The following is a 57,671-nucleotide window of genomic DNA, read 5'->3' as shown; positions in this document are numbered from 1 at the left end:
ACGTCAATTGGCGTGAAAAACCGGGTAAGCGTCCTTGGCTTGCTGGGGTAGTAAAACAACAAATGTGTGGCATTTTGCATGTACAAGCATTGATAGAAATGCTTGATGCAGGTTTAGGTTGTCAGGATTCGATTGACCGAGGTTAACTATGAGCGATTCTAGAAGTGTAGCAGCGGTTGCTGCGGGTAAAGACGATGCAGTATTACAATGGGTAACATTTAAGTTAGACAATGAAACCTACGGCATTAATGTAATGCAAGTTCAAGAAGTTTTGCGTTATACCGAGATAGCACCTGTACCGGGTGCGCCTGATTATGTACTCGGTATTATTAACCTTCGTGGCAATGTTGTAACTGTCATTGATACTCGCTCACGTTTTGGTTTGCAATCAGCAGAGCTTGATGATTCAACTCGTATTGTGATTATCGAAGCCGAAAAACAAGTGATTGGTATTTTAGTCGATAGTGTCGCTGAAGTGGTTTATTTACGTCGCTCAGAAATCGATAACGCACCAAATGTAGGTACTGAAGAAAGTGCTAAGTTTATTCAAGGCGTGAGTAATCGTGATAATGAATTATTGATTTTGGTTGACCTTGATAAGTTATTATCAGATGACGAGTGGGTTGAATTAACACAGCTTTAATTTTTAATTTGTAATCCTAAAGCCAACCATTGTTTGTTGGCTTTTTATTTTGCTTTTATGTAATTGCAATGTAGGTATGTAATGGGTGATGAATTTTTAATTGCAGTGCTAGTTTCCGTAGTTGCCTGTCTCGGTTTGGTGGTTTATTTACAAAAACAATCACGTAAGCTAAAGACTAAAGTCGACGCATTAACCGTGCTGGTTAAAGAAAGTGATCGCCAACGTGAAGCTGTAAAACGCGAATTACAAGAATTGCGAAGCGGAACAATTGGTGTTGGCCGGCGAGTCGTTGAGTTAGAAAAAAAGCTTGCTCAACAATCTGATATGCTTGAAGAATCTAGCCAGCAAGACCCACAAGCTAAATTGTATTCTCGTGCCGTTAAAATGGTTGCGCTAGGGGCGGGTATTGATGAGCTAATTCAAGAGTGCGAGCTACCCAAGGCAGAAGCTGAATTGATTTTAAGATTGCATCGAAAGTAATTAAGATATAAAAAACGCCATCAACTTGATGGCGTTTTTGCTTATTGTTAAGCAGTAATAGTTATTAAATGAAGTCGATCTTATCTTCGACGCATTTTAGCCACGAACATACCGTCACTGTCTGCCAGTTGCGGCCATATCGTGAGCATTTTACATGACTCACCAGTAAATGGGTGTGTAACCTGAATTAGCTCAAATTCATTGGTTTGCGCTAAAAAAGCCTCAACGACGTGTTCGTTCTCACTCGGCGATAGCGAACACGTCGCATACACCAACTGCCCGCCCGATTTAACGGCAGCAGCACTTCGAGTTAAAATATCCAATTGAAGCACTGGTTTATCACTGACAGCACTAACATCGTCTAGCCAACGCATATCAGGATTACGACGCCAAGTGCCAGTACAGCTGCAAGGTGCATCGACTAACACGCCATCAAATGCATTCGCTTTAACGGGAAGAGCATCTGACTTCCAGGTAGAAACCGAAATATGGTTAAAGCCTGCACGCTTAGCACGTTTGTTGAGTTCTTCTAATGGTTTATTACGAATGTCAGAGGCAATAATACTGCCACGACTATTTGGGTTTTTCTGCAGCATCAATGACCGTAATTGTAAGGTCTTACCGCCTGCACCACTGCAGGCATCCCACCACTGCTCATCCGCTTGGGGCTGACAAATTTGACCAATCACTTGCGACGCAAGATCTTGAATTTCAAGGTGGCCGAGTTTATAAGTGTCGACTTCATTGAGGTTAATACTTTTGTGACCCAAACTTATAGCGTCAGCAAAAAACTCACTGGCTGTGGCTTCAATACCCGCGTTAGATAATGTCACTAAAGCTTGCTGAGTCGAAATACTTTGTGTCCGAGCCCATATTGGCGGGCGGCTACTCATGGCCTCAACAACCGCTATCTCTTCTGCAGCTGTTACAGGACAAGTTTGCCAAAACCATTGGGGTAATAAGTCGCTGATTTTACACTGTGTCATGCCAGTTAAACCAATAAATAGCGTTAACTTATCATTAATACTCTCGGTATTTGGGATCGTATTAGCTTGACTGTTAGATACTTCTTCCCACGCTGCGATGTCATCCCACGCTTGGGTGACATCGTGCCATGTATGCTGCTCTAGTGCTGCGCAGGCACTTAATTGCCTAAACAAAATCACGTGTTGTTGTGACGCTTGTAACTGACTTAGCCAACCCCACCAACGAAATAAACCAAATAGACTCTCGCGGATTACACGTCTGTCTTTTGAACCGTGTTTTTTATGTTCACGAAAATACTGCCCAATAATTCTATCCGCGGGCATTTTGCTGCTCATCACTTGGTTAAACAGCATCTCGATTGTAGTTGCGTAACTAAGAGCACGCTTTTGCGCTGGTGTAGAGGCTTCAATGTTAAGTGTCTCATTGAACACGGAAGTGAAGGGTTGAGCAGAACGTGTTTGACTCATTTAATGACCTGATATGACGATATAACAACGATGTAGGTGCAACTTAATGCAATATGACAATAGTTTACCATGTCTTGAAACGAAATCATTATAAGCCAGTGGAGTAAGTTACCTCTTCACTGGCTTACTATTGATTGCTAAACGTTGGTTTAGCGCAATTATCGTTTTGACATATTGAGCTAGTGTTTAGAATATTTGATGTTAAAAGTCTAATGATAACGCAAAACACAGGTAAGCCATTAATGAACGAGTTTGCTCAAATTCTTTTGTACAAAACTCAACAAAGTCTTTACTGCATACTTGCTCAATTGTGACGGGTTTTATGGCGATAAAATCTTTGCGTTTAAGTTCGTCAATTAACGGATGTTGCTTATCAAACCCTCGTGGAGGCCTAATTAGGCTGTCGCCAGTGAGTTCGAACCCCGCTTGGTTTAATGCGGCTAAAGCTTTTTTATAACCGTTTGGGTTTTCATCTATGCACTGTCTAATCGCATTTAACGCTTTGGCTTCGGGATGCCAAATACCTGCGGCAATAAAGCATTCGTCGTTGGCTACATGGACATAAAATCCTGGAGCATGCACATCTTTTGCTTGAAAATGGCGGAACTGAATACCCACATTGGTTTTATATGGCGTTTTGTCTTTGCTAAAGCGGCTGTCTCGTTGTGGACGCATTAAGCTGCCACCGACTTTTTTAGGTATTGCTGTAAAACGAGGCGACAAGCCCAAAACAGGACCTTGCATCGATTCAATAAATTGCAATGCTGGCGTGCGGACACGATCTTCATAATCAGGCTGATTAGCTTTAAACCACTCTCTGTCGTTGTTATTGGCCAGCTGATGTAAAAAATCAAAACTTTGGAGGCTAAACATAGCAATACCTTTTAAACGGATTTACCCAAATAGAAACTAAACCATCATAATCAATGTGACAGGCGAGTGAAACCAAGATTAAATGTTGAAGTGATAATTAAACCATTCAAAAGTGAGTGTTATTTCGCCTTTTTGATTTTTACTTGGTAATTTTAGTGTACTTCTTTAAAGTTAATATGTGTTTTTGATGATTTTGTTGTCAAATTTTAAAGCTTGTAACTTACTGAGTTGATGTTTTATTTTTACCCAAGCACTAATGTTAGTTTGATATAAATAAAGCGTTAGTGTTAAAATTGTCTCAAAGGTTGTTTTATTCCAGTCTTGTTGTTTTTATTTGTCGTATAGCATCTTATTAATTCTTTCCTAATTTGTATTCGTTCACAATGACTCATCCATCAGTTGGATTAACATGTTAATGTAATGAGTACGACTTGCTGACGTTAAAAATCAGTCCGTCTTTAGTCAATTGATTGATGAGAATATATTGAACGATGTCACATTGATGGCAACAAAGTCACAGATTGGCGATATAACAGTACATAATCATACATAGATTTTATTGATAGATTACACTCTGGAATGAAAATTCCTCTACAAGAAAGGATTGACCATGACTGAACACTCCCTCGGTATTGTGGGTTGGCGAGAGTGGGGCACTTTTCCTGAGATTGGCAACGAAAGAGTCAAAATCAAAGTGGATACTGGCGCAAAAACGTCCTGTTTACATGCGTTCAAAATTAAACCGTTTCAAAAAGAAAAACAAAAGTGGGTCCGAGTTTGGTTACATCCAGATCAAGAGTCGGACCGTGAAGTAGTGTGCGAATTCCCTGTATTTGATCGTCGAGCTGTGAGTGACTCCGGCGGACATGTGACGAACCGCTACGTGATAAATACGCCGATTATTATCGGTGACCAACAATTTGACATCGAACTGACCTTAACAAATAGAGATAACATGAAATTTAGAATGTTACTTGGCAGACGCGCGTTAGAAGGGCGTTTTTTGGTTAATTCAGCAGAGTCGTTTTTAGCAGGAGAATAGCAAAATGCAAATCGCCATTATGTCGAGAAATCGAAACCTTTACTCGACAAGTCGTCTTAAAGAAGCTGCCGAAGCTCGTGGTCATACAATTAAAATTGTTGACCCATTAAAGTGTTATATGAACATCAACATGAATGCACCAAGCATCCATGTTCGTGGCGAAGAATTGCCTAAATTTGATGCTGTTATCCCACGAATTGGCGCTTCAGTGACGTTTTATGGCACAGCTGTTTTACGTCAATTCGAAATGTTGGGTACACACCCATTAAACGAATCGGTTGCCATTACACGTTCTCGTGACAAACTGCGTTCATTGCAGCTTTTGTCACGTAAAAATATTGGTTTACCGGTAACAGGCTTTGCCAACCAACCTGCTGACGTACCAGATTTGCTCGACATGGTGGGCGGTGCACCTTGCGTCATTAAATTACTTGAGGGAACTCAGGGCATTGGTGTTGTACTCGCAGAAACTCGTAAAGCAGCTGAATCGGTCATTGAAGCCTTTATGGGCTTAAAAGCTAACATTATGGTGCAAGAGTATATTGCTGAAGCTGGCGGTGCTGACATTCGTTGTTTTGTGATTGGCGACAAAGTGATTGCCGCGATGAAACGTCAAGCATTACCAGGTGAGTTCCGTTCTAATTTACATCGTGGTGGTTCAGCGAGCATTGTTAAACTAACTCCTGAAGAGCGCTCAACGGCACTTCGCGCGGCTAAAACAATGGGCTTAAACGTTGCTGGCGTTGATATTTTACGTTCTAAGCACGGCCCACTTGTGATGGAAGTGAATTCATCACCAGGCCTTGAAGGTATCGAAAAAGCCACCGGTATTGATGTGGCAGAAAAAATCATTCAATTTATTGAAAAAAATGTTAAGCCTACTAGCTCGAAGACTAAAGGAGTCGGTTAATAATGGCAAAAAAGCACGAACCGTTTGTTATTGGTGATGTTAGCGTATTGGCAGGCACGCAACTAAGCGTGAAACTGCCCGCTGCAAAACTGTATAACGATACGCCAATGGATTTGCATGTAGAAGTGTTTCACGGTACTAAACCGGGACCTACTTTATTAGTGTGTGCAGCAATTCATGGCGATGAGTTAAATGGCATTGAGATATGTCGACGCTTGCTCGGTCGTGTTAATGCTAAAACGTTAACTGGCACATTATTAGTGGTCCCAATTGTTAACGTATTCGGCTTTATTCAGCAATCACGTTATTTGCCTGATCGCCGCGACTTAAATCGCTGTTTTCCTGGTACTGCTAAAGGCGCTTTAGCCAGTCGCCTAGCGCATTTATTCAGTAGTATGTTAGTTAAGCGTGCAACTCACATTGTCGATTTGCACACCGGCGCGATTCATCGTGAGAACTTGCCGCAAATTCGCTGCGATACTGACGATGAAACTATGCTCGCGATGGCAAATGCTTTTGGTGCACCTGTAGTGATGTCATCTAAAGCTCGCGAAGGCTCTATGCGTGGTTATGCTAACAGCCTTGATATTCCCTGTATTTTATACGAAGCCGGTGAAGCATTACGCTTCAGCGACATGTCGATTAAGTCAGGCCTCAATGGTGTGATCAATGTAATGCGTTGCATCGGCATGCTTAAAGGAAAAGTAAAAACCACCACCAGTGTTAATGCTAGCCGCAGTTATTGGGTTCGCAGTGAAGCTGACGGATTAGTTAATATTAAGCTTAAGCTCGGTGAGCGGGTGTCAAAAGGGCAGGTATTGGCTAATATCGTTAATCCACTGGGGGGCGAGCCATGCCCGCTTTTAGCACCATCTGACGGCATTATTATTGGTAACAGTAATATTCCGGTCACCAATGAAGGTGAAGCCTTATTTCATATCGCGCAATTTAGTGGCGATGAAATTGAAATTATCAATGACAACCTTGATGATTTTATGCAGGAATACGCATAGTTCGAACAGTTAATACTTAGCTTTGGATTTATTAAATAGCGTGGAATCGTATTTCACGCTATTTTTTTGTTTGTAGTTTACCCCTAGATCAATCCAAGAGTAATGTGAGTCGTTGCAGAATCACATTTTGGCCTACTAAATATTTGAGGTGTTAATTGTTATTTATTTGATAAATTTCAATTGGATACGGATGTTAAGCTTTTAAAAAACAAGGTGTTGTGTTTTCACCATTTAACGCTATATTATTAATCATTGATTAAGCTTCTCCTTATAACCTTTTGAATAACTAGATAGCATTTACAGCAAGTGATGCTATCAATTTGAAAGCGATTAAACCTTCATTACTCTCTAAGACAAGGATGTCCGTGCCTATGCGCAATAATCAACCCGTGACCCAAAAACAATATCATTTTGATGAACATTTACGCCTTATTTCTGGTACCGATTTACGTGGTCACATTACCTATTGTAATGATGCCTTCGTAGAAGTAAGTGGCTTTGAAAAAAGTGAGTTAATTGGTAAACCACATAACCTTGTGCGACATCCTGATATGCCAAGTGATGTGTTTAAAGAAATGTGGGCATGTATTGCTGCGGGTAACGTGTGGGTGGGACTCGTTAAAAATAGACGAAAAAATGGTGATCACTATTGGGTTAGTGCATTTGTAACACCTATTTTTGACAACAATAAAGTGGCTGGTTTTGAGTCTGTTCGAATCGTCGCATTACCAGGTGAGATTGAGCGAGCAGAAACAGCTTATGCACGGATTAGAAACAATAAATCACCTAGGCCACTCACTGCAAAGCTAAAACATCATGCTATTAAGCTGGTACCTATATGGTTACCCATGCTCCTTTTAACCTCGGTGTTATTTGAGCTTTGGGGGATCTCGGCCGGTGCTGTTGGTTTACTGACATTAATTATTTCAACAGCGTGGAGCGGATATAAACAACAGCAAGATTGGTTTGACGTGGTTAAGCTTAACCCCAGTTCATTTACAGACTTAACGGTTGCTGAAACGTATTTTGATGATTTTGGAGCCAAAGCACAGGCTAAGTTAGCGTTAGGTTGCGAAGTAGCTCGTTGCCGCACAGCAATGACACGGATTGAGGATGCTGCCAGGTCATTAGATGGTATTGTTGAGCACACTCAAATTGAGGCAGAATCTTCTGCAAAAGCCGTCGCGCATCAAAGCCTTGCGACGCAACAAATTGCTTCAGCTATTACGCAAATGTCGACTGCGATTCAAGAGGTTTCGACCAATGTTGAACGCAATGCGGATAGCGCTAAAGATGCTCTAGAAAACGTCAACGCAGGTGCGATGCTTGCAGATCAAGCAAAACATGCAATTGATCAACTCAATATTTCAGTTGCTGATATTGCGACTACTGTACGCGAGTTATCAGAGTCGACGGTTGAAATAGGCCAAGCTGCTAGCTTGATTTCAAGTATTGCAGATCAAACCAACTTACTGGCATTAAACGCAGCCATTGAAGCGGCTAGAGCAGGCGATCAAGGTCGCGGATTTAGCGTCGTAGCAGATGAAGTGCGTTCTTTAGCGATAAAAACACGAGAGTCGACTGACAAAATTCACCGGATTGTAAATGTGCTTACCAAGCGTGCAGAAAATGCAGTGCAAGTGTCGGTCAAAGGTGAACAAGCTGCCGTTAATGGCGTTGATATAGTCGATAAAACTCGTATTGCGTTATCTTCTATTAATCAATCTGTGCAGCAGATTACTCAATTAACATTAGACATGTCAGCCGCTGTTGAGCAGCAAAGTGCCGTCGCTGAACACATTAACCAGCAAATTATTGATATTGCAGACTCTGCCGAGATCACTAAAGAGTCATCACAAAAATCCCTGCACAATAGTAATGAGCTTGGACAATCAGTATTAATGGTGCGATCAATCATTCGCCGCTTTGCTGTAGGTACGTTAGGTAAAAAATAAATGTGAACTAAGTTTAGATTAACAAAAGGCCATACTGTTTTCAGTTTGGCCTTTTTTGTTGTTGGTCGATATGTTGATTTGGGCTTTACAGCTTAAATCGTTCTACCGAAGCGGTTAATGAATGAGCCAATTTGTTTAACTGCTGACTTCTTTGAGTCATTGTGGTCGACTCATCGGCATTTTGCGTTGCAGCCGCAGCGGTTTCTGTCATAGTTTGTTCAATGCGTTGGCTGTAATTCACTTGTTGGTCTGCTGCCTGGGTAATGCTTTGACTCATGCCATTAATAATCCCTAATGCCGCTTCAATTTGTTCAATAGCATCATGTAATGATTGACCTTGTTGTACACATTCATTGGCTTGATTTTGGCCCTGAGATATCGCCTTTACTGCTTTTGTGGTTTCTTGCTGCAATGCACTGATCATAGTTTGGATTTCAGCTGTCGATAACTGAGTTCGAGAAGCAAGGGAGCGTACCTCATCGGCCACAACTGCAAACCCTCTACCATGTTCACCGGCTCTAGCTGCTTCAATAGCCGCGTTTAATGCCAGTAAGTTAGTTTGGTCTGCAATGGCACTAATGGTCGTTAAAATTCCACCAATATTGTCGCTATGTTGACTTAATTTAGTCATTATATTGACCGAGTCGCCTAAGCCTTTTGATAAGGTATCAATACGAATACGGTTATCATTGGCAATTGTTTTAACTTGAGCTCCTTGTACAAATGCTAATTTAACATGTTGTTCTGATTCTAAGGCCTGTTCATTTACGGTCATTGAGCTGTGATGAATTTGTTCGGCCAATTGTTTAGCTTGATTGATATTATTAATTTGTCCCAATGCTGAATGGGATATTTTTTGGCTTTGATCTTGTGAGCGAATAGCTGCGTCATCAAGTAAGTGAGCATCACGGTTTATGTCTTGCAATAAATCGGTCAAGTCATCAGATAATTTATTGATGTTATCCATGAGTTCGCCAAATTCATCGTCATTTCGCTTTGTTAAACGGCGCGATAAATCGCCACTGGCTATGCGCGACAATGCACGATTACTGGCCTTTAACGGTCCTAACATTGCATTAGAAGTGAAGTAATAAATAAAGCCTGCCATCAACACAAATACAACGGCCATTAATATGGCTAATGTTTTAGCGGTAGTCACCTCATCGATAGCGAGCATTTGCATCTCGTTAAAGCCTTGATTAGCCAGTTGCACTAGCAGACCTAATTGTTGGTTTGTTGATTCAAATAATTGATTAGATTGTGTATAGCTCAACTCTGCTTGCTGAAATTGCTTTACCACTTTCATTTGTGCATTGTACAAGTCACCTGGGGTATCGACTAAAATTAACAGTTTCTCTAAATTGGCATCAAAGTCGGTCAACAATTTATCTACAGGAAGCGATGCCGCTTGTTGTTTTAAGTAGTTAGTATTGGTAGTGATATTGCCAAGCAACATAGCCACATCTTGCTTATGAACTTCAACCGCCTCTGCTGTTGTTAAGCGACCCAGTTCGGTGACAGTGTTGCCTAAGGTAAACAGCATGTCATCAATACGAACACCTGAACCGATAACGGCTTCTAACAATTGCGATTCTCCGGCAGGTGCTTCAACAATTTCTAAATCAATCATGTTGTTACTAGCATCTATTTTGAGATTATCAAATTGATTTTTGAGTGAACTAAAATCATTTTTACTTTGCTCAATAGCCATCTTGGCATTAAACATGGTTTGCGATGCTTCGGCATATTGCTGGTATATGTTTTTAGCTTGGCTGAGTGCTTGATTCATTTGAGGATGATTAGCCACTTTTGCCGATAAATCCACTAATGCGCCAGAAAACTCTTGCTGTAAGCCATTAAATTGCTTAAAACTAATAGCAATATTGTCATTACCTATTTGCGAATAAGCCAAACTCTCTGTTTTGGCCATTTTAAGCAAGGTTATTTGCAATGCATTAGATTGGTTTTGTACGGGGACTGCCAATATTTCAATATTATTATTGGCAGTTTGGATCTGGCTGAGAGAACGATAAAAGAAACTGCTTCCAGCAAGTAATAATATGCCGATAGAAGCAAACCCCAGTGCAACTTTTTGTTTGATTGTTAGCATAAGCATAGTCATTGAGTGTCTCTTGTTATTATGTTCACTGTGATAGCAGTGATTATTGTTGTGGTCTTGCTATATCGATATTTTGTTAATTAAATGTAAATGCTGTTGTTAGGTAATGCAATCTTGCAACGGTATTTATTACAGTGTTTATCGTAAAGATGTATTGCTTCTTTGTTATTGGTAAGCAAAGCCGTAATTAAGCTTTTTATTCATCAACGTCAATTCTAATGTCATGCTTGTAAAGTCATGTCAGTTATCATGAAAATCGAGGTCAATGTGAGTGTAAAAGATGTCGTATTAAAGCAAGCTAATGGTGAGTTAACTCTTGTTACACCATCAAAAATTGTGTGTATTGGGCGTAATTACGTAGACCATATTCATGAGCTAGGCAATGACATTCCAGATGATATGGTAGTATTTCTAAAGCCTAATTCAGCCATTACTGACACGCTACGCAGCGAGCTAGATGAAACGCTTCATTATGAAGCCGAGCTGTGTTTTATGGTTAAAGATGGTCAATTTAGCGCGGTCGGCGTTGGGCTTGATATGACCAAGCGTGAATTGCAAGGCAAACTCAAAAAGCAGGGCTTGCCGTGGGAACGCAGTAAAGCGTTTGATGGTTCAGCATTATTTAGTGAGTTTGTTCCAATGACGGGAGACCCACAAGATTGGTGCTTTCAATTATCCATTGATAGCGTGTTGACTCAGCTTGGACATCAGCAATTAATGACCTATCAGCCCAAAGCTATGTTTGCTGCCATCAGTGAGTTTATGAGCTTAAATGACGGTGATATTGTGATGACAGGTACCCCAAAAGGCGTTGGCGCTGTTTGTACTAATACTTCTTTTGAAATTAGCCTGTGGTCAAATGTGCCGTTTGAAGTCTTTGAAACGGTATTGTCTGGCGAAAAATCAATGACTGAGCTTTGTGGCCAAGCCATGTTAACCAAGCAATGGCAGTCTGACTGAATAAAATGTGTTAAAAGCAAAAAGACCCTCTTAGCGAAGAGGGTCTTTTTATAAACGTCTAAATCCCAATCTAACGGGTTATCTCATCAACGCGACAGCTTCCATGTCGAGCTCAATATCGGTACAGCCTTTAACGCAATAAATGCCGGGGGCTTTAGCATTTGGCTTGGCATTTTTACTGTTGGGCGGTAATTGCAATGTGAGAGGTTTATTGCAGTCGGCACAAGTGGCGCTGTTGCCTTTTAGCATGCGCTTGATCAGGTTTTTTTGTTGGTTAAATGATGCCAATGTCGGGCCATTTACCGCTGAAAAATCGAGTTTTTGTGTGTCGCTCATTATCGTTCCTATTATCTTGAACTCAGACTATTTCACTTGATCCGCCGGACGCCAGCGCTGTAAGGCAACCGGTAGGCTAACGCCTTGAGCCGTCAATAAGTTTACTCGTGCTAAATAAGCTGCGCCATGCATTAAATGCTTGGTTAAATCGACGGCGTGACGCTGAGTATAGTCGTCTAAGTAGCTGCCTTTAGCCCAGGCGTTAAATGCGCCAAGTGCAGGGCCTGCCCAAATTTGATAATCCATTTCACGGCCTGTTTCTCCTGTATTCGACCAGCGGCTTGATAAGCCAAGGTACCAGCGGAAAATCAGTGCCATTTTGCGTTTAGGGTTATCTTTAGCACGCTCGATTTGCTTAGGGTCGCGCTCATTAAAATGCGCCACCGTGCCCGCCCAAATATCATCTAGGCTTGAGCGAAACACTTGTTTTTCAAGCTTTTCACGCTCATCAACCGGAATCGCTTCTATTGAGTCATAACGAGTATAAATCTCATACAGTTTGTTAGCGCGCATCGGGAAAAGGGTTCCGCGCTTAACCACTTGCAACTTAACGCCCATTTCGAACATATCGGCCGCAGGTGCCATGGTCACATCGGCCATTTCTGTGGTGGCCAATAACTTACGCGTATGTTCACTGGCGCCAGCTTCTACGCAAGCCTGGTTAATTGAACCTGTTACAATAAACGCCGCACCCATATTAAAGGTTGCTAGAGCTGCGTCGGGCGTACCCACGCCACCGCCAGCACCGACACGAATAGGTGTTTTGTAGTTATATTGTGCCTGGACTTCATCTTTTAACGCCAAAATGGTTGGCAACAAGGTTACTAATGGACGGTTATCTGTGTGACCGCCAGAATCGGCTTCTGCAGTAATGTCATCTGCCATAGGCACTAATTGTGCTAGCTCCATCTGTTCTGCGCTGATTAAACCATCATCCAGTAGCTGTTGCAGCATTTTTACTGGTGCTGGCTGCATAAACTTAATCGCCACTTCTGTACGGCTAATTTTGGCGATGACTTTGTTGTCTATTTGAATATCACCATGAGCATCACGGCTTAATCCCGCTGCGCGGTAATACACTATTTGCGGCGTTAAGCCTAAAAAGGCTGAGGCTTCAACAGTGCGCACTTTGTGCTTTAAAAATAGCTCTACGCTGCCGCGCTCTAGTGCTGGTTCACTTGGGCTATGGATTAAGTTAAATGCATAGGGGCCATTTGGCAGGGCAGTTTGAATGCGCTCAATGGCTTGCTCCACACGTGAGGGAATGAGTCCTGCTGCGCCGAATGAACATAAAATACCAGCTTGACCTAATGCGATGACCAGTTCTTCAGAGGCAATACCGTTAGCCATAGCACCTGCGTAATAGGCGTATTTTACTCCGTGCACACGGCGAAAGTTGCTGTCACCTAGACTTTGGGTGCCAAGGGCAGGGGCAAAGGCGCTGACAGGTAACGCGTTAGCTGCTGTAATTGCATCGGTCACCACCTGGGCTTGTTGCGCGACGCCTAAGCCTTGTTGATTATCATTAACCACATAGCAAGCTTGTGATAAATCTTTGAGTTTTTTGTTCATTCCTGCAGGGTCAAAACTGACGTGCTGCTGGCTCACTTGCCAAGGCCATGGAGAAAGCTTTTCGTTTTTGATTTGGGTTGTCATTATTTTTTCCTTGAAAAGCTAGGCTTCTTCAATACAAATAGCGATGTCTTTAACTTCGTAAATGCGTAAACCATCTTTACTTAAATTGGCATCGCCAACGATGATACGTTTACCGTTTTCGTCTTTCACTGCGCTGATGTGCACATCTAACGACATTTGTTTGTTAAGCGGATTAATTTGGCCGCGATATTTCCATTTTATATCAGACAAAATCTGGCCGAATTTAGGATTAGTAAAACCCGCACCTAAGTCGTTGGTGATCGCGTAAGTTTGCATTAACTCGATGATAGCTTCAACGCCTAATGAGCCAGGCATTACCGGATCTTGATGGAAATGGAATTGGAAGAACCAATCACTCGGGTCTATGGTGCGTGATGCTGCCAAATAGCCTTGATTGTATTTACCGCCGTTATTAACGATCTCTGCAGTGTCAATAAAATTGAGCTGACCACCCGCTAGGCGGTAATGTGGTTGGTGTGCAGGCGCATTAAACACCCGCGATTTTTTATCGAGCAAGTTGACTGTTGTGTCAGCTGCGACGTTATTATCGACATGCCAGGGGTGGGTAATTTTACCGTTATCGATACCGAGCTGGTTTTTAAGCGCGTCACCTTTAAAGTAACCAAACACGGCACCACCTGTGTAAAACGGTTCGCCATCAACACTTAAATCAAAAGTAAAGTTTTGAATAATATTGCTGCCTGCAATGACGGTAGACAATAGGCGTGAATCGTTAACGATGGTTTTACCGCGTAAATCCACATGGCGCAACAAGGTGCCGTGACCATCGAGGTTACGGAAAAACAACTCCAGCCCTGGGAAGCCTAACGTGGTGCCCATATAGCCTGAAATAAAACCATTAGGCTGTAATGATATTTCCATTAATACCGAATATGGCATTACCGCCTGATGGCTATTTTTGGCAAAATACCATGCATCTGTTGGCACTTCATATTCAGCAATACACGATGATGGTTTTTTCAATTCGCCACGCTTACCGTTAATGTCGATAACGCGGGTGGTTAATTGCAAATCACCGCAAGGTGTACGCGGCGGGATAAGCCCTTTATAGATGCTAAAGTCTGGCCCAAAGCATTTTTCAATATCGCCAGTAGCAAATTCAAACATATGATACGGCGTAAAAGGCACGGTATCAGGCACGCGGTTAGCGTATTTAGAATCAGCGCTGACTTGCGGCGCTGCAACGTGTTTAAGCGGGATAACGCCTTTATTGGTTGGCGCACTGGTGTCGGCTATTTTCGCCATTAGAGGAGCGATATCTTGCTGGTTGGCTGAGCTGTTTGTGCCAGTCGGTGTTTGATTTGTTGTATCTGCTGTTGACTTGGTGCTGGTATTAGCCATTGAGTCGCCAAGGTAGCGGGTGCATTGCGCTTCTTCTTTGATCATCACCCCGAGGTTTTGAAAATCGACTACTACTTTGCCATTAAGCAAAATATCAATATTGGCTTTAGCATATGGACGTGGTGAAATACCGATTTCGGTAACTTCCATACGGTAAGTTAACTCGCCGTGTTGCGGTAACACCTGGCCACGACAACGCACTTTTTGTGAGGCATTTTCGAGCGGCTGGAAACGGCCGTTTTCAACTAACGTATGCATACCAATATGCAACATAAAGAATTGCAGTAATTGGCCACAACCTTCAGCCATTAACGAACCCGCCATTACCTGATCGCCCTGGAAATGACACGGGAAATACCAATGGTCTGGGGCTAATTGTTTGTGGCCTTCAACTAGACCAAGACCCCATGTGCCGCCGCTCACTTGTAAATTGCTTACGCGCTCAATCATCAAGAACTTTTCAGACGCAAAACACAGCGACTTTTGCATGCCCGTTTGCAGTTGATGGCCAACGTGTTCGCCGCCAAAACAGCTGCCAATATCGCCGGTTAATAAATGGTGGATTTGGCCATAATCAAAAGCGGTTTGTGCGCAGTGTAGTAAGGGGGCAAATGTCGGTTTATTTGGGTTGTTAAGCACTTGTTGGCGCAGTTTAAGCTCATCTTCGGTTTGGATAACGCCCTTGCCATCGGACAATTCTTTATCGGTAAAGAAGCCTGCGCAACCGCCGTCCATTTTCAAAATCATCTTGTCGCCAACGAAACATTCGTACGAGAAGAAAAACAATAATGTGTCGCCATTGCGGGCAAAATTATTGATTTTAATGTCATAACGCAAAGTGTCGCCACCACGCGGTAAATCACCTAGGAAGGTCAAGGTGCAGTCGAGTAGGCGATAAACGCGCTCGCCTTTGTTTTCAAAATCGATGCCTAAATAGCTAATCAGCATTAAATCGCACTGGCCAGACTCAACCGCCACCGCCCAGGGAATTTGACCGTCAACCAGATACGGCGCATCAACAGGGATGTCATATTCTGTGGTCATTGAGCAAGGTTTGTATTGATTAATAGTGGCATCGAGTTTGGTCACTCGAGACACCAATAAGTAGTCGGTGGTCGGTAAGCGCACGCGGCGTGAATAGCTGTCGATGATAGCGTAGTCTGGGCCAAACACCTTGGCGATATCGCCTTCGGCATATTCCACTAAATCGGCGTAGTTCCAAATACACGGTTTATCCGCTGGAATGGGGGCTGTGTAAGCCGGAACCTGCGCATGATTCGGTTTACGTTCTGCAAGTACCGACTGAGCTTTAACGTAATGTTCAGCTGGCGTTTTGGTTGCTAACGTTGGCGCTATTGTTTGTGCGCTTGTCGTCGATGTTATCGAAGCCAGTTGTGATTTTAACAAACTGTCGGCGACTTTTAATCCCGCCTCGCGACTGGCTAAAAAGGCCAGGTGTGCTTGTTGTGCTAACCATTGGTTTTGCTGAAATGCTGTTAAGTGCGCGGGTGGAATAGCCTGGCTCATTCCTTGAGTCGAATGTGTACGGTTTGCTGTTTGCGTATCTGGAATATCTGCTGAATGACTTGCGGGCATAGTGGGCTCGTTTATATTCATTTTTGTTGGGGCTTGTTCCACTGAAACGGGTTTAATCGACGCGCATTGGCTAACAATATTATCGATTGCAGCAACTGGGCTGTCGACAATATGTTGATAGATATCGCGGCCGCCTAAACTAACTTGTTTAATCAAACTCAGTTTGGCGCTTTTAGTCAGTTGTTGTGTGAGTGGCTGTGTTAAGCGACTTGCTAGCGCCTGTTGTTGTAGTTGATTGAGCGTTAAGGCAATGTGTGAGTATTGATTTTCACTGGCGCTAATCACTTGTGCACTAATGTCAGCTTGTTGTATCTGCTGGCTTTGTATAAGCGCATTGAGCAAGCTTGCCATGCCTGAAGCGGCAAAGGTATGGCCCATCACATGCTGCGCGCTTGTAATGCTATTTGGCTTAGCCAGTTGAGTTAACTGGCTGGTTAATTGCTGTCCAAAATTAGACTGTTGGCAAAGTGGTGCTATGTTAAGTTCGTTAATATCGCAGGCTTGCTCGAGCTTAAGTTGATCTTGCTTGGCAAACTGTACGTCATTAATACTGGCAAAGCTGTCGGTTGGATGATTTTGCTGCAATACAATTGCGCCAGCACCTTCACCTATTTGAAAACTATTTGTTTTTAAGCCGGCAGACACAAGGTTTGCATTGTTGAGTAAACAGTTTTCTATGCTGCCAGATAAATCAACCGCTGCAATAATCACCGCATCTAACGGCTCTTGGAGTGAGCCCATGGCAAACAAGTTTTGCGCTACATCAATACAGCGATTAACCGATTGTTCAGCGGCCGAAATAGTAAAGGCCGGGCCGTTAAAGTCCCATAATGATGAAATGCGCGACGCCATAATATTACCAATAAAACTGGTGTATTGGTTTAATTTGGCTGCATCGAGCACGCTATCCATGGCGATAGCTTCAAGGGCCAGGTATTCATCGTTGGTAAGCTCAACACCCTGAGCAGCTAAGCTTTGCGCGAGCTGGCTGTGTAAGTTTACTCGACCACGGAATTGATGTAATTCTAATTCCGTTTCCATTGCCACTAACACGGCTACTTTGCTGCCGGGTTTGAGGTTCGCATTCACAATGGCTTCGTCAGCGACTTTGATCAGTAACAACTGCTGCGATATTAGTCTGTCATCTTCATTAGGTGGCACTTTGAAGCGTAAAAAGTCAAAGTCGAATTGATCAATGTAAGCGCCATGAGGTACCTGATCAATACCATATTTGGCTAATAGCTCTGGATGCTTGTTGATGCCTTTCCAGCGCTGAGTAGGTAATGTACTAAACAAGTTTTGTTTGGCGCGAATACGCTCAGCAAGCTGATTGATGCTACTGCACTGGCCAAAGTGAGCTGCCATACCGGTAATGTGCATCGGCTGCTCGCTGGCGTTAACCATTTTACTTGAGGTTGGCGATTTTACCGCTGTTTCAGAGTAGGATTCTAATAACAGGTGGGCATTACAACCACCAAAACCAAATACCGATACACCAGCATGACGAGTGCTATTACCGGCTTTATCTGGCCAAGGGAGGACTTCATTTGGCAGCGTTGCCTGACCAAATAAGCCATTAGGAGAGGCGATAGGCGCGCTGATATTAATACTCGGTGGTAGCACGCCTTCACGCATGGCAAAAATCATTTTCATGATGCCAGGCATGCCTGCTGCGGTCAGTAAATGACCTAGGTTAGATTTGGCAGAACCAATCAATGGCGTAGCAGTGCCATTGAGTTTATCTTCAAAAAAGCGCTCCATTGAAGTTAACTCAACTTTGTCGCCTAATGGCGTCCCAGTGGCATGGCACTCAATGACTTCAATGCTGGCAGGGGTAATGCTTGAGTCAAATGAGGCAGCTTCACGATATGCTCGCTCGAATGCTTGCACCTGGCCTTTACTGTTTGGGCTAAGGACAAACTGGCCTTTACCGTCGTTTGATAAACCAATACCGCTAACGAGGGCATAAATCTGGTCGCCATCACGCTTTGCATCTTCAAGGCGTTTAAGTACTAATACGCCAGCACCTTCACCGGCAAATAAGCCTTTGCTGTTACTGTCAAACGGCGCTGAAATACCGTGGTCTGGATAGGCATGAAAAATCGAAAAACCCATGTTGATAAAAAAGGGGTCTGCGCCAGACACTGCGCCAGCAAGCATCATGTCGGCTTTGCCTGTATGCAAATAATCACAGGCCAGCTTTAATGCGTAAACTGAACTTGCGCAGGCGGCATCAAGGCTTAATTGCGCACCGCCAAGGCCTAAGGCATCTGCCACAAGCTTTGAGGCATTGTGAGCCACTGCGCCATTACGCCAATTGTATTGCTCGTTTTGTGCGGCTAAACCAAAATCTCGCAACACAAAATTAGGCTGCTGTAATTTGGTTTGTAAGGCTTTTTCGACCACGCTGTGGTAAAGCGGTACAAACAACTGGTTTGACTTAGCGGTTGGGAACGACAACGTACCCATCACAATGCCGGTGCGCTGCAAACTTGGATGATTAAGATCGTTAATTCCCGCATCGGCTAGGGCATTACGTGCCGTATCTGTGGCCCATAAAAAGCTGTCGTCTAAGCCGTTAAACGCATTGTTATCGATATGATAACCATCAGGATTAAAGCTGAAATCCTGAATGTATCCGCCTTTATCACAATAAAATCGATCTGACTGACCCTGCACGCCAATATAGTCGTTTGGTGTCGCATTGAGTTTCTGCGCATTAATTTGACTACGGGAATCTTTTTTATCAAGTAAATTTTGCCAAAACTTTGCCGGGGTATTGGCATCGGGATATTGATTGGCTAAGCCTACGATGGCTATTTTGGGAGCAGCTTGAGAACTCAATGAGGTTCTCCTTCTAATAAAGTGTCAGCATGTCCAACAGCTAGGCTGTTGGCGGCAATGAATAAGGTTTGTTGTTCGATGGCTTCGTTTAAGCTTTGCATAAACGGGGTTAATGACATAGGTACTCTGTGGGTCATTAACTGGGCTAAACATTTTAATAAACTGCTAATGTCGTCTGCGCCTTTGGCATTGACGGCCAACGCTTGCGCCTGCACATCGGTTGTTTGTTGGCCAATAATTTTATCGATCAAGGTGGCTGTTTGTCTGTCGGCGCCGACTTCGACGAATAAACGACAGCCCTGGCTAATCGAGTCGCTGATAAGCTGGCTAAAGTCCAGTGGATGACAAAAGGTGTCGGCAATCGACTGGGCAATAGCGTGCGATGTTAATTCAACGGGCTGTGTTTGGGCTGCCGATAAAAATTGAGTCGAAGTGGGCTGTGTTACTGCTAATGGCTGCATATAAAACTGCTTTACATTGTCAATAATATTGAGCGCAGCAGGGGTGTGCATTGCCGTGACTCTATTGGCGGCAATACCACGTTTACCGGCTTGTTTTAGTAATGCTTTACAGCTCTGTTCGCAACCGGCTAACACTAAGCTGTCACCTTGAACAATGGCAATATAAGCGCGAGGGTAATCGGCTAAATGCGGGTTGATATCGGCAACCGTGGCGCGGGTAACAAAACTATTCCATACAATGGGTTCATCGTTTGCTAATTGCCAAGCTTGCCTCACACAGCGAAGCTCGCCTGATATATCTTGATTAAAAATACTGCTATTTTGGGTTGCTTCAATCAGTTTTTGTGGTGTTTGCCATACGCCTAAACTGGCCCACATGGCGGCTTCGCCCATGGAGTAACCTAAAGCGAAGCGTGGTGTTATTTCGAATTCATCCTGCAATATTTTACTGAGCATGTAACTAGCCCCCACGCCTGCAATGGCAAGTTCACTGAGACTCATGTGGTTGTTGTTTTTCTCTTTCGTTGCATAAACCGCTTGAGTTTGCAGCATTGCCGGCAAGTCGCCTTGCGCTTCTAAATTGGTAAATGCTTGAGGAAAAGCATGACCGAGTTGGCTAAACATCTGCGGGTAAACCGTGCCAACACCAGGGTAGACAAAACTAAGCCCGTTGGCGCCTAATGGCGAAGCGGTAAAGCAACTGCCTGCTGGCGTTTTGTAGTTTAATGTTTTGTTATTAAGCGTTGTGTCGTGTTGAGTTGGCTGTGCCTCAAGTGCCTCAAGTGCCGCGAGCATGGCGCAGGCTTCTTGTTGTAAACCGCTTTGATTCGTCGCCATTAACACCAAGGCATAGGGGGCTTGCGATTGGTATTGTTGCCATTGATGGCGGAGAAACTTCAGCAGGCTTAGTTCATCGCATGGCTCGCTTAGTACGTCGCAAATGGTTGTTAATTGCTTGTGCAGCTGAGCGATGTTTTGTGCTGATAATGGCAGCATTAATCGGTTTGCTGCTAATAAAGGTTTAGCACTACGCAATTGACTGCCCTGTGTAAGTACTAAAGCGAGCACACCGATGTTGCTTGGGTAACACAAGCTGGCAACGCGGCTTTGATGTGCTGGCGTAAACCAAAAATCTTGACTGTTCGGTACGCGTCGATAGGCAATGTCTTCGATAAGCGCGACCAATGCATTGAGTGCATTATTGGCCTGGGTTAACTCTACAGCTTGAGGTTGGGTATGTTGTCTTTTGGCATGAGCGAGTGCTTGAACTATTGCTTGCTCGGTGTTATCACCACAACCTATGCCGTTTAAATATGCATGAGCGTGTAAGCCATTTTTAGCCGCAGTGATTGCCGGCATAATCCACAGCTTATCGCCCATATTCACCATGTCGTAGCTGTGATTGCCAAGCAAACTTGCCGCTTCTAACAGCAGGTTCTCTAGCAAATAGCTCGCGACAGACTGAGATGCTATTGCCAGACGAGTTATGGACAGGTGGCTTGTACTAGTGGGTTCTGGCGCAGTCAACAACAAGGCCAGGCGCATTGGCTTGGCTTGTTGTTGTTTTAGAGCCGCGATTAACTCTACAGTTAACGCTGCTTGCTGGTCTGTGGACATCGCGTTTACTGAAAAGGTCACACGGTATCCTTGCTGTGCTGGTTCGCAGACGGATTCTCATGCTGATTGATAAAGGCCTGATTAAGCGTTTTGCTAATGGTGATTTTAGCCTCACGCATCTGACAGCTTAAGCGTCCATCTTGATGGTACAAACTCACATTAGCCATTAACATTCTACCGCTGTGCTTTAACACCTCAAGTTGAATGTAACCCTGATCGCCACCGACAAAGGGGGCTACCGTGATAAATTGGCCCATTGATGACGGCAAACTGGCGGCATCGTATTTGAGCCTTGCCCAAACCAACATGGCCTGTAACAGCAAATCTTCGGCAAACAGTTGGCTGCCACCCGCGACTGATGATGGCGCAAAGCCTGGGCAGTCGGCAAGATCAATGAGCGGTAACTTAACCTGGCACACCAGCTGTTCATCATCAAAACTCAACACTTTCTTAATACCCTGCAAACGCGGCCCATGGAACAAGGTGCCATTTTGATACAAGGTGTTGCCAGCCTGTATGGTTGGCATCTGCGCTAACTGTTGCAGCATGGTTGCCGATAATGGCGACTGAGCAACTGCGGTGGGCGTTAGCGCATCATTGACGACTAATGTTGCCTGGTATTGTGGTTTCATTGTTGTGTCAGGCTCGTTTAACACACAGCTTGAAATCAACGCACTTAAGCCTGTGTCAGTTTGAGTAAGTTGCAGCTGCAGTAAATGTGCCTGGTCGGTGTCAAAAATCACCCCTTTGAGTAATTTGTAGTCAGCAATAGACACTGGCATATGGCACAAGGTTTGTGCGGTTTCGCGCATCCACTGAATGGCACACACTGTCGGCAACACTGGGTTGCCGGCAATACGGTGATCGTTTACAAATTCAAGCTCATTACGCTGAAGCACACGAGTTACCGTAATGGTTTTGCTGTCTGTAGCCAAATATGACGCAGAAAACGTCAGCGAACCCTCTGCGTGCGGCAAAGTGTTCGCATTAGGCTTTTTTGCAGTAGCATCCTGTGAAGCAGAACCTTGCATATCTGAACCAATTAACATCTGCACGCCTTGCGAGCTTAATAAGCTATGAGCAAATAAGTTGGCGCCAGCTTCAAGTGGGATCACATATACGCCACGTTCAACAAACATTTTTTTCAGCGCAGAACTCACCATTCCGCCGTCCCAGGGGCCCCAGTTAAAGCTCATGACTTTGGCTTGCGGCAATTGCGCAGCTAATTTCAATGCCGTTTTATTGAGAATTTCATTCGACATGGCATAGTCACTTTGACCTGTATTGCCATAAAAGCCGGCAGCCGATGAGAACATAGCAATCAATTTGATTTGTTGTGGTTCAAGCGCGTTAATAATGCTCGCCCCCCCAGTGACCTTGGTATTGTACACGCGGTTTAGCTCATCTAAGGTTTTGTCTTGAATGTGCTTATCTGCTAATACGCCAGCACCATGAATAACACCGTGTATTACAAGCGCTGAACCTTTTGCATTGGTTAATGCCGCTAATGTTGCCTTGACTGAGTCAGTGTTGCTGACATCCATAGCAACATATTGGGCGCTGGCACCTACCTTGGCAAAGGCGGCGAGGGCACGGTCAATCTCTAAGCTACTTTGTACTGGCCACACTAATGCATCAATTTGCTTTGGTGTTGGCTTGTCACCTTGAGATTGAATGTAACTAATGGCTGCTGCTTTCAGCTCTGAGGCTTGTTTACCTTGCGCCCAAGCTGGCATGTTATTGCCAAGGTGCTGACTGCGACCGGCTAATACAAAGTGTGATTTACTCTGTTTTGCCAGTGTAAGCGCACATTCAAAGGTGACACCTTTAGCGCCGCCGGTGACGAGCACATTGTCTTGTGATGTAAGCTGGGCGGCAGGATAGCTTGCGCTATTGTTAGGTCTACTCGCAGCAGTTAACGTTGCGCGGCCTTGCTGGCTGATCCCCACTTCGGTAATGCGTTTAGCACTGGGTGCTTCACCATTAACATCAAACAGTTCAGCGATAATGGCATTGGCAAACGTTTTGGCATCAATGTTATTGGCGATATCAAGCGCGCGGCAGAACACATTTGGCCATTCATGGCTTAAGGTTTTGGTGAGGCCAGACAGTGCCGATTGGTTTAATTCAGCTTTACTTAGTGCTGCACTATCAAGGTAGCCAAAGCCACCATCGATACGACTTACGGTAAAGTAACTCATGCGGGATTGTAGTGGCTTAGTAAATTCAGCATGCAGATGTTTCGCCCATAAAAAGGCGTTATCAACAGCGGCTTTTGCTGCCACATTACAACTGACTAAGTCTTTGCTGTCTGCGTTAAACTGTGGTTGTAAGTGCACAAAACCCGCAATAGGGTGTTTAGCGCTAATCTCACTTATTACCTTGGCAATGGCGACATCATCAATATTGGTTAAGGCATAGCTGCTGATGTCGCTGCTTAAAGGCGAGTGAGCTGTGCTGATGGTTTCTGGGTTACGAATAACGGCGACGGTTAATCCTTTAGCATGAAGTTTTTCAGCAAGTACACCTGCATTATGACCGTCATCTGTGATGACAATGCAGCTGTTTGTTGAATAACATGCATCTAGTTTATCCGCCGCTGGCAACTTTTTTAGCGCTACCCCGCTGTGTGGCGGTAAGTCAGATGTATCGATAACTTCAGTACTCGATGTTGCCGTAACGGTAGCAGAGGCTGGTGCACCTAGCTTACCTTGAATATAACTGACAATCTCACCTAGGGTGCGACACTCTGCTAAATCTTCAGGGTTGAGTTCTGGTAAACCCGGTAGCTCATCTTGTACTGTGCCTAAAATCTCCACACGCTTGATTGAGTCGATGCCAAGATCTGCTTCCATGTCCATGGTGAGCTCTAACATTTCAGCAGGATAACCGGTTTTATCGGCAACGACAGTCATCATGGTGGTCAGTACGACTTCTGCGCTTAAGCCGGACAATACCACTGCTGATGCTTGAGCCGTTGCTGGTGCAAGCTTTGATTGCATGTAGTCAACAATCTCACCTAAAGTACGACATTCAGCTAAATCTTCTGGGTTGAGTTCTGGTAAACCCGGTAACTCATCTTGCACTGTGCCTAAAATCTCCACTCGCTTGATTGAGTCGATACCCAAGTCAGCTTCCATGTCCATGGTCAGTTCGAGCATTTCAGCAGGGTAACCGGTTTTATCAGCGACTACTGCCATCATGGTATTCAGTACGGTCTCAGCGCCTAAGCCTGATGCTTGAGCTGGAGACGTTTGGACTGTTATCGCTTGAGTAGATGCGGCTACTGTGGCTGGCATTGTCGATTCCTGTACTGGTGCAAGCTTTGATTGCATGTAGTCAACAATCTCACCCAAGGTGCGACACTCAGCTAAATCTTCAGGGTTGAGTTCTGGCAAGCCCGGTAACTCATCTTGCACTGTGCCTAAAATCTCGACGCGCTTGATTGAGTCGATACCTAAGTCGGCTTCCATGTCCATGGTCAGTTCGAGCATTTCAGCAGGGTAACCTGTTTTGTCAGCGACTACTGCCATCATGGTATTCAATACGGTCTCAGCGCTTAAACCTGATGCTTGAGCAGGGGACGCTTGAGCTGGCACAGCTGATAACTTAGATTGCATATAGTCAACAATCTCACCCAAAGTGCGACACTCTGCTAAATCTTCAGGGTTGAGTTCTGGCAAGCCCGGTAGCTCATCTTGCACTGTGCCTAAAATCTCAACACGTTTAATTGAGTCGATACCTAAGTCGGCTTCCATATCCATGCCAAGTTCAAGCATTTCCGTTGGGTAACCGGTTTTGTCGGCCACCACTGCCATCATAGTGGTTAATACGGTATCGGCACTTAAACCTGATGTTGGCGAAGTTGTTACTTGTGCTACAGGTGCGCTAGCGGTTTGAGTCGATACAGGCGCTGGCGCGGCAGACAGCTTAGATTGCATATAATTAACAATCTCACCTAGGGTGCGACATTCGGCTAAATCTTCTGGGCTGAGCTCTGGTAAGCCTGGTAACTCATCTTGCACCGTACCTAAAATCTCCACTCGCTTGATTGAGTCGATACCTAGATCGGCTTCCATGTCCATGCCAAGTTCAAGCATTTCAGTTGGGTAGCCGGTTTTATCGGCAACTACTGCCATCATGGTCTGTTGGACCGTGTCAGCAGATAATCCTGCTGATGCACTTGTAACAGGTGTTGTTGCTAGTATAGATGCAGTTGGTTGAGTCACTTGATCGATAGGCTCAGGTACTGCTACGGATGTCGGTGCTGGTGTTGCAGTCACTGATGCAACAGGTACTGACACAGCAGCTTGAGTCATCACTGGTATTTGGGTTGAAGCAACAGGTGTTGCAGCCACTTGTGGCGCTGCGGCGGTATTGGCAAATGTGTTTACAGGGACCGAAAGTGCTTGTCCTTGTAACATGGCCAATGCTGCTTGACTGGTTTGTGCTTGCAGCGTTAAAAATTGTGTGTGGCTTTGCAATGTTTGCGCTTGATGCTGGTGGAATAGTTCCATCGAGCGTTGCAAGCTTTCTGGGATAGCAACCCCAGATGATGCCATTTGAGCTTGTGCTGTCATCAAGCTATTGAACGTATCGCCATATTGCTGTGGAATCGCTAAAAACTGCTGATGTAAAGTGGCGGTTTGTTGCTGAGCGGCAAAAAACGCACTTAAGCTGTCGTTGCTTATTGGAGCATTAGCCTGCGCTGGCTGCGCAGTGGCGTGTGAGATAGTCGCTTGTGTAAGAGGCTCGTGAGTTGATGCAGTAGGTGCACTGGCCACTTCAACGTATTCGGTTTTGATCACTTGTTTTTCCACTATTTTTTCCACAATTTTCTCGACAGGTACTTCCACTGTCTTACTGGTGACTTCGCCATTTTGTAATGACTTGTTCATTTTGGCTTGTGTGCTTGGGCTAATGTAGTTACTTGCGGTGAGCTTAACGTTCATTGGAGACTCTTTTGCAAGTTCAGCCAACGGCGCTTGATAAGGGTCAACCTCAGTTAATGTCACACCTAATACCGCTAATTGCGAAGCCGCTAAGCGCAGCTGAGTATCGCTGCTTCCTTTTGGGTTAGGGTTTAGGCTAACAACACTGACGGCTTCAGGCTTGTTGCCTAAAGTCGCTTCAACCAGTTTCTGTAAAATATTTTTAGGTCCAAATTCAACAAATACACGTGCGCCAGCATCGTACATGGCAACGAGTTGCTCACTGAAACGTACCGATTGCAGCATATGTTCGCTAAAGGCGGCTTGAATTGCTTTGCCGTCGCTTGGTTGAAGTTGACCTGTACTGTTGGCATATAACGCCACTTTAGGTTTCGCAAACTTAACCTTGCTAATTGCTTTCGCAAAAGGCTTTTGCGCGTGGCCAACTAATGGTGTGTGGAAAGCACCAGACACGGGTAATGCAATGGCTTTAAATCCTAACTCTGCAGTAATTGCTTTAGCTGCATTAGCACAAGTATCTGTCGGCCCAGCAATGACTAATTGCGTTGGCGCGTTGTAGTTAGCGACTTTTACACCGTCAAATGCACTGATGCATTGTTCTAATTGGTTGACACCATTTTCGGCTGATTGAGCAGGGACAATAATTGCGTACATTACGCCTGGATCTTGATCTGCGGGGGTTGCCGACATGGATTGGCCACGAGCAAAAGCCAATTGATAATAATCATCTTGGTTAATCACACCTGCAGCACATAATGCTGACAGTTCACCAAAACTGTGTCCTGCAACCATGTCAGGACTAAAACCCGCTTGAGTGAATAACGCAAATTGGCCCATGCTGACTGCACCTATGGCACTTTGTGCATAGGCGGTGTTGGTTAATGCAGCTTGTTGTGCAGCAATTCCATCTGCCGAAAATACCGGTATAGGGTACATAATTTGCGACAATGGCGTTTGCTTATGCTTAGCAAATACTTTGTCGGCTAGCATGACTTGTTGGCGCATTTCAGGATAAAAACACGCAAGCTCTGTCGCCATGTTGACGTATTGAGCCCCTTGACCAGCAAACAGTGCAGCCACCTTAGGTGCTGCATTGTTATTAACTAAACTGGCACTGCGATAGCTTGCGCCAGTGGGTAATTGCCAGTTATCGGCATCATTGTTGGTTAACTGTGCTAGGGCTTGAGCGAGCTGCACTGTTAAGTCAGCAATTGAAGCCGCAACCAAGCCTAAACGTGCTGCCGTTGGCGCAATTTCTGTAATGGCAAAGCGTTGGCCAAGTTCAGTTAATGCCAGTTCCTGACTATTAGCTTCGCTTGCATCGATGACAGCAATTTCAGCTTGTAGCTCAGTCAGTTTACTGTGCAGTGCAGCTTTGTTGTCAGCACTGATTAACAAACTTTGCGGCACCGCGCGTTGACGATATTTGTCATTACGAGCGTGATCTTGACGGTACTCTTCCAACACAATGTGGAAGTTAGTGCCACCAAAACCAAACGAGCTGATACCCGCACGTCGTGGAGTGTCGTCAGGACGTGGCAACCATGGACGCGTTTCTGTGTTGAGGTAAAACGGTGAGTCAGTAATACCCAATTTAGGATGTGGCTCACTCACATTAATCGTCGGAGGCAATACTTTATGGTGCAGTGCTAATGCGGCTTTAATTAATCCAGCTGTACCTGCGGTTGATTTGGTGTGGCCCACCTGAGACTTTACCGACCCAAGCGCGATGTGTTGTTGAGTGTCATTATCTTCAGCAAAGACTGATTTTAAGCCGTTAAATTCGGCAACATCACCAGCAGCGGTACCTGTACCGTGCGCTTCAATGAGTCCTACTGTGTGCGGAGCAAAGCCTGCGTCATCGTATGCACGCTTTAATGCTTTTGCCTGGCCTTCAGGGCGGGGCGCATAAATACTCTTAAATTTACCGTCAGATGAAGCGCCTATGCCTTTAATTACCGCATATATTTTATCGCCATCACGCTCAGCATCTTCAAGGCGTTTAATCGCCACCATGCCAATACCTTCACCAATCATCATACCTTTTGAATCGATATCAAACGGTTGAATGGTGTCATTGGTGGTAAATGCTGGGGTTTTTGAAAAGCTCATGTACATCGACGGTGAGTTGTCGGTACACACGCCGCCTGTGATCATCATGTCACTGCGACCTTCAACCAATTCGGTAATTGCCATGCGCATTGCCGCTAACGAGCCTGCACAAGCCGCATCGACTACACAGTTCATGCCGCCTAAGTCAAATCGGTTAGCAATACGGCCAGCAATCACGTTGCCAAGAGAACCTGGGAATGAGTTTTCTTCCCAGTGGATGTATTGGTCTTGAAACTTTTTAATCAGCATTTCGCTGTCGGCATCACTAATACCACTGTTTTTGAATACTTTTTTGAGTACAGGATATTGTAAACGACCACTTAAGCTGTGGTTGATTTTTTGTCCGCCGCCCACGCCCAACGTAATCCCAATGCGGTCCGTATCGTATTGCGCATCAACACCGGCATCGGCTAACACTTCCTTTGCTACTACTAGCGACAATAGTTGCGAAGTGTCTGTCAATTCTAAGATGTTAGGTGGCAGGCCAAATTCCATTGGATTGAAATCGACTTCAGGTAAAAAACCACCCCGTTTACAGTAGCTTTTATCTGGTGCAGATTTATCGGCATCGTAGTAATCGTCTGCGTTCCAATGGCTGTCTGGAATATCAACAATGGCGTCGATTTTTTCGCTGATTAAATCCCAAAATTTATTTAGGTAACGCGAATTGGCAAATATACTCGCCATGCCGACAATGGCGACAGGCATGTCTTTTAAGCGTTTGTTTAAACGCTTGTCGATATTACTGGATTGGCTCATTTGAGTCTCCGTTTGATAACTGAGGTTCAGTTACCGGGTGTTGGGGTGCAGCTGCATTAGCGGCTGATTGACTTGCTCCAGGAAAACGAGCAAGAAAAGTGTGATAGTTTCGTACTAATAATTTTCTAAGATAAAACGGTCCGTGCTTTAGCACATAAGCCATATAGCGATTACTCGCCAGGGTATGGCTGTCTTGATAGATGTCTAAGTAAACCCAGTCAGACTTAAAATCGACCCCTAATAGAACACAATAGCCTTGTTGTTCTGTGAGTTGCGGGGGAATGCTCAAGGACACGACCTGAACTACATTGTCATGATCTGGACTCGGTAGCGCTAAGGTATCAGCTAATGTTTGAGGGTTTACGGTATAGGTTTTAATATTGGCTCCCTGGGTAATAGGGAGTTGGCTGAAGAATTTTTCTGGCACAGAAGGGCTATCAAAGTCATCGAGTTTTGACACGCCATAACGCTTTAGACAGCGCGCTAAGCCTGAGCGAGATACATTAGGATTAATAAACTTTTGCGTGACGGTTAACAATCGGTCTAATGGCATTTTTAATTGGTAACGCAGACCTAACATCACGTACTCCTCCATCGGCGATAGCGTGGTATTGAGTTTATGTGGGGTATTAGGGGTGTTATCGATTGACTCACGCTTGCGCCATTTGCGGACAGTGGCTTCGCTGATATTAAGAATTTTAGCTAATTGACTGACGCTATAATCGGATTGTTGGATAAATTGACGCATCTCTGGCGTTGTTGTCGCATTTCGGTGGTTAACCGTTTTTGGACGTGGCCGAGCCTCATGCAAACTGGGCTCTGGATGTGAATTTATCTTTTTTGTCATCTAGACAGGGGTTCCAAATAATCTATTGGGACGTTCGCTCACTAGACTCACTCAAGTTAGCTCAAATATCCATTTATGCGTATTAAGAACAAGCAGATTACCTGAGGTTTCACTTCGATACAATCACCCGAGACTAAAAACCGCGATACCAGCTTTAATCGTTAATGTTGAAGTGCTATGAGGGCCCCAAATTGAGTCTATAAAAGTAGGCTAATAATGTTGTGATGATAAGTGTCATCTTTTAATAAAACAGTCATCAGCAACCTTGCTGACGGATAATTATTGGTGGTGTTTTTATCGCTTAAAGTCGTTTAACCGTCATGTAATATTTGCCGTTGAGGTTAAATAGATTGTCTTTTCATCAGATTGCTATAGTTTGGTTAGCGTTACGTTTTGTTACTTATCCCTGATACTTGGCCGATCATTACTAAAAGGCCGTCAAATGACAAGTCTTCGCTTAAGCTACCAAACGGTCGAGTTTGGCCTAATTGATATCCATCTTTGCACATTACGCGATAAACAAGAGTTTTCAGATCCTAGTGGTATTGCCGAAAAACTCGGTATATCTTCAGCAACATGGCCGCTTTTTGGTGTTGTGTGGCCATCAAGTTTAGTGCTGGCGCATCATATTGATGATTACTACACCGGCAATAAACGCATACTTGAAATAGGTTGCGGCATGGCATTGAGCAGCTTGTTGTTGAATAAAAGGCATGCCAACATCACAGCGACAGATTATCACCCTGAAGTGGGGAAATTTTTACTGCGTAATACTGAGCTAAACCAAGACAAACCGATTAGTTATGAACAAGCTGACTGGGCCAGTGATAAAGATCATTTGGGTTTGTTCGATTTAATTATTGGTAGCGATTTATTATACGAAGATGAGCATGTAGATTTGTTAGCCAACTTTATTAATGCCCATGCGAACGTCATTTGTGAAGTTATTTTAGTTGATCCAGGTCGAGGTAAAAAGAATAAGCTGTCAACCAAAATGATTGAGTTGGGGTTTAGCTCTGTTCACCAAAAACCATTACACACAGATTATTTACCTGAGGTATTTAAAGGGCATATTTTGACATTTTTGCGCTAAGCTTATTGCCACTAAAACGGCATGATACTCAGTATGGTGTTATCTTTGTATTAATGTCGTCACGCAGCAATAAACTCCCGTTATCATATATTCTAATGGTTTACTTTTTGGCTCTGTAACATTGCTTACAAGATGTGCATATAACACTGTCTTCTAATGTTACTTTTGCATAATATAGTTATGCAAAAGTTAGACTAAGAATGAATTACAAATAAAACATTAATGATACTGACGATAAAGTGTTGTAAACGGCAACGTATCGATTGATGAGCTTGACTGTTTTTTTATTTATGGCGAGAGCGTTATGATCAATCAGTTGCAAGAAAAATATCAATTGTCGCTTTTACTGCTTCTCAGTATTGTTGCTGTACTGGGTGTTTTTCCGTTTGTGGTTATTCGTTTTCTTGAGCACAATTATGTTGCTGCAATAATCGATATGACGCTAGTTATTGGGATTGTATCCCTTGTTGCTTATGCGCATAAGGCTAAGAAAATTCGCTTGGTTAGCGCCATATTGGCGATATTTATTAATGCTGGTGTCGTCACTATCGTGGTAGCGAATGGTACAGGTAGCTTTTTATGGGTTTATCCTGTTTTTGCAAGTACATTTATTTTAGTTAAACCGATAGAAGCCTTTATTATTAATCTTGTTGCTTGCCTATCTTTACTGGCGTTATCAGATATTTTTGAAACGGTATCGCTCAACTCATTTGTTGTCACAATCATTATGTTATCAATGAGCGCTTTTGTTTATGCCAGTCACGGAGCAAAACAATTTAGCTTACTCGAAACCCTCAATAGCGTTGACCCGCTTACCGGAGCCTTAAATCGTCGTGCAATGAGTACAGATATTCAGGCCGCGTTATCCCTTGCTGAACGTCAAGGCGTTAGTCATGTATTAGCTATTTTAGATTTAGATTTCTTTAAAAAAATCAATGATAAATTTGGTCATGCGGTGGGTGACAAAGTATTAAAAGATTTTGTAACCATTACGACTACTCATATTCGTAAACACGATCGTCTTTATCGGTTTGGCGGAGAAGAGTTTGTATTACTCATCCCTGATACCAATAACCAACCACAAGCATTTATTCAACATCTTCGAACAGCTATCAAAAATGAATTAAAAACACCAGATGGCCAAGAGATTACCGTGTCTTTTGGTGTTGCATCTTGGGTCAACGGAACAACAGCAGATACTTGGTTAAAACGAGCTGATGAAGCCTTATATTTGGCAAAAGAAAACGGCCGTGATTGTGCGGTATTCAGCAAAGATTAGGTTATTGCTATTCGTTATTCCCATCTTCCTATCTTCCTATCTATATTTATTCTTACAACGCAAACACTGAGAATATAAATATGCCAAAAAATAATTTGTTAAGTTAATTCAACAATATGTTGAGCCGTCGTTAAAAATACTTATTTACTGCACCGTTTATGCACAGTTGTTTAGTAGAGTCATGACTAATATCTATAAACACAAAAAATTGGGGTGTAGTGCAATGCAAATAAAGTCAACTCTAGGCTTAGTGGTTTGTTGCTCGTTATTGTTAGGCGGCTGCGGGACAGATGACACCACTGACAGTGTCGCAGACGCAGTAGCGGAAACGGTAACAGATACGGTCGAAACTGAAGTTGAAGAGGTTGTTGATAACATTGTTGTTGTCGATCCCTCTGTATTTGCGCTCAATTCGCTAGAGTCAATTGAGATAGTCGATTGTACCTTGTCTAATGGTGATGCCAGTACGTGTTATTCAGTGACCGTTAATGGCTTTCCTGCTGATAGAAATGAATTGGGGCCATTTTGCCCTGAATCTATAGAAACCACAGCTGATGATGCAGGTAAGTGGTTTGATGGTGGTGTGTTATATGATCTAACGGGCTCGTTCGTGTCTAACTTGAGTGTATTTTACGGTGACAGTAAATGGCAACTCTATGATAAAGACACGGGCTTAGTGAATATCACCGACACTCAAGTGGCTTGTGAAGCCGCAGCAAGGCCCAATGTGGCGGCCGAATACAATAATTTTTGTGTGCAATGTGAAATCAGTTATTACAGTGACGTTGCAGGAGAGGGGGTTTCTAGCACCTACTTAATACCTGTAACCCCTGTGCTACGAGATAGCCCAGCAGATATTAGCAGTGACAATGTCGGTGTGGCATTTAATGGTGTAAACCTTGCTGTTGCTGCACCTACTCAAGCTATTTTAAGTGCTTATACCATTGCTGCATTTGATGATTGCGTTGGTCATGTTAACCCCGTTGCAGGCTATCATTATCATGGTGCTAACCATGGAGATGGGACTTGCCCTGCGATTGACTATGAAAGTGATGGCCATGGTGGCGCATTTGCCTATGCAATGGACGGCTTTGCTATTTACAGCATGCTTAATCAAAGTGGTGAAGAAGACACTGACTTAGATGAGTGCCGTGGGCACAGTGATGACTCTCGCGGTTATCATTACCATGCAGCTGGTGCGGGTGAAAATACTTTTATTGGTTGCTTTGCTGGTGAGATAGCACAATGATGAACCCCCATTTTAAGTTATTGACAATGGCGGTAGTACTACTGACATTAACTTCAACGTGTTTATCTGCTTTTGCACATGAAGAACATGTTTTTAAAGCGCCTTGGGATGCCTGTGCTGATGCGATTAAAACTCAACAATGTGCTTACACTAACGCTCATGGTGATTTATTTAAAGGTACTTGCAGAGTATTTAACGAGGCATTGATGTGTGTGAGAAATCAACCGATAATCACCGCTGAAAAGGTAACGCCTGCTGATGTTGCTGAAGTGACAGTATCTTCACATCACGATAGTCACGAAAATCATTAATTTTTTATATTCTAACGATCAAAAAAGCAGGTAATGAGTATTTCATTACCTGCTTTTTACTGCTTAAAATGAGCAGATAAAGCTGGCTAACTTGGGAAGAAGTCGATGGCCCAAATGGTAGTCATTACCGCAACACTTTCAGCAGGGAAAGTAATTGACCGTAATACCAAGGTTAATTGACGCTCTAATTTAGCATCGTTAAGTTCGCTAGATTTAATGCTCACTTTACTGATACTGCCATTGGGTTGAATGACAATTTCGAACATCACTTTGCCTTTTAAAAAGGGATCTTTTCTTAAGGCGCGGTTGTAGAGCGAATAAAGCCGAGATTTATTGGCTTCTAATGTACGCCTTAATGCCGCCTCAGAACGTTGCCCACCTTGACTTGCCTGGCTGGCTTTTTCAGATGCAGCTCCTTTATTGGCTAACACTTCCTCTTTAGCGAGACGAATTTGTTGAGTTTCGTTACCGCTAAGTGCCCCTGATGATACCGTTTGACTAATGGCTGACTTTGCCAAACTGTCGGTTTGCTTATTGGCCGCCCCAGCTAATAGATCACGTTTTACTTTGACTTCTTGGCTTGTAGTTTGGTCAAGCTTACGCTGCGCAGTTGGTTGTACATCAAAGGCTTCACGCATCGAAAACAGATCATCTTTCATGGCGGCTAAGCCAGATGTGCTGGCTTTTTCTTTAGCAGCCTCACGGGTTGTTGGCTGCACAACTTGAGGTTTTACCGCAGGCTCAATTGGTTTTTCTACTACCTTATCTTCTGGCGGAGCAGGTTCGGGCTCTAGCAGAGGTTCAGGCTCAGGCGGTTTAACTTCTGGTTTAACCGGTGGCGGTAACTGCTTTTCTTGTAAGATGATTTTCGCTAATTGTGGCGGCACTTGCTCTTTAACTTCACGTGGCAGTTCGACTTGTTCAAGCATTGGCACCACAACGGCAAACACCAAATAAACCAATAGCAATAGCCACAAAATCTGTTTAAACAGCTTGTCTTGTTTACTGGGTTTAAATAAGTCGCCTAAATCATTAAAACTTGTCGACTCAAGGGCAGCTGTAGTCATGTTAGCTCTCCCCACCGGTTTGTTTAGCCTGTTGTTCAACCGCTAACGAAATATCACGATAACCCGTTGCCGCACAGGCTGCCATTATTTGCTTTAACACTACATAAGGTGTTGCAGCATCACCAATAATGGTTACTGCACGGCCATTTTGTTGCTCGGTTTCACTCAGTTCAGTACGTTTACTGGCTTGATAGGTTAGCTCGGTGGTTAAGGTGCTAATAAACTCAGGGTTTTCTTGCTCAGTTAATCCTTGTTCATCAGCACTTTTTTGCCAAATAGCGCGTTCTTGTACTAACACTGTGTCGGCGATAACGGTGATCACGAGGTTTTCAACGGGTAAAGTTTCTGCAACTGAAACAGGCAAAGTGAGCTTTTCGATATTTTGCAATACGCGCACTTCAGATTGATTCACAATTAAGAAAAACACCAAGATTGTGAAAATGTCCATTAAGGCGACAAGGTTAAGTTTACTACCCGCTTTTAAGCGCTTGTGATGTTTAACCAATCTGCGGCTTCTGGCCGATTGTTTCATCATTGCTTGACTCCGATTACTTGTCCAGCAGCCTGTGCCTCTGGAGTACTGGCAGGAGCGTCGCCAAGCGAGATCATTGGAAACAATTCGGCATCAACTAAATTGGCGGCAACGACAGCTTTAAACGATCGCACAGTATCCATAGCTGACACGATTGTTTGATAGTCTATTGCTGGGTCGAGTAATAATACGATGTCGTTTTTTTCAATACCTTGCTGTTGAAATGTCAGCTTTAAATCTTGCAGATATACCGACAATGCTGCGAAGTCGTAACCTGTATCGGTCACGTCAAAATGTTTAAGTGACATACCTGCCGGATAGTTAAGCGCTAAACGGTTTGGGGTAATCACTAATTCGAGTATTTTGGGTTCCTGTTCATCTTGCGCTTGCTCAGCTTCTGACAATACTGGCAATTGTAAGTTAAGAATGCGCACTTGTGAGAACACCAAACTCAGCAGTAACACTGGCACTAACACGATCATTAAATTCATAAATGAGGTGATATCCAGCTCTGCATCTTGGGTATTGGGGCGACGGTGGCGTCTCATACTCATTAGCCTCGGTTGTTATCCGTTTGCTGGTTAAATGACAACGAATTAAGCAGTTTGATGCCTGCCATTTCAATTGAGTCAACGATGGTAGCAGTTTTGGTTTGTAAGCTAGAGTGAAATAGAATCAATGGGATAGCTGTAATCAAACCAAATGCGGTGGTGTTCATTGCTACCGAAATACTCGATGAGAGTAAGTTGGCTTTTTCTGCCGGGTCGGCGCTGGCTACCGCAGAGAAAGCTGCAATTAGGCCCATAATGGTACCAAGTAGACCCAATAATGTGGCGATATTCGCCAATGTGGCAATAAAGGGCGTGCGTTTTTCAAGGCGTAGCATGTATTCCATTACGGTTTCTTCCATGGCGTATTCAACATCTTCACGGCGACTCGCGCTTGAAATACGCGCAATACCTGAACGTAATACGTCAAATACTGGCGCTTTATGGTTTTGTGCATGTTGGCTTATGGTATTGATGTCGCCAGTTTTTAAGGCATTTTTAATCAGCGCGAAGGCTTGCTGGTTAGTGCGATGAGCTGAGCTTAAATATAACCAGCGCTCAATGGTAATGGCCAAACCGACCACTAACACGAGTGCGATAGGGTAGATAAATGGGCCGCCATTTTGTAAAAACGCAATGATATGGTCGGTAAAACTCATGTGATGTTCCTTCTATTTTTGTTGTATTGGCACTATGTTCCTAGTGATGACATGGTGCCAGTTATCTTGTGTGCTAGTGACTCAGTTTTTAATCTAATGTTTTGTGGCTAATTTTTATTTTATTTCTCACTGGTTTGGCTGCTATTGGCAAAGTCTCTCACTTGTTGCCTAAATGCCTTGGGGTTAATGGGTTTAAATTGAGGCAGGGTGAGCCGCATTTCTTTGTTATTAATGTCTATTGGGTTAGTTATTCCTTGCCATGGCATGATGTAAAGCACTTTTGGCTGCTCTTGTGAGCCAGTAACCTGGCTTTGAATTACTACAGGCTTGTTGTTTGCTTGTTTAGTTTGTTGAGTATCGGCCTCATTGGCAAAACTTGGTTGAATAGCCGTTGTCCAAAATAAGGTCATCGCAACTAATTGCAGTGCTTTTGTTGTGTTCATCTTAGCCTGCTCCGTTGGTGTTTAAGGTTAACCCTGCTCGTTTAATTTTAATTTCAACGCCAGCAAGCCAACGTTTTGCTTGTTCATCGTCTGGTTGATTAGTTAAATAAGCCAAATAAAACTGTCTTGCTTGTAATAACTTACCGCGATAAAGCTCTAATAAAATCGCCAAATTGAGTTGAGCTTGAGGATACTGCGGCCATAGTGTTAATGCGGTGATATAACCCTGCTCTGCCTGGGCATATTGGCCTTGTTGTCTAGCAAGATTAGCCTTGATTTGGTGCGCGTATGGGTTACTGCTATTAGCTTTAATGGCTTGTGTTAATAAGATATCTGCCTCGGTTAACGCTTGTTGATTAATGGCTATAATTGCTTTATTAACATAAGCACCCGACAACTGCGGTTGAGCTGCGATGACCTTATCAAACAGGCTATTAGCATTTTGCCATTGTTGGTTTTTCATAGCATTAATGGCTTGTTGGTATTGTGCTAACACTGCTGCTGGAACGTTGGCTAAGCGTTGCGGCGCTTGTTCAAGGTACGCATTACGTTTATCTGTGTTACCAGCAATATCACTCAGACTGTTATTTGCGCCTTTGTTATTCAAATTGACCAAGTCAACGATGTCTTTATCCGCCGAATTCAATGACGGTTCAGAGCGAGTTTGAGTCGTCGAATAATTGCTGCTTGGCGCCGTACTGCAACTGGCGAGTAAAGCCACACTTAACAAGGCAAGTAGCACACTTTGCATGAGTGACGAGGTTGATAATGAATTAATGAATCGCATCGATAACCTCGTGTGTTAATTCTGATTTTTGGTACAGGGCAGGTGACATCTCTGCTAGACGCTGAAAGCTTAGGTTTATCCATTGATCAACAATGCCTTCCCATGCCTGCTGAGTATTACTGATGTGGATGTCGATGGCTTTTTCTTCAAATGGGTAAGCCAGTTCTTCAAGTAAAATCTCATATTCTTCTAAAGCTAACTCATCTAAGTCATTTGGGCGCTGGGAACTCATCATGTCACTTGCCAGTTGGCGATACATTTCGGCTAGATTATAAGTGGCGTGTGGTACGTATTTCGCTAATTGTAAGTCGAGCACTTGTTGGTAATAACCAATGGCCTTTTTCATTGTGTCTTGTTTGCTTTTTAAGCTTTTTTGCAGTGGCGCATTGAGCTTAATGGCCGCAAAGCTACGCTGCTCTGCTTCGCCTAACGCAAAGGCGGCCATTGAGGCGAGCTCGACCTGACGGGCTTGAATGGCGTTGGCATCACTTTGTCGTTGCTGGCGATCAAAACTGAGTAGTTGTCTAAACCAGTAATATTGTTTATTAGCTTCACCGCTTTGGCGATAAAACTCACTCATTTTAAAGCGCACTTCCTGAGCCACATCAAACGGTTGCGGGTAGGTCTTGGCATAATTCCTGAATGTGGTGAGTGCGTTGCTACGATCGCCAGCTTTTAAATAATACTCTGCCGCGGTGTATTGTGCTTCGCGTTTCAATGCACCCGGTTGCTCGTTTGCCACAATGACTAATAACTGCTCAGCAGCTAAGTCCCATTGCGCTAATGCTTCGTAAGATTGAGCTAACTTTGCTGGAATAGCCGCACTAAACTCATGGTTTGGATGTTGCTTTTGAAATGGCTTTAATACGTCTACCGCTTCTTGCCAACGCTGTTGTTCTAACAATAAATTCGCGGCGTCGAGTTCGGCGTTCATCGCATATTTTGATTCAGGCACCACTTGCGCGACGCGTAATAATTGACTAACCGCTAATTGTGGCTCGGTTTGTTTAACCGCTTGTGCCTGGAAGTAAATACTCGATGCCAATAAGTTACGCATTTCGCTCCAAGCGGTAGCACCATTGTCTGTGTATTGCAGCGCAAGCACATAAGCGTCTTCTGCCTGTGCATATTGCTCTTGTTGATACAGGCTGTTGGCATAAAGTTGGCTAACAAACTGGACTTGTTTACGAGCGGGATCTGACAGAGGAGTTGCCGTTTGCACTGCGCTAGAGTTCGCAGTCAGTGGTGCTATGCCATGAGCTTGTAAGACAAAATCAGTAAAGTATTTCAACTCGACGAAATCTTTATTCTCAAATGAATATTGCGCGGCATTAATGGCCAATTGTAAGGCGCGTTCATCTTGTGAGTATTGAATGATAAATTGTTTATCTAATTGATTACGCTTAGTCATTAATGGCGTGAGATCACTTGTACTGCTTTGGCTGTTCTTTGTTATTAACTCTCGAATAGTGACTGTAGTTGCGTAAGCTGATTGTTGTTGGATTTGGCTTAAGGTTGTCGATGCCGTCGCTTCAGTTGGGCGATACGCAATAGCGTAATAGCTGTCTAGCGCCGCTTGGTATTGTTGAGCCTCAAAGTTAGCGTCGGCAAAAAGATACTGGTCATGAATAATGTCTTTGCTCAGTAATGGCTTAGCCTCGGGTAATTGGGCCAGTTGTAAATAGGTGTTTAACGCATTGGCTGCTTGGGCAAAAGCGTTAATGCGCTTTTTACCTTGCTGAGTTTGGGCATCGGCATATAAACGGCGACTATGTTCGTCACTAAAGCTCAATAAATGCGGTAATAATTCACCTTTATGGGCGGATGAAGCATTTAGCCAAAACGCACTGTTTAATCCGTATTGATTTATATAATCATTTTTGAGTTTATGCATAGCGGCAAACTTGCCCTGACGCTGGTAAAGGTCAAGCAAGTCCAGTGAAAATCGCGCCGCCCAAATTTGATTTGGAGCAAAATCAATATACGCTTGATAGGTTAATTCGGCGTCGTAGTCGAGCTTTTTATCGAGTAAAAAGGTGGCTAAATTAGCAAATAGTACATGTTGATATAAGCCAATATAAGGCAGTGACTGATTGTCTTTGACCAAAGTGACTAACGACTGAGATTGAAGTTGTTGGCTTAATGAAATGCTCAGTACTCGTTGAGTATCGATAGCTAAGTTTTGCGCGCGACTGCCCAGTTTTTCAAAGGCAAAATTATCAGCGGTTAAGCTGGTTATATCGGGGTTATTTTGTTGGTTGGCAACGAGTGCCTCAAACACTTGTAAAAACGCATTGTCGGCATTGGCAAGGCGATTTAGTTTAAATTCAGACCAGCCAAGCATGTACATGCTGTTGAGCTGATACTTTTGATTATTGCTGGCGTTTAAAACTTGCTTGTAGGCCTGAATGGCCGCCGAATAATTTTGTAAATTGTAGTAAATCTCACCGCGCCTAAAGTTGAGCTCGGCTAAATACTCTGTTTGTGGATATTGACGCAATAACGACTCAACCTGTGCCAGACTGGCGTCTAATTTACCTTGTAAATCTAATGCTTTAGCTAACTGGTATTGGATGTGTTCGTTTTCTGCACGTTGCGGGTAACGCAGTAAAAGCTGTTGATATTGCTCAACTAATTGTTGTAGTGCAGCATCGTTTTGGTTCATTTGAGCTAGAACCATACTGTCGGTTTGCGACGGTTCTGCTAACTCATCACCTAAGTCAGCATAAGACTGGGCTTCAAATGATTCGGTATTGATTTGCGCCAGGCGGTATTCAACATGCGTGCGCACTTCTGGATCGGGTTCTAGTGTCAGCAATTGTTGATAAATATTAGCCAGTGCAACGCTACGCTGCTGTTGGCTCATTTCTACAGCGACGACTTTTTCGCTGCTACCTTTATTGGCTAAATCACTCAAACTACTGCGTTTAGGTTGCTGGGTATAATCGGATTGACCACTGCTAAAGCAACCCGATAACACCATGCCACTGACGATAATTAATGCACTTGATACATAAGATGAAACTGACATTATTGCGCTCCCTGTGAAGTTACACCAGCGGTTGGTGATGAACTTATTGGGGTGTTGTCAGCTTGCGACATTTGCTCTAACACCTTGGCCATTTGATGGCGACTGGTGAGCAATAATTGCTGTAATGTATATTGCTGTTGCTGGGTAAAGATGCTGATCTTACCATGGATTTCACGGCTGGTTTTGAGGCTCAACGCCTCGATATTAAAGGTCATCTTGTTGATGTCGGTTTGTGTTAGCTGTTGGCGCTCGTCAAAGTCAGACAGTAAACGCGGGTTAGTGGATAAATCACTAAAACGACTGGCTTGCAGCTCAAGTTGTTCGAGTTGTTCAGTTAATTCATTAAGACTCTGTTTATGTTGCCAAAGTTGCTGAGGGAATGTGCTTTGTAGCTGCCATTGCAACACGCCTTTTACTTTATCAAGTCGTTGTTGTTCATCATCGACATTACGTTTCAATACCAAATTGTTGAGTGTCGCTTGGCTAGTATCGATACGATTTAACCATTGTTGCTGGCTTGGGTCGGCAAACACTTGCGCGTTTTGCTGTATTTCAGCCTGGGTTATAATCTCAGCTATGCGTTGCTTTTGCGCTGTTAAGCTTTGGATCATGTCGCGATAAGCCAGTTGTTTTTGTTGTTCAATCACCTTGGCTTGACGCTGGCGGTTTAGCGTTAATGTGTCTTTAAGCCATTGGCTGTTAGCTTGCTGGGTTTTGACATTGTCGCTAAGTAACTCAAGGCTTAGCAGAGTTTGATAATCGGTTGCCAGTAAGGGATCGTTTAACGCTTTTTTTAGCCAGGGGACGTCGGTGTCAAAACGCTGGGTTAAGATGAGTGCTAGCACATCAGATTTTGGTGTTAATAAAGGATTTTGCTCATCATCTTTGTGACTGGCAAAATCCATAATGTTTTTGGTGTCGTTGAAGATCTCGCCGAATTGTTTAATCTCAGTAATTTTTTGCAAATACAGCTGTTCAGCTTGCTGATACAAGGTTAATCCCTGTGCCAAGGATTGTTGTTCGCTCACTTGCTTGGCGTTGAGCAACGCGGCTTGCCAGGCTAAATTTGAATAGGGGTATTGTTGTTGTAATAATGCCAATAATTTAAATGACATATCATATTGCTGTTGCTGCTGGGCCGAATAAGCAAATAAAAACAATGCCGATTCGGCATAGGGACTATGCTGCGGAAAGTCACTTAATTCGTTATAGGCTAAATCATATTGCTGATTGGCAACATAAAGTTGCGCCAGAAGTAATTTGGCGTAGTCGTTAATCGCTCGTTGTTGCAACAGAGCATCTTGCACTTCAGGTTTGAGCTCGTCGTTGGCGTCAAAAATATCTGGCTGTGCAAATGGGTTAAACAGTTTTTGCCAAAAGTTAACCTCAGGAGCTTGCCATTGCTGGTTTTTAAGCTCAGTCAATATGGGTTGAGCTGCGTTGTATTGTTGCTGCTCCATGTGCAATAAAGCCTGGTTTAAGGCAATGTATGCCGCAGATGAGTTATTGGGTAAAGAGTCATCTTCTGTGCTGGCTTTTTGTTGTACCTGGGCTGTTAATGGTGGTGTTTCGGGCCAATAAGCCAATTGGCTTAATACATGATATTGCTCAATATAGTCAGGCAGTACTGTGGTTATTCTGCTTAAGGTCAGCTTAGCGGTTTCAATGTCGCCTTGGTCAATTTGTTGTTCGGTTAATTGCAATAAAGCAATCAGCAGTAATTCTCGAGGTGAGGTGGCTGCTTTTGCTTGGCTACTATGTTGCGTTGCATTTGCTTGGTGCTGTTCAAAACGAGTTAGGGTTTGTGTTGCTTGGTCGTGTAATCCAATCGCAACCTGAAGGCCTGCCTCAAACAGTTGGCTGCGATCAGAATCAATGCCGTTACGTTGACGATTTAAACTAACTTGCCTAAGTGCAGATCCATAATCACCAGTGAAATAAAAGTACAAGGCTTGGCGATAAAATTTATCTTCTAAGTCAGTTTTTGCTGCAGTGGTAGCCTCAATAGGTTCTACTGCATGGGCAGCAGGCAGGGCAAACAAAGTGAACGCGCAAGTTAATAGTGCTGCACTACTCAAAGATTGCAAAAGTTGGCTAAAGCTCTGAGCTCGTTGAGCATTAACTGATTGTATGATGAGGGCCATTATTATTTACAACGCCCACTGTTCGACTTTGATATCAGCGCGATAGCTTGATTCACTGTCTTCGACTTTAAGTTCAATCATCACCGTTTCATCGGTTTTATCAAAGTTATGGGTAATGGCGCGCTGTACTGTGCGACCTTCAGCATCGTTACCGGTAAAAATAGCGGTTAGCAAGTGTGGGCCCATTTTTATGTTCCCCAAATAAATGCGCTGAATGCCGCCTTGTTCTAATGCTTTACGTTGGCGCTCGGTATATAAAAAACCGCTGACATTATTGTCGTCAATTTTAAGCTCAACACTGTCGAGTTTAAGAAAACGCCCCACATCGACGGACACAAAAACCGCAATTTGAGTGCTGGCTGGAAACAGTAAATCTTCTTCTAAAATAAACAAATCGCGATTGAGCTTTAATACCTGACTTTTAATGTCTTCAAGCTCAGATGCTAGTGCGCCTTTATTGTTATCTTCGGCATGTGTCGGTATGACCAATGAGCCTAGAAGCACTGCAGTTACAGCAAATAAACGAGTTAAAGAAGTACATGATTTACGCACTGTTGTCATATTATTAAGGCCTTGGCAATTTCGTTGTAGGGTCATTTTTTATCGAAAACATTAAATACAGACATTAAAAGTACACGCTAACAAAGGCGCGGATCACGTTGGCAGAAAAACCATAAAAAGGCTCGTTACCGATTCCGCCATCTGCGGTAGGATCCCTGAAATTATTGTATTGAAAGTCGATATAATCCCATTGCAATGACGCCTCTGAGCGCGTATCGCCAAATGATACCGATGCTGGCAGCTGATATGTAATCCCAAGCCCGTAGGTGATGTCGCTAAAGTCACTCAGCTCTTTGTCGCGTGCCATATAATTTTGCGCATCACGATAAGGGAATAAATCGCTGTAAAATTCAGCTTGCGTTTGTTGGTAGTAACGCACTTTAAGCTCTAGCTCAATGCTGTCACCAATAGGATGGCGATAACCGACTTCAACATCGCTGGCAGTGATTTCCCAACTGTCGTTAAAGTGACGGTAATGAAAAAACAGTGCAGCACGATAAGGTAAAAAGTAGCTTGCCGATAATTTTGCCGCAAACGAATTGCGGGTTTCTGGATAGACTTCGGCTTGATATCCCACGCCAGATGGAATACTACTGTCGAGATAACGTACGGTACGGTACGGGTTATTTAAGTATCCACTGTCGGCAATGGCTTCAACGTTGAAGCTGGCTGTAAGGTTACGGGTTAAGATTTGATTAATGCCTGCACGAATACGATATTGTTCGCTTTGTTCTTCAAAGATGTCGTCGCCATTACGCTTAATTTCGTTGTCGCCATAAGACAATCCCAAATTCAGATTGGTTAAATCGCCAAAGGTGTCTTGTGACACATTGATACTAAAAGATTGGGCGAGATAATCGTCTTCGTTACTTTGACGTAAATTGAGCGACATTAAGGTTTTGTCATACAAGTACTCAACTCCAACTTGGCCTTCGTGGCGTTTTTCGGTGTAAGGACTAGCTGTGCTGACGACATCAACTGAGGCTGATGAAATACTATCCATATAATAGTAGGCGGTAATCGCGACCGACTCAGACGCCTTTTTCCGCAACATGACTGACGGACCATCAATGGTCATGCCGCCACCTTCGTAACTGTGATACAGCATATCTGCGCGGTCTGGGTCGAGCACTGCAGCTTGAGCAGTTAAGGAACTGATACCAATACTTAACGCCGCCAACAGCTTAATGCTGTTGTTAAGCCAATTAGTTACAACCACAACCACCTCCTCCGGTGCCTTCAGCGCCACGAGAAGATTCTCGGCCTTCCAGTACGTGCGCAATATGCATACTGGCACTTGGGTGACGATTCATGCGCATAATTGGGTCGGCTAAATTTTGACGCTCGTAGGGTTTAACCCAAGGCTCAATGCCCATGCTCGAACAACCGCTCAGGCCAATAATGCTAAGTAGGGCGATACCTTTAAGCGTTAATGCGATAGTGCGAGGTGATAAGGTGAATGTCTTCATCGATTTACTCTCTTATCAGCTGTTTAATGGCCGCTGCGTATTTTTTATCATAACCGTCTTGATAACCTTGAAACACAAAACGCACCTTGCCATCGCGATCAATAATCACTGTGGTAGGCATGGCTTCAACTTGGTAGGTTTTAGACAAAGAATTAGTTTGGTCAAAAAAGATTGAGAAGCTTAAATCAAGATCGGCAAGAAAATCTTTACCGGCTTGGTTTTCTTGCTCAACGTTAACGCCCCAAACTTGCACACCTAAGTCTTGGTATTTATCTTGTAGTTTTTGCAGCACCGGCATTTCTTTACGGCACGGACCGCACCAGGATGCCCAAAAGTTGATTAAGATAATCTCACCACGTTGTTCAGCTAAGTTAAGGTTAGTCCCTTGCTGATTTTTTAAGGTGAAGTCGGGGGCCACGTCACCAATAGTGAGCGCGTGCGCCTGCATCGATAACATCGACATTAACAATGCACCTAAGGCAATAAGACATTTACCGCTAAATCGACTGAACAACATTGAATTTCCTTTTGGGTTTTCTTTTGAGTACTGATTTGACCTCAGTAACACTTAAAAATAAAACGACACACCGGTGGCAAAGTTAAGGTTATGGGTGGTTTTAGATTCACCGGTAACCTCTGTATTAAACAGGTAGTCACTCATGCTTAAATCCCATGCTATCCAGTCTGTTAAAAACACTCGGTAGTTGGCCGTTAAGTTAACGGTAAATTGTTCGTCACCGGCAAATTCTGTGTTACCGCCGCCTAACTCAACGGAAAACACGCTATTGAACACAGTGTCTTTACTGAAAAAGATTTCACCAGGTAACAAGTTATAGCCAATGTTTAGGCCGTAATAAGTTACTTCACGCTCGTCGTCGGTTAACAGTGGCGCGGCATTGGCCAGTTTTTCAAAACTGGTTTCACCGGCTTTAGCTTGGGCGTAACGCGCTTTAACATAAAAATGCTCGCTGATGTGATAACCCACATGTGCGCTCACCCAAGGGCTTGATTCAAAGTCTTCAATCGACAGAATGCCGCCTTGAATACCCACTTCAAAGTTCTCAGTGTCGAGCAGGTCGTCAAGCACATCGCGGCGCTCAACATCGGCTTTAACCGTGTTTTGGGTGTCGTCTGCTGCCAAAGCAACGGCGCTTGGGGTTAATGCGCTCAACGCTAAAGTGCTAGCGGTGAATAACGGCATTAAAAAAATACGATGAATCCTATTTTCCATGTTTGGATCTCTTCATTTTCATCTCGGTCGGTTAAGGCTAACGAGAGTTTGTATTCGGCGCGTAATATAAAATTACGGGCAAGGTGATATTTTACACCAGCAGCGGCGCTCATTAGCGTGCTGCGGCGTGATTCGGTGTCGGCTAAAACACTATGTGGCTCAGTATTAATGACCCCAGCGCCAACGCCGATATATGGCACAACAAGTAAATCCGGTATTGGGTGGCTTAATAACATCACTTCAAATACATCACTGTCTGAAATGCTGCCCAGGGCTTTACCCGCTGATAACTCAGCGCTAAAAACGGGGGTAAAGGCATAACCGGCAAACAAGTTATAAAAGTTTGCACCCTCTAAATCGCCATACATTACACCAGCTTCGAATTGACGATTTATCACATCTTGTTCCGTTATTTGCGTAGCGTCGATAGCTTGACCGTTTTGCGACAAGCCTAATAAATCATCTTCATGAAACCAGCCTTCAACACCGCGCTTGTCTTTTACTTTTAACCAAGACGTGCGTTTAAGCAACACGCTGACCATTTCGTTTTTTTCAATCACGGATACCACAGGATATCCCGCGCTAGGACCGGATCTGAGTTCAACAAAAGCTACGTCTATACGTAAACTTGGGTTGTCGTTAGCCTGTAATAGTGGGCTTAAGCACAAAAGTACCAATAGTAGGCAAGTGTTGCGTATGTAAGTCAGCATAATTCCTTATCGCAAAGTCTATTGTGCCACCAGCGAGAGGGCACTGTACTTTGTTAGTCCTGTGAGTAAAAAGGCGTATTGTAATATTGAGCGCCAATGTCTAGCCATTCGTTTAGCAATTTGAGTTCATCTGCCGATAACATATTCTGGTGAGTGGTATTGTTCATCACTTCAAAAAATGTGCTGCTTGAGCGAGCACCATTGGTCGACAAAACAGCAGGCACATTAACAGTGGTAAGAACTGGAATAGGGTTTCCGTCAGCGTCGAGGATCAGCTCACCATTGCTGTCAACTTGATATACCACATTGCCATCGGCATCGAGCACTTCAACCAATTTGTCGATTAAAATGCCGTCAACTTCTTCTTGCTCCACATCGTTAAATAACAGTTCGCGGTAAGAGGTTAAATGGGCAGGCTCGTCGCTAGACGCTGAACTGACTAAGGACAATTGCCCTGCAGGTACTTGTGCGACGCCGTCTGCATCGACAATATTGTGGCAACTGGTGCAGGTGTTGTTGGCAATAATGATTTGAGTTGCTGTATCGACAACTGGCCTTGCAAGGTCCCACAGCGGCTGAATGTGCTCAACATAATTGATTTGTATCCGGCAGTAAGCTGTCCAGTTAGCAAAACATGCGCTGCCATTTGGCGCAGGTGTAGCTAAATTGCTATAAGTGTAATCAATACTTGGATTAACTGCTGACAATACAGGGTTGGTCCAAATATCAAGATAGGAAAGGCCAGCACTTAATTCGGCAAGACCATTGACCATTTCGTCTGCTTCGGCCATGGTTTGTCCTTGCTCAGGAATAATATTATTGCTGGCATTCGGGTATGCAGATCCGCCTATTGCACCTGAGTTAATACTGGCAGCCTGTGCGTCTAATCGTCCATGTGGTAATTGGCTGTTGGCGGTGTGGCAACCGGTGCACTCTAATGTTTCACCTGGTGTTAGGGTGATCCATTGACGATGACGGCCGCCAATACGTTGGCCATTAGCATCTAATACGCTGATGGCTAATGGCACGTTGGCTGGCACTTTAATTTTAACTGAACCATCTGGTTGAATAGGGCTATAACCGATTATTTCGCGCATGAGCTGGTTATTACTTCGACCAAAATCAGTGTTTGGAATATCACGCACCTCGTCGGGCGGCATTGGCACACCACGGACAACGCGTAAGAAACGCGCAGGTAAGTTAGCGGCAGGCGTTTGTGATGGGTCACTTAAACGACTTATACCGCCAACATTGGCTGTGCTGTCAATGCCGTCAAAATCGTACACACTGCGAATGTGGATTGAGCCTGCTAATTCTTGGCTGAGCTGAGAGTCGAGCTCATTACCAACCACTTTATCGGCAATAAAACTTTTAGGCTGAGTACTAGGTTGCATTACAACTGATTCCGTTAACACAGTACCTTGGGCCGTTGTCGCGACCAATTGCTGGGTATTATTGGCATTGTTAAGTAACCAAAGCTCGTATAAAGGCTCAGCTTGAATGAGGTTTTCATCGGCCAGTTGTTCGGTGCTTAATTGCCCACAAGCACGGATAACCTCATTGATGACAACCCGGCATAAATCCCAGCTCATTAAGTAACGTTGGCTGTTGTCGGGAAGCGGGAATAAGTGATTCAATCTGCCAGTTTGGGATAACGCTGTTGAGAACGAAAATTGAAAGTCAGACAATACGGCATCAGTCACCGCAGTGCCCTGAGCACCTGATGTCGCAGTGGCTTGCTCTGCATCAATATAGTCATCGATATTAATGACCACAGGACGCTTTTGAATTACGCTGTTATCTTGTGAGGTTAACAGCATCAAAATGTCGCCGTTAGGTAATTGTTGTGGCTTTACAAAATCAATTGATTCCGTTTGCCCATCTAAACTGAGTTGATGTGAATGCCAACCAAAAACTAATTCGTTATCAGTACCGTCAGGGTTCATGCGGTATAAATTGACCCCATGGTCTGCTCCCATTCTGTCCCAACGGCTATAGAGTATTTTACCGCTTTGCAACACTAGCGGATAAAAGTCGTGGCTTAAATTAAATGTAAGCTGTTTGATGCTGCTACCGTCTGGATCCATAACATGAATGTTGAAGGTCTCATTAGCGCGGCTTTCATCTAACGCTGTGTATTGCGGTTTGCCTTCGTCGAGTAAAATCGCTCGCGATAGACGTTGGCGAGTCGAAGCAAAAATAATTCTGCCGTCTGGCAAAAAGCTTGGCATTAAGTCATCACCTTGCTCTGCGGTAACATCGCTACTTATCACACGTTCTAGCGTTTCATCGGCAGCGCTATAACGCCAAATATTCCATTTTGGTTGCTCATCATCGTCAGCATCGTCAATTTCAGGTGCGCGAATAGCCATCAGTAATTGTTGCCCGTCATCTGAAACAGAAATATCGCGGATATCAATAAACTGATCTTCACCAAATAAGTTGGCCGTTAAGTTAGTGGCAGGAGAGTCGGCAAACGCATTACGTTTAATCAGTAACTGAGCGCCTGGATTAAAATGAGCTGGATTGAAAGTGTCAAATTCTGCTGGGGATTGCTCTATTGCGGCTAAATCGCGCTCGATATAAGCCACCGGGTATTCAACAAGAACTGGATCAGGCTGTTCATCTTTAATTGCAGTTTCAGTATTACATCCCAATAACAATGTAATAACTGTAAACATCATTATGTTATAGCCTGAGGTCGGCCTCATTTGTTTTCCTTAACCATAATTATTATTGTAAGAGTTTTATCCAACCCCGATTAGACTTGACATTATTGCCTTGTAGGCTCAGTGTTTCAAGGCTTTTTGTGAAATAGTTTTAATACTTTTTTTTGACGGTTTAAGGCACTTTTTTGGCGCCAAGTTATTGGCTGAGAGTGTCAAAAAAATTAACAAAATAAAAACTTTTAATGTGGCCCGTTGAATGATTTAATCAGCACCATTCGTCAGCACTGTTGCATAAAAAATACGCAAGCCAAATGAAGGTAACAACATTGGCTTATAAAGAGACAATTAAAGTTGATAAAACAAATAAGCAGTACGGCACAGCAAACTAAGTTTACTGCAAGGCAGTCAAGTGTGAACAAGGAGACAGTATGAAGGATCGGCTTCGTACGATAACAAGCCTTAGCTTATTATCTAATTTTAGACAAATCATGCAACTTAAGCATATCGTTAATACGTTTATTGGCGTACTGAGTTTGCTGTCAGTGAATGCGACCGCGGGTAGTTTAGAGCAAGCTAAACAATTACATGACCGTATTGCCGGTGTCGCTGCCTCTGAAGCGACGTTACTGAGTATGGCTGCATTACTCGATGACGGTAAGCCAATTGAAGCGGCTTATCTGGCGATGGAAACCCCTGCGTTTTACTCCACTACACTGAAACTATTTGCTACGCCGTGGACTAATATTGAACAAGATATTTTTGCGCCATTAAATGATTATTCTGCCACTGTGATTGGTGCTGTAAGAGATGATGTTGATTTTAGAGAGATTTTACAGGCTGATATGGTGTATGTCGGTAAAAACAGTTTAAATTTACCCGCTTACAACCTTAATGATAATAACCATTATCAAGCATTAGAAGACCAATTTATTGATTTAAAAGATGGCCTTGAACGTACAACACAATCAAGCTTAAACGGCTTACCTTCGTCAGCCACCGCTGGGGTGCTCACCAGCCGCGCCGCTGCCAAAGAGTTTTTTTATTTAGGCACTAACCGCGCGATGTTCCGCTTTACCTTAATGAACCATTTATGTACCGATTTAGAACCGCTTAAAGACAACACCCGATCAACCGATCGTATTCGCCAAGATGTGAGCCGCAGTCCTGGTGGCGACAGCCGTTTATTTATTAATAACTGCTCAAGTTGTCACAGTGGTATGGATCCATTAGCTCAAGCATTTGCTTATTATGAGTATGAATTTAATCTCGACCAGGATCCAACCGGTGAAAACGGCGCAATTGCTTATAATACCAGCGGTCAAACCGATCCCGACACAGGGACTCGCGTTCAAGGCAAATACCATATTAATTCGACCAGTTTTCCTTATGGGTTTGTGACGCCAAATGATGATTGGCAAAATTATTGGCGCGAAGGGCCTAATCAAAAACTAGGTTGGGATAGCAGTTTATCTGGGCAGGGCAGTGGCGCTAAGTCGTTAGGGCAAGAGCTGGCTAACAGCAATGCTTTTGCACAATGTCAGGTGAAAAAAGTCTTTAAATCAGTGTGTTTGCGCGATGCAGAAAGCCAAGCCGATATTGCACAAATTAGTGCGACAACAGCCTCTTTTAAGCAGAATTCTTACCAACTTAAGCGAGTGTTCGCTGAAGTTGGCAACTATTGTATGGGAGAATAGGCATGAAATATTTAATGATTAAACGCCTTGTTATTGTCTCATTACTGTTTGGCTTAAGTGCCTGTGGCGGTGGCGATGTAGAAAAAAATCCGCCCGCTCAACAAACGCCTACCTCTGACGTATACACTGGTCCTGCGGCGGCAACTGCTGATATTCAAAAATACAAGGCGTCGTTGTGGGACAATATTTCGACTCAAGATAAATGCGGTGCCTGTCATACCGAAGGTAATCAAGCCCCTTATTTTGCCAGCCGTAATGATGTTAACGATGCTTATGCTGCCACTAATCCTTTGGTTGATTTAACTGACCCTAAAGCTTCGCGTTTAGTCAGTAAAGTTGCCGGAGGCCATAACTGTTGGCTGGCAAGTGACTCCGCTTGTGGCGAAACCATGACACAGTGGATTAAGTTATGGGCTGATGAACGTGTCAGCACAGCTAATACGATTGAGCTGACTGCTCCGGTCATTCGAGATCCAGGGGCAAGCAAAAACTTCCCCGACGACAGCAGTTTATTTAGTCAGCACGTTTATCCTATAGTGAATCAATATTGTGTCTCTTGCCATAATGAAGGCGTGCAAGCGGCGCAGTCGCCCTTTTTTGCCAGTAACGATATAGAACAAGCTTACGAAGCCGCAAAAGGGGTGATTAATTTAGATGACCCAGCACAATCAAGATTGGTTGTGCGTTTAGGTTCTGAGTTTCATAACTGTTGGAGCAACTGCTTAGACGACAGCATCGAAATGCGCGATGCGATTATGGCGTTAAGTGACGGCATTGAACTCGATGAAATCTCACCTGATATGGTGGTGTCTAAATCGTTACGGTTAACCGACGGTATTACTGCATCAAGTGGTGGCCGTTTTGAAACTGACGTGATTGCACTTTATCAATTTAAAACTGGTGAGGGCACAATAGCTTACGATACATCTGGTATTTCACCTGCGGCAAACTTAACCTTAACGGGTGATGTTGATTGGCTAGGCAGTTGGGGGTTGTCATTTATTGATGGTAAAGCGCAAGCTAGTACCGCCAATAGCAAAAAGTTACACGATTTAATTACCGCTACAGGTGAGTTCTCGGTTGAAGCCTGGGTAACACCAAACAATGTCACCCAAGAAGGTCCTGCCCGTATTGTGACTTATTCTGCAGGCGACGACACACGTAACTTTACTCTTGGGCAAACACTATATAATTATGACTTTATGTTGCGTACAGAATCATCCAATAATAACGGTGAGCCTGCATTAAGTACGCCCGACGCTGATGAAGTGCTGCAAGCCACATTACAACACGTTGTCATGACCTATAACGCAACGAGTGGTCGCAGTATTTATGTGAACGGTCAGCTGATTGATGTCGTTGATGAAGATATTGCCCCGCTGGCAAATTGGGATGACAGTTTTGCGTTAATTTTAGGTCGCGAAGCCTCGAATCAACATGTATGGCAGGGCGATATCCGTTTATTGGCTATTTACAATCGCGTGTTAGCCCCTGAGCAAGTGCAACAAAACTATGAAGTTGGGGTTGGAGAAAAGTTCTTTTTGTTATTCTCAATAAGTCATCTCATCGATTTACCCAATACCTATGTGATGTTTGAGGTCAGTCAATTTGATAATTACAGTTATTTATTCAGTAATGCTGCAATCGTTAATATTGATGGCACACCTGTGAGCGACAGCTTTGAAGTAAAAGGCTTACGCATCGGTATTAACGGTAAAGAGAGTGCTCAAGGTCAGTCGTACGTTAATCTAGATTTGTCGGTATCGTCAGGCCAGGGCATTGCTGAACCGTTTTCTATCTCTGCACTTGGTACGATTATAGCTCTTGAAAAAGGTGCAAATCAGGATGAGTTTTTCTTATCATTTGAGCAATTAGGCGAGCACACTAATGTGGTGCTACCTGGAATATTTGTTACCCCAACAGAGGTTCCTGCCACGACTGAATCAGCTCAAGTGGGTGTGCGTAATTTCGCTGAAATTAATCACAGTATGAGCGTACTAACAGGCGTTGCTCAACAAACAACCAAGGTGTTTGACACTTATGAGTTGGTAAAACGTCAATTACCCAGCCTTGAAAACATTGAGACCTTTATTTCAGCGCAACAAATGGGTATTACCCAGTTAGCGATCGCTTACTGCGACTCGGCAATTGAAGATAACACCATACGCAGTAATTGGTTTCCTGATGTTGATTTTACTGAAGTGCCGAGTGTGGCATTAAGTGTTACAAACAGGGACAACCTACTCAATCCATTAATTAATCAATTAATGCCGTTATCCTTGAGTAATCAGCCTAATAAAAGTGATGTTTATGCAGAGCTAGATAGCTTGATTACGGGATTATCCGTTTGTAGTGGTTCATGTACTGCGGAGAGAACTCGAACGATAGCTAAATCAACATGTGCAGCTGTACTTGCCAGCGCTGTAATGCTAGTGCAATAGGGGCGGCAAATGACAAATATATTAATGACAGCTCAGTTTACCTTTGTTCAACGGATACACTCACCGTTGAACACCACCGCATATGTTGTCGTAAAACAGCGACAAAAAGGATCCAACAATGACTAAACCAAAGCATCTTCATCCAGACAGTCCATTGTTGTTTGCCGACCACCGTAAACCCATGACTCGTCGAGAGTTTATTTCAACGGGCTTATATAAGGGTGGTGCCGCAGTGGCGGGGTTGTCAATGTTCAGCATGTTTGCTAATCCTAACAATGCTCATGCTGCTTTGTCGGCAGATCTTGAAGCCTTAAGAGGCTCTTGTGGCATAAGCGTGCAAGGTGCGGGTAAAATTCCATTTATTAGTTTTGATTTAGCGGGTGGAGCCAATATTGCGGGTTCTAACGTATTAGTTGGTGGTGCGGGTGGTCAGCAAGATTTTCTATCTACAGCTGGTTATAACAAACTGGGCTTACCCGGTGATATGGCGCCATCTATTGCCAACCCAAATGCAGGCATGTCTGATTTTATTAATACAGACTTAGGCTTAGCGTTTCATTCTGACTCGGCATTTTTACGCGGGATTTTAGAGAAAGTGTCCGCTGATACTGCATCGCGTATCAACGGTGCTGTGATCCCTAATCGCTCAGACAACGATACCGGCAACAATCCACACAACCCAATGTATGCCATTGCGGCAGCGGGCGCGAATGGCTCGTTAATGCCTTTGGTGGGATCGCGTAATTCTGATTCGGGCGGTAATTCAATGGCGCCCACAAGCTTTATCGATTTAAGTAAGCGGCCAACTAAAATTGACCGCCCGTCAGACGTTACAGGCTTGGTGGATGTGGGGGACTTATTCAGTTTATTGTCGCAACGTGACGCTGTGGCGGTAATGGAAAGCATTCAACGCATTAGCGCGCAAAAAATGGCGGCGGTGAATACCCAGGTGACCCGCGGTGATGTGATTAAAGATTTAGTCAATTGCGGCTATGTGAAAAGTGCTGATTTAGCAGACCGCTTTGGCGACCCATCAACGTTAAATCCGTTGCTTGACCCTGATATCGTTGGCCCTGGTGGCATATTTGGTATTAACGAGTTTGATTCGGAATCAGAGTTTCAAAAAACCGCGTCGATTATGAAGCTAGTAGTGAACGGCTTTTCTGGTGCAGGAACGGTCACCATGGGCGGGTTTGACTATCACACTGGCGAGCGCGCCACAGGTGAGTTACGCGACTTACGTGCAGGGCGCTGTATGGGCGCATGTTTAGAGTATGCTTCACGTCGCAATATGCCACTAATGTTGTATGTATTCAGTGATGGCTCTGTTTCAAGTAATGGCCGTATTGATGATTCAATGGAAGGGCGTGGTAAAGGCGAATGGACTGGCGACAACTCCTCAACAGGCGCGTCATTCTTTTTGGTTTATAATCCGTCTGGCAAGCCACAGTTAATGGGTGGTACGTCGACTCAAATGGCCCAAAAACAACAAATTGGCTTTATGCGCAGTGATGCATCTGTTGATACCGCCTCAGCTCCATCTGCCAATAACGTGAATTTGTTAGTGGAAACGGTATTGCTTAACTATATGGCATTACACGGCGAACAAGGCCAATTTACCTCTGTTGCACCAGGGCAAGGATTAGGCAATGCCACTATGCTTGATTCGTTAACCGCGTTTCAACCGATAGTGTAGCTTGGTTATGTGTAAGAAAATCAAAAGACAAAGGGATTGTTGATATTGATCTAGCATGGATGCGGCTGAATCACCTCAAATGCAAACACTTCTGTGACACGCTGCAAGTACATCCTTGTAAGCTCGGCCATGACGTCCATGTCATGGACGGTCACAGCCGCGCTTGCACTCGAGATTCGATTTCTTCGTTGCTGGCTGTGTATTGGCACAGATGCGTCGCGTGGCAGAATCACCTCGAGTTCAAACTCTTCTGTGACACGCAGCTTGTACATCCTTGTAAGCTCGGCTATCTGTGCGTTTATCTTAAAGTTTGAGCATTTCTGTACCAAGGTGCATTTCAATGGGAGATAAACTCGGGCAAGGAGGAAACCCTTAACCCCAAAAGCCACATGCTTCGCATGTGAAAAAATCAAAAGAATTAAAGAAAAATCAGCATGCACACTTTTATGTGGCGTGTACTGATTTTATGTACAGGTATAATGGTTTTTCATCGATTTACGCTAAATAATGATTAAAAATCGTTCTTTAGTTGTATCGTTTTAAAAATATAGAAATCGTAATTATCTGATATTGTTATCTTTAATTTTTTGTAAAGTGAAAGCAAATTCTACTTTACGTGCAAGCACGGTTTGTTTTTGCCTGTTAGACATAATTAATTGCTTTACTTCAATAATATAGCAAATGTAGGATGATATTAATCAATAACTTAAGCGGCCGACTTTAAATTTATTTGGCCGTTCAATAAGCTGTTAGGTTTCAGGGACGAATGCGGAATTACTCTCTAATAATTGCACTTATAATCACGTTTGGCTTAATCGCAGTATTATCCCTTCAAGGTTTTTGGGTATATAGCTATTATGCAAATCCCGAACATTCTCTCAGACATGAAGCTTTAATTTTAGTGGCTTACTTTTCATTTTATTCTTTACCTTTTTCTATTTTAGGTGCTTATCTTGGAAAGCAATTAATTGCAACGTATTCAAAAATCGGTAAAGTAATATTCACTGTAAGTTGTTGTCAAATAGTTATATTTATCTGGGCTGTCACTTACTAAAACCTAACAAGAAAATAAAGCGGGACTGCTAACAGTTTGCTCGGTTCCGCTCCGCTTCACATTTTAGCAAACTATTAATCAGCCCCTTATTTGGGCGTTGAGGCTGTAGAATTTCTATTTTTATTGAAAAATAGCCATTTTTTAGGGTTCCAAATGCATTACCTAGTGTCTTAAAAGCGCTTAGGATTGATTTGAGGAGCTCTTTTTTTCATTGAATTTGACTGTTAGAGTTATTCTACAGTCTCGTTATGTGTTTTATAAGGTGTCATCTTGAAATTTAGAATTATATTAATATCACTATTGGTAACAGGCTGTGCAGGTTTACCAGATTATGTAGAACCAAAAACTAATGAGCCTTCTGCTGACTTTAAGGTTAAACATGACTTTGACGCTCCTTTTCTAGGCTATTCCACATTTGTTAATGTTCATACAGAAGAGGAAACTTGCGGTAAATCGTTTGGCTCTAAAAGTGGTGCAAAATTAATAGTACTAGATGATGGCAACCCTTTAATTTCTGAACTAAACTCTGACGGTGTAAAGCTAGCAACAGATAAGAAATATAGCTTCATGATTATGTCAGTTGCAGGTATGAGTAACTGTAGTATTTACACTTCTTTTAAACCTCAAGCTAACGAAAAATATGAGATGAATGTTACTGGTAAGTTAGGCTCACATTCCACACACTGTAAAGCTGAGCTATACAACGTTGATGAAACAACTAACAAAAGAACTCCTGTTAATTTTCAATATTACGGGCAATGTCGAGAGCCTGAGAAATAAACACATAACAAGCGCATAAACTCGCTCACAGGCTCGCTGGGACAGTAATACATGGGCACTGTCGCTTCGCTTTAAGTTTTGCCCATGCATTACTGCCCGTTATGCGGGCGTTGAGGCTGTAGAATTTCTATTTTTATTGAAAAATAGCCATTTTTTAGGGTTCCAAATGCATTACCTAGTGTCTTAAAAGCGCTTAGGATTGATTTGAGGAGCTCTTTTTTTCATTGAATTT

40 protein-coding genes (1 of these 40 running past the window's edge) are annotated in these 57,671 nt (G+C 43.6%); 16 read left to right on the top strand and 24 right to left on the bottom strand.

What is annotated here, in order from left to right; genetic code table 11:
- From IEY40_RS18600 to IEY40_RS18590, 3 genes are all read left to right on the top strand, one after another.
- Positions 1-146 carry the end of a chemotaxis protein CheW gene (locus IEY40_RS18600; RefSeq protein WP_188958876.1) on the top strand. The gene continues 922 nt to the left of window position 1, outside the view, so 146 of the gene's 1,068 nt are visible here — the last part of the coding sequence; the start codon falls outside the window, past its left edge; it ends in the stop codon at positions 144-146.
- Positions 147-148: 2 nt separating this feature from the next.
- Positions 149-643, top strand: coding sequence for a chemotaxis protein CheW (locus IEY40_RS18595; RefSeq protein WP_188958874.1), 495 nt, complete (start codon positions 149-151; stop codon positions 641-643).
- An 81-nt stretch (positions 644-724) separates the two neighbouring features.
- Positions 725-1,123, top strand: a complete 399-nt coding sequence (locus IEY40_RS18590; RefSeq protein ID WP_188958873.1) for a DUF2802 domain-containing protein — start codon at positions 725-727, stop codon at positions 1,121-1,123.
- Positions 1,124-1,203: 80 nt separating this feature from the next.
- On the opposite strand, the gene IEY40_RS18585 is transcribed toward IEY40_RS18590, so the two are convergent.
- Both IEY40_RS18585 and IEY40_RS18580 read right to left on the bottom strand, forming a co-directional pair.
- The gene (locus IEY40_RS18585; RefSeq protein WP_188958872.1) at positions 1,204-2,577 is read right to left on the bottom strand and encodes an RsmB/NOP family class I SAM-dependent RNA methyltransferase; all 1,374 of its coding nucleotides are present in this window, start codon (positions 2,575-2,577) and stop codon (positions 1,204-1,206) included.
- 201 nt (positions 2,578-2,778) lie between these two features.
- Complete coding sequence (locus tag IEY40_RS18580) at positions 2,779-3,450, bottom strand: DUF2461 domain-containing protein (RefSeq protein ID WP_188958871.1); 672 nt, start codon at positions 3,448-3,450, stop codon at positions 2,779-2,781.
- A 610-nt stretch (positions 3,451-4,060) separates the two neighbouring features.
- Between IEY40_RS18580 and IEY40_RS18575 the strand changes: the two genes are divergently transcribed.
- The 4 genes from IEY40_RS18575 (at position 4,061) to IEY40_RS18560 (ending at position 8,370) form a co-directional block, all read left to right on the top strand.
- A complete protein-coding gene (locus IEY40_RS18575; protein WP_188958870.1) occupies positions 4,061-4,492 on the top strand; it encodes an ATP-dependent zinc protease family protein in 432 nt (143 codons plus the stop codon).
- Between the two features lie 4 nt (positions 4,493-4,496).
- Entirely contained in the window at positions 4,497-5,402 is a 906-nt protein-coding gene (gene rimK, locus IEY40_RS18570; protein WP_188958869.1) for a 30S ribosomal protein S6--L-glutamate ligase, read from the top strand.
- Positions 5,403-5,404: 2 nt separating this feature from the next.
- A complete protein-coding gene (locus IEY40_RS18565) occupies positions 5,405-6,415 on the top strand; it encodes a succinylglutamate desuccinylase/aspartoacylase family protein (protein WP_188958867.1) in 1,011 nt (336 codons plus the stop codon).
- 371 nt (positions 6,416-6,786) lie between these two features.
- Positions 6,787-8,370 carry a methyl-accepting chemotaxis protein gene (locus IEY40_RS18560; RefSeq protein ID WP_188958865.1) on the top strand — a complete coding sequence of 528 codons (1,584 nt, stop codon included), beginning with the start codon at positions 6,787-6,789 and terminating at the stop codon, positions 8,368-8,370.
- An 85-nt stretch (positions 8,371-8,455) separates the two neighbouring features.
- Here IEY40_RS18560 and IEY40_RS18555 read toward each other — a convergent pair whose 3' ends face one another.
- Positions 8,456-10,486: a methyl-accepting chemotaxis protein gene (locus IEY40_RS18555; RefSeq protein WP_188958937.1), complete on the bottom strand. Its 2,031-nt coding sequence runs from the start codon at positions 10,484-10,486 to the stop codon at positions 8,456-8,458.
- A 252-nt stretch (positions 10,487-10,738) separates the two neighbouring features.
- Between IEY40_RS18555 and IEY40_RS18550 the strand changes: the two genes are divergently transcribed.
- Positions 10,739-11,449: a fumarylacetoacetate hydrolase family protein gene (locus tag IEY40_RS18550; RefSeq protein ID WP_188958863.1), complete on the top strand. Its 711-nt coding sequence runs from the start codon at positions 10,739-10,741 to the stop codon at positions 11,447-11,449.
- 78 nt (positions 11,450-11,527) lie between these two features.
- On the opposite strand, the gene IEY40_RS18545 is transcribed toward IEY40_RS18550, so the two are convergent.
- The 6 genes from IEY40_RS18545 to IEY40_RS18520 are packed head-to-tail and all read right to left on the bottom strand — an operon-like array spanning position 11,528 to position 29,991.
- Complete coding sequence (locus tag IEY40_RS18545) at positions 11,528-11,785, bottom strand: hypothetical protein (protein ID WP_188958861.1); 258 nt, start codon at positions 11,783-11,785, stop codon at positions 11,528-11,530.
- 27 nt (positions 11,786-11,812) lie between these two features.
- Positions 11,813-13,441: an eicosapentaenoate synthase subunit PfaD gene (gene pfaD, locus IEY40_RS18540; RefSeq protein ID WP_188958859.1), complete on the bottom strand. Its 1,629-nt coding sequence runs from the start codon at positions 13,439-13,441 to the stop codon at positions 11,813-11,815.
- Between the two features lie 18 nt (positions 13,442-13,459).
- Complete coding sequence (locus tag IEY40_RS18535) at positions 13,460-19,243, bottom strand: hotdog fold thioesterase (protein ID WP_188958857.1); 5,784 nt, start codon at positions 19,241-19,243, stop codon at positions 13,460-13,462.
- Positions 19,240-21,342: a PfaB family protein gene (locus tag IEY40_RS18530; RefSeq protein ID WP_188958855.1), complete on the bottom strand. Its 2,103-nt coding sequence runs from the start codon at positions 21,340-21,342 to the stop codon at positions 19,240-19,242. The genes IEY40_RS18535 and IEY40_RS18530 overlap by 4 nt, the downstream gene beginning before the upstream one ends.
- A complete protein-coding gene (locus IEY40_RS18525; RefSeq protein WP_188958853.1) occupies positions 21,339-29,144 on the bottom strand; it encodes a type I polyketide synthase in 7,806 nt (2,601 codons plus the stop codon). The genes IEY40_RS18530 and IEY40_RS18525 overlap by 4 nt, the downstream gene beginning before the upstream one ends.
- Complete coding sequence (locus tag IEY40_RS18520) at positions 29,128-29,991, bottom strand: helix-turn-helix domain-containing protein (RefSeq protein WP_188958851.1); 864 nt, start codon at positions 29,989-29,991, stop codon at positions 29,128-29,130. Before IEY40_RS18520 ends, IEY40_RS18525 begins: the two co-directional genes overlap by 17 nt.
- Before the next feature lie 442 nt (positions 29,992-30,433).
- Between IEY40_RS18520 and IEY40_RS18515 the strand changes: the two genes are divergently transcribed.
- From IEY40_RS18515 to IEY40_RS18500, 4 genes are all read left to right on the top strand, one after another.
- Positions 30,434-31,084 carry a class I SAM-dependent methyltransferase gene (locus IEY40_RS18515; RefSeq protein ID WP_188958849.1) on the top strand — a complete coding sequence of 217 codons (651 nt, stop codon included), beginning with the start codon at positions 30,434-30,436 and terminating at the stop codon, positions 31,082-31,084.
- Between the two features lie 304 nt (positions 31,085-31,388).
- Positions 31,389-32,363 (top strand): GGDEF domain-containing protein, encoded by a 975-nt coding sequence (locus IEY40_RS18510; RefSeq protein ID WP_188958847.1) that lies wholly within the window; start codon positions 31,389-31,391, stop codon positions 32,361-32,363.
- Positions 32,364-32,586: 223 nt separating this feature from the next.
- Positions 32,587-33,612 (top strand): YHYH protein, encoded by a 1,026-nt coding sequence (locus IEY40_RS18505; protein ID WP_188958845.1) that lies wholly within the window; start codon positions 32,587-32,589, stop codon positions 33,610-33,612.
- On the top strand, positions 33,609-33,923 hold the full coding sequence (locus tag IEY40_RS18500; RefSeq protein ID WP_188958843.1) for a hypothetical protein: 315 nt from the start codon (positions 33,609-33,611) through the stop codon (positions 33,921-33,923). Before IEY40_RS18505 ends, IEY40_RS18500 begins: the two co-directional genes overlap by 4 nt.
- A gap of 86 nt (positions 33,924-34,009) precedes the next feature.
- Here IEY40_RS18500 and IEY40_RS18495 read toward each other — a convergent pair whose 3' ends face one another.
- From IEY40_RS18495 to IEY40_RS18425, 15 genes are all read right to left on the bottom strand, one after another.
- A complete protein-coding gene (locus IEY40_RS18495; RefSeq protein WP_188958842.1) occupies positions 34,010-34,990 on the bottom strand; it encodes an AgmX/PglI C-terminal domain-containing protein in 981 nt (326 codons plus the stop codon).
- 1 nt (position 34,991) lies between these two features.
- Positions 34,992-35,525, bottom strand: coding sequence for an ExbD/TolR family protein (locus tag IEY40_RS18490; RefSeq protein WP_188958839.1), 534 nt, complete (start codon positions 35,523-35,525; stop codon positions 34,992-34,994).
- On the bottom strand, positions 35,522-36,070 hold the full coding sequence (locus IEY40_RS18485) for a biopolymer transporter ExbD (protein WP_188958837.1): 549 nt from the start codon (positions 36,068-36,070) through the stop codon (positions 35,522-35,524). Before IEY40_RS18485 ends, IEY40_RS18490 begins: the two co-directional genes overlap by 4 nt.
- Before the next feature lie 5 nt (positions 36,071-36,075).
- Entirely contained in the window at positions 36,076-36,729 is a 654-nt protein-coding gene (locus tag IEY40_RS18480; RefSeq protein ID WP_188958835.1) for a MotA/TolQ/ExbB proton channel family protein, read from the bottom strand.
- Between the two features lie 119 nt (positions 36,730-36,848).
- A complete protein-coding gene (locus tag IEY40_RS18475; RefSeq protein WP_188958833.1) occupies positions 36,849-37,172 on the bottom strand; it encodes a hypothetical protein in 324 nt (107 codons plus the stop codon).
- 1 nt (position 37,173) lies between these two features.
- Positions 37,174-37,959, bottom strand: a complete 786-nt coding sequence (locus IEY40_RS18470; protein ID WP_188958831.1) for a tetratricopeptide repeat protein — start codon at positions 37,957-37,959, stop codon at positions 37,174-37,176.
- The gene (locus tag IEY40_RS18465) at positions 37,946-40,990 is read right to left on the bottom strand and encodes a tetratricopeptide repeat protein (protein WP_188958829.1); all 3,045 of its coding nucleotides are present in this window, start codon (positions 40,988-40,990) and stop codon (positions 37,946-37,948) included. Before IEY40_RS18465 ends, IEY40_RS18470 begins: the two co-directional genes overlap by 14 nt.
- Positions 40,990-43,134 carry a hypothetical protein gene (locus IEY40_RS18460; protein ID WP_188958828.1) on the bottom strand — a complete coding sequence of 715 codons (2,145 nt, stop codon included), beginning with the start codon at positions 43,132-43,134 and terminating at the stop codon, positions 40,990-40,992. Before IEY40_RS18460 ends, IEY40_RS18465 begins: the two co-directional genes overlap by 1 nt.
- 6 nt (positions 43,135-43,140) lie before the next feature.
- The gene (locus IEY40_RS18455; RefSeq protein ID WP_188958827.1) at positions 43,141-43,695 is read right to left on the bottom strand and encodes an AraC family transcriptional regulator; all 555 of its coding nucleotides are present in this window, start codon (positions 43,693-43,695) and stop codon (positions 43,141-43,143) included.
- 64 nt (positions 43,696-43,759) lie between these two features.
- Positions 43,760-44,914 carry a DUF3570 domain-containing protein gene (locus IEY40_RS18450; protein WP_188958826.1) on the bottom strand — a complete coding sequence of 385 codons (1,155 nt, stop codon included), beginning with the start codon at positions 44,912-44,914 and terminating at the stop codon, positions 43,760-43,762.
- Positions 44,901-45,164 (bottom strand): DUF4266 domain-containing protein, encoded by a 264-nt coding sequence (locus IEY40_RS18445; RefSeq protein ID WP_188958824.1) that lies wholly within the window; start codon positions 45,162-45,164, stop codon positions 44,901-44,903. The genes IEY40_RS18450 and IEY40_RS18445 overlap by 14 nt, the downstream gene beginning before the upstream one ends.
- 4 nt (positions 45,165-45,168) lie before the next feature.
- Complete coding sequence (locus IEY40_RS18440; RefSeq protein WP_188958822.1) at positions 45,169-45,681, bottom strand: TlpA family protein disulfide reductase; 513 nt, start codon at positions 45,679-45,681, stop codon at positions 45,169-45,171.
- Positions 45,682-45,732: 51 nt separating this feature from the next.
- Positions 45,733-46,395 (bottom strand): outer membrane beta-barrel domain-containing protein, encoded by a 663-nt coding sequence (locus IEY40_RS18435; RefSeq protein WP_229777160.1) that lies wholly within the window; start codon positions 46,393-46,395, stop codon positions 45,733-45,735.
- Entirely contained in the window at positions 46,365-47,105 is a 741-nt protein-coding gene (locus tag IEY40_RS18430; protein WP_188958820.1) for an outer membrane beta-barrel protein, read from the bottom strand. The genes IEY40_RS18435 and IEY40_RS18430 overlap by 31 nt, the downstream gene beginning before the upstream one ends.
- 53 nt (positions 47,106-47,158) lie before the next feature.
- Positions 47,159-49,789: an HzsA-related protein gene (locus IEY40_RS18425; RefSeq protein WP_188958818.1), complete on the bottom strand. Its 2,631-nt coding sequence runs from the start codon at positions 49,787-49,789 to the stop codon at positions 47,159-47,161.
- Between the two features lie 413 nt (positions 49,790-50,202).
- Between IEY40_RS18425 and IEY40_RS18420 the strand changes: the two genes are divergently transcribed.
- From IEY40_RS18420 to IEY40_RS18405, 4 genes are all read left to right on the top strand, one after another.
- Positions 50,203-51,468, top strand: coding sequence for a hypothetical protein (locus tag IEY40_RS18420; protein WP_229777159.1), 1,266 nt, complete (start codon positions 50,203-50,205; stop codon positions 51,466-51,468).
- 2 nt (positions 51,469-51,470) lie between these two features.
- Positions 51,471-53,909: a LamG domain-containing protein gene (locus IEY40_RS18415; RefSeq protein ID WP_229777158.1), complete on the top strand. Its 2,439-nt coding sequence runs from the start codon at positions 51,471-51,473 to the stop codon at positions 53,907-53,909.
- A 118-nt stretch (positions 53,910-54,027) separates the two neighbouring features.
- A complete protein-coding gene (locus IEY40_RS18410; protein WP_188958816.1) occupies positions 54,028-55,605 on the top strand; it encodes a general secretion pathway protein GspF in 1,578 nt (525 codons plus the stop codon).
- Between the two features lie 1,324 nt (positions 55,606-56,929).
- Positions 56,930-57,439, top strand: a complete 510-nt coding sequence (locus IEY40_RS18405) for a hypothetical protein (protein WP_188958814.1) — start codon at positions 56,930-56,932, stop codon at positions 57,437-57,439.
- Positions 57,440-57,671: the final 232 nt, after the last annotated feature.

Origin of the sequence: Shewanella ulleungensis, assembly GCF_014648315.1 — a bacterium.
Taxonomy (GTDB): domain Bacteria; phylum Pseudomonadota; class Gammaproteobacteria; order Enterobacterales; family Shewanellaceae; genus Shewanella; species Shewanella ulleungensis.
The sequence above is the reverse complement of the archived record's forward strand: the minus strand, read 5'-3'. Positions and strand labels throughout refer to the sequence as shown.

Bases quoted from the DNA above. Each gene is read 5' to 3' on its own strand.
- IEY40_RS18465 (WP_188958829.1), bottom strand. From the start codon at position 40,990: ATGTCAGTTTCATCTTATGTATCAAGTGCATTAATTATCGTCAGTGGC.
- IEY40_RS18580 (WP_188958871.1), bottom strand. From the start codon at position 3,450: ATGTTTAGCCTCCAAAGTTTTGATTTTTTACATCAGCTGGCCAATAAC.
- IEY40_RS18565 (WP_188958867.1), top strand. From the start codon at position 5,405: ATGGCAAAAAAGCACGAACCGTTTGTTATTGGTGATGTTAGCGTATTG.
- rimK (WP_188958869.1), top strand. From the start codon at position 4,497: ATGCAAATCGCCATTATGTCGAGAAATCGAAACCTTTACTCGACAAGT.
- IEY40_RS18560 (WP_188958865.1), top strand. From the start codon at position 6,787: ATGCGCAATAATCAACCCGTGACCCAAAAACAATATCATTTTGATGAA.
- IEY40_RS18460 (WP_188958828.1), bottom strand. From the start codon at position 43,134: ATGGCCCTCATCATACAATCAGTTAATGCTCAACGAGCTCAGAGCTTT.
- IEY40_RS18420 (WP_229777159.1), top strand. From the start codon at position 50,203: ATGAAGGATCGGCTTCGTACGATAACAAGCCTTAGCTTATTATCTAAT.
- IEY40_RS18415 (WP_229777158.1), top strand. From the start codon at position 51,471: ATGAAATATTTAATGATTAAACGCCTTGTTATTGTCTCATTACTGTTT.
- IEY40_RS18525 (WP_188958853.1), bottom strand. From the start codon at position 29,144: ATGAGCCAATCCAGTAATATCGACAAGCGTTTAAACAAACGCTTAAAA.
- IEY40_RS18590 (WP_188958873.1), top strand. From the start codon at position 725: ATGGGTGATGAATTTTTAATTGCAGTGCTAGTTTCCGTAGTTGCCTGT.
- IEY40_RS18475 (WP_188958833.1), bottom strand. From the start codon at position 37,172: ATGAACACAACAAAAGCACTGCAATTAGTTGCGATGACCTTATTTTGG.
- IEY40_RS18445 (WP_188958824.1), bottom strand. From the start codon at position 45,164: ATGAAGACATTCACCTTATCACCTCGCACTATCGCATTAACGCTTAAA.
- IEY40_RS18500 (WP_188958843.1), top strand. From the start codon at position 33,609: ATGATGAACCCCCATTTTAAGTTATTGACAATGGCGGTAGTACTACTG.
- IEY40_RS18545 (WP_188958861.1), bottom strand. From the start codon at position 11,785: ATGAGCGACACACAAAAACTCGATTTTTCAGCGGTAAATGGCCCGACA.
- IEY40_RS18495 (WP_188958842.1), bottom strand. From the start codon at position 34,990: ATGACTACAGCTGCCCTTGAGTCGACAAGTTTTAATGATTTAGGCGAC.
- IEY40_RS18440 (WP_188958822.1), bottom strand. From the start codon at position 45,681: ATGTTGTTCAGTCGATTTAGCGGTAAATGTCTTATTGCCTTAGGTGCA.
- pfaD (WP_188958859.1), bottom strand. From the start codon at position 13,441: ATGACAACCCAAATCAAAAACGAAAAGCTTTCTCCATGGCCTTGGCAA.
- IEY40_RS18455 (WP_188958827.1), bottom strand. From the start codon at position 43,695: ATGACAACAGTGCGTAAATCATGTACTTCTTTAACTCGTTTATTTGCT.
- IEY40_RS18595 (WP_188958874.1), top strand. From the start codon at position 149: ATGAGCGATTCTAGAAGTGTAGCAGCGGTTGCTGCGGGTAAAGACGAT.
- IEY40_RS18520 (WP_188958851.1), bottom strand. From the start codon at position 29,991: ATGACAAAAAAGATAAATTCACATCCAGAGCCCAGTTTGCATGAGGCT.
- IEY40_RS18505 (WP_188958845.1), top strand. From the start codon at position 32,587: ATGCAAATAAAGTCAACTCTAGGCTTAGTGGTTTGTTGCTCGTTATTG.
- IEY40_RS18575 (WP_188958870.1), top strand. From the start codon at position 4,061: ATGACTGAACACTCCCTCGGTATTGTGGGTTGGCGAGAGTGGGGCACT.
- IEY40_RS18480 (WP_188958835.1), bottom strand. From the start codon at position 36,729: ATGAGTTTTACCGACCATATCATTGCGTTTTTACAAAATGGCGGCCCA.
- IEY40_RS18470 (WP_188958831.1), bottom strand. From the start codon at position 37,959: ATGCGATTCATTAATTCATTATCAACCTCGTCACTCATGCAAAGTGTG.
- IEY40_RS18550 (WP_188958863.1), top strand. From the start codon at position 10,739: ATGAAAATCGAGGTCAATGTGAGTGTAAAAGATGTCGTATTAAAGCAA.
- IEY40_RS18515 (WP_188958849.1), top strand. From the start codon at position 30,434: ATGACAAGTCTTCGCTTAAGCTACCAAACGGTCGAGTTTGGCCTAATT.
- IEY40_RS18490 (WP_188958839.1), bottom strand. From the start codon at position 35,525: ATGATGAAACAATCGGCCAGAAGCCGCAGATTGGTTAAACATCACAAG.
- IEY40_RS18555 (WP_188958937.1), bottom strand. From the start codon at position 10,486: ATGCTTATGCTAACAATCAAACAAAAAGTTGCACTGGGGTTTGCTTCT.
- IEY40_RS18410 (WP_188958816.1), top strand. From the start codon at position 54,028: ATGACTAAACCAAAGCATCTTCATCCAGACAGTCCATTGTTGTTTGCC.
- IEY40_RS18485 (WP_188958837.1), bottom strand. From the start codon at position 36,070: ATGAGACGCCACCGTCGCCCCAATACCCAAGATGCAGAGCTGGATATC.
- IEY40_RS18435 (WP_229777160.1), bottom strand. From the start codon at position 46,395: ATGGAAAATAGGATTCATCGTATTTTTTTAATGCCGTTATTCACCGCT.
- IEY40_RS18430 (WP_188958820.1), bottom strand. From the start codon at position 47,105: ATGCTGACTTACATACGCAACACTTGCCTACTATTGGTACTTTTGTGC.
- IEY40_RS18425 (WP_188958818.1), bottom strand. From the start codon at position 49,789: ATGATGTTTACAGTTATTACATTGTTATTGGGATGTAATACTGAAACT.
- IEY40_RS18510 (WP_188958847.1), top strand. From the start codon at position 31,389: ATGATCAATCAGTTGCAAGAAAAATATCAATTGTCGCTTTTACTGCTT.
- IEY40_RS18585 (WP_188958872.1), bottom strand. From the start codon at position 2,577: ATGAGTCAAACACGTTCTGCTCAACCCTTCACTTCCGTGTTCAATGAG.